Raw genomic sequence first — 54,272 nt, forward strand, 5'->3', positions numbered from 1 at the left:
GGTCGCTGTGCTCATACATTCCTTTCAGCAATTCACCTTGCGGCTATCGTTATTTTTTACCTTTAATGAGTCCTGAGCCTACGCCATGCGGCTTGTTTTTCCTCATCTCTCCTCCTTTGAAATATGTGGCATGTTTTTAAAAAGCGTGCTACGATTTTTTTGGTAGCACGCTTTTTAAAAACATGCCACTAGTATGGGGAGGTCCCTGTGGAAAAAATGAGGATGGTCAAACTGCTTTCATGCTGGCTGCTGCTCTGCGGCCTGATCCTTCTGGCCGGCTGCCAGGATCGGGACGGGGAGAGGGTCGCCGCTCCGCGCACCGAGCTGGTCTACGCCAGCACCAAGGATATCCGGGACATCAATCCGCATCTGTATGGCGGTGAGATGGCGGCCCAGGGCATGGTCTTCGAGCCCCTGGTCATCAATACGGCGGAAGGGGTCCGGCCCTGGCTGGCCGAAAGCTGGGAGATATCGCCGGACGGCCGCGTCTACACCTTCCATCTGCGCCGCGGGGTGACGTTCAGCGACGGGACGCCCTTCGATGCCGAAGCCGTCCGCCTGAACATGGATGCCATCATCGCCAACCGCCTGCGCCATGCCTGGCTGGACATGATCAACGAGATCGAGCGTCACGAAGTCGTGGACAGCCACACCTGGCGTCTGGTACTCAAGCATCCCTATTATCCCACCCTCATCGAGCTGGGGCTGCTGCGTCCCTTCCGGTTCATCTCGCCGTCCTGCCTCATCGACGGGCAGACGCGTGACGGCGTGCGCGGCCTTGTGGGCACGGGCCCGTGGGTCCTGAAGGAACACAAGGAGAACCAGTACGCCCTGTTCACGGCCAATGCCTCCTACTGGGGCGAGAAGCCTCGCTTGCAGGCCGTGCGCTGGAAGGTGATGCCCGACCATCAGGCCATCCTGCTGGCCCTGCACAAGGGGGACGTGGATCTGGTGTTCGGGGCCGATGGCGACATGCTCAATCTGGACAATTTCGACGCCATCCGTCGTGAGGGGCGCTACGCGGCGGCCATCAGCCAGCCCATCGCCTCGCGGGCCATACTGCTCAACGCCCATCAGCCCTTCACCCGGGAGCGGGACGTGCGCCTGGCCCTGCAGTACGCGGTGGACAAGGAAGGCATCGCCGCCACCATCCTCAACGGTTCCGAGACCGTGGCTCCCAGCCTGCTGGCCTCCACGGTGGCGTATTGCGACCTGCCGCTGGAAGCGCGCGGCCATGACCCGGAAAAGGCGGCCCGCCTGCTGGACGGGGCCGGATGGCTCATGGCGGCTGACGGCTGGCGCTACAAGGACGGACAAAGGGCCAGTGTGCGCCTGTACTACAATTCGCAGAACGCGCAGGAGCGCAGCATCGGGGAGTACATGCAGGCGGACCTGAAAAAGATCGGCGTGGAGATGAAGATCGTGGGCGAGGAGAAGCAGGCCTTTCTGGATCGCCAGAAGAGCGGCGACTTCGAATTGCAGTACTCCCTGTCCTGGGGCACGCCCTACGATCCGCAGTCCTATCTTTCCTCGTGGCGCATCCCGGCGCACGGGGACTATCAGGCCCAGCTGGGCCTGGAACGCAAGGACTGGCTGGACGCGTCCATCACCCGCCTGATGACCGAGACCGACGAGGAACGCCGCAAGGCCCTGTATGCGGAGATCCTCGGCTATGTGCATGACGAGGGCGTCTACATCCCGCTGACCTATTCCCGGACCAAGGCCGTCCATGTGCGGGAGCTCAAAGGGGTATCGTTCGGCGTGTCGCAGTACGAGATCCCCTTCGAGAAGATGTATTTTTGATGCGTCCCGCTCTCCGCTGTCCTGCAGGCATTCCTGGAGGGCAGCGGGAGCGGGGATGAAGGATGGACATGAAGCATTGCCTGTTGCGTCGTCTGCTGGGGCTCGTGCCGCTCCTGCTGGGGATATCGTTCCTGTCGTTCGTCCTCATCCAGCTCAGCCCCGGGGATCCGGCGGAAGTGGCCATCCGGGTCAACGACATCACCCCCACGCCGGAACTGCTGGCCGAGATGCGCGCGCAGCTGGGGCTGGACAGGCCCTTCCCGGAGCGCTACCTGCGCTGGCTCGCGGATGTGCTCCGGGGCGATCTGGGCACGAGCTATGTGAACGGGCGGCCCGTGGCCGGAGAGCTGGCCCAGGCCCTGCCGCCCACCCTGATGCTGGCGGGGACGGCCGCGGCCATCATGCTGGCATGCAGCCTGGCCGTGGCCCTGGTCTGTGTCCGCCATGAGGGCAGGGCGGTGGATCGTTTGCTGCGGGGCCTGCTCTTCCTGGGCACCTCCGTACCGGCCTTCTGGGCGGGGCTGCTGCTGATCTGGCTGTTTTCCGTCCATCTGGACTGGCTGCCCACCGGCGGCCTTGAGGGACCGTCCTCGCTGGTGCTCCCGGCCGTGACGCTGGCCTTGCCGTATCTGGCCGCCTATGCCCGGCTGTTGCGCAACAGCATGGTGCAGACCGCACAGGAGGATTTCGTCCTCTACGCCCGGGCCTGCGGCCGCAGCCGGGGGGCCATCCTGCGCATGGTGCTCCGCAATTCCCTGCAGGCCAGCCTCACGGCTCTGGGCATGAGCCTGCCCAAGCTGGTGGCGGGCAGTTTCGTGGTGGAGTGCATCTTTGCCTGGCCCGGGCTGGGGCGTCTGTGCGTCACGGCCATCTTCAACCGGGATCTTCCCGTCATCCAGGCCTATGTCCTGCTGATGGCCGTGCTGTTCGTGGCCGGCAACCTGTGCATGGACATCTGTGCGTCCCTGTTGGATCCGCGCCTGCGTGAACGGGGGCTGCGATGAGGTGCGTACGGGCATTGCTGCATGACAGGGCGGGCCTGGCCTGTCTGCTGTTCCTGGGCATCGTGCTGCTGGCGGCCCTGCTGGCCCCGTGGCTGGCGCCCTGGGATCCGCTGGCCGTGGACGGCAGCCGCAAGCTGGCCCCCTGCGGCCCCGAGCACTGGCTGGGACGCGACATCTTTTCCCGTCTGCTCTACGGGGCCCGGGCCACGCTGGGCGTCTCGCTGCTGGCCATGGGGGCCACGGTCACGCTGGGGGCCCTGCTGGGCATGCTGGCGGGCCTCGTGCGCGGACGGGTGGAGGCCTGCCTCATGCGTTTGTGCGACGTGATGCTCTCTTTTCCCGGCGAGGTCATGGTGCTGGCCATCGTGGGCATGCTGGGGCCGGGGCTGGAGAACGTGGTGCTGGCCTGCGTGGTGGCCAAGTGGCCCTGGTACGCGCGCATGATGCGGACCGTCACCCTTCGCTATGCGGACAGGGACTTCGTGCGTTTCGCGCGCGTGGCGGGCTACGGCACGGGGCACATCATCCGGCGCCATCTGCTGCCCTGCGCTGCCGGGGAGATCAGCGTCCTGGCCACGCTGGATACCGGCGCGGTGATACTGATGGTCTCGGCCCTGTCCTTCCTGGGGCTCGGCGTGCAGCCGCCCACGCCGGAATGGGGCATGATGCTGGGCGAGGCGCGGGAGGTGATGGTCCTGTACCCGTGGCAGATGCTGCCGCCCGGGCTGGCCATCCTGCTGGTGGTGGCGGCCTGCAATTATCTGGGCGACAGCCTGCGTGATGCCCTGGACCCCAGGCACGCCATGCACAAGGAGCCTGTGCTGTGAGTCATGGACATCGGGCGCCGTTGCTGGAACTGCGGCATGTCTCCGTCACCGAGGGCCTGTCCGGCAGGCCGCTGGTGCAGGACGTGAGCTTTTCGCTGCAACGCGGGCACTGTCTGGGCATCGTGGGCGAGAGCGGCAGCGGCAAGAGCCTGCTTTGCCGGGCCCTGCTGGATCTGCTGCCGTCCGGGCTGGTCAGGAGCGGGCAGGTGCTTTTCGACGGCCGCGACCTGAGCCGTCTCGATCCCGCGGGCTGGCGGGAGCTGCGCGGCACGGGCATGGCTGTCATCCTGCAACAGGCCATGACGGCCTTCGATCCTCTCCGGCCTTTGGGAAAGCAGCTGACGGGGACCTTGCGGGACAGAAGAGGGCTTTCCGCTGCCCGGGCCCGGGAGGACGTCCGCGATGCCCTGCAACGGGTGGGCCTGCCGGAGACCGTCCTGGACAGCTATCCGCACCAGTTGTCCGGCGGCATGCTGCAACGCTGCATGATCGCCCTGACCCTGGCCCTGCGGCCCGCGCTGGTGGTGGCCGATGAGCCCACCACCGCGCTGGATGCCTGCCATCAGCGGCAGGTGCTGCGCTGTCTGGCCGACCTGGCCCGTGATGCTTCCCTGATCTTCGTCTCGCACGATCTTGGCGCGGTACAGCAGCTGGCCGATGAGGTGCTGGTCATGCAGGCGGGGAGCTGCGTCGAATACGGGCAGGCGGCACAGCTTTTCGATGCGCCGTGCCATGCCTGTACCCGGCATCTGGTCCGTACCCGGCTGGCCCTGTGGCGGGGCTTCCGGAAAGCCCTGGAGGACAGGTGATGACCGGCAGGGACATTTTTCTTTCTGTGCAGGACATCTGGAAGACCTACGCCGTCCCGCATGGAGGGGGCTCCCGGCCCGTGCTGCGGGGCCTGGACTTTTGTCTGGAGCGGGGCGGGATGGCGGGCCTGGTGGGCGAGAGCGGCAGCGGCAAGAGTACGCTGGCGCGCCTGCTGCTGGGGCTGGACTGCCCCGACCGTGGCACCGTGCTGCTGGAAGGCCAGCCCCTGCGGCAGTGGCGGGCCCGGGGCGGAAGGCTCTCCGTGGTCTTCCAGGATTATATGACCTCGGTAAATCCGGGATTCACGCTGGCGGAGGTCGTGGACGAAGGTTTTGGCCCGGGCTGTCGTCTCTCCCGCCGGGAGCGGCGGTGGGAAGTGGACAGGCTGCTGGAGCGCGTGGGGCTTTCTCCTGCGCTGGCTGGCCGCCTGCCGCATGAGCTCAGCGGCGGACAGGTACAGCGGGCCTGCATCGCTCGGGCGCTGGCCGCACGGCCGTCCTTTCTGGTGCTGGACGAGGCCGTGAGCTCGCTGGATGTCCCGGTGCAGGTGCTGGAACTGCTGCGGGACATCCGCAGCGACATGACCTGTCTTTTCATCACCCATGACCTTCAGGCCGCGGCGCTGGTTTGTGACAGCCTGCTGGTCCTGGATCAGGGCCGCTGTGTGGAGCATCTGCCGGTGTCGCAGCTGGGGAGCGCCCGCAGTCCGCGCTTGCGGCGGATGCTGGAAACGGTGGTCCCGTTTCGCTCCGCCTGGGACGGAAGCTGGGATGACGCTGCCGGGGCAGAAGATACCGGTGACACAACGCAGAGCTGAACGACAGGGACGTGCATGGCGTTCCGGTGTGGAGCAGGCGGTATAAAGAGTAGGGATATATGCCCGGCACCGGGGAAGGTGACCGGCCGTACCCTGTCATGAGGCGGGACAAGATCGAGTGATCGTGCCGCAGGGAAAGAGGCAAGTAGCAAGGCAAAACAGCCGGTCCCCGCGCGACGCGGCAAGGGAGTATATGATGGAGCAGAGTGTCACCATCCCCAAGGATGCCGTGACGGCCCGGCCCGGGCTCGACGGGCGCATCCGGCGCTACTGGACCCGGCGTTCCGATGCCTTCGGGCAGGTACGCCGTGAGGAATTGCAGAGTGACAAATCTTCCCTGTGGCGGGCGGAGATCCTGCCCTGGCTGCCGCACAGGGAAGACGGGACCGCCCTGCGCATACTGGATCTGGGGACGGGCGCGGGATTTTTTGCCATCCTGCTGGCGCAGGCGGGCTGTGAGGTCACGGGCATCGACCTGGGCGAGGGGATGCTGGCCCAGGCCGCCGCACTGGCCGATGAAGCGGGCTGTACGGTGGCGTGGCGCTGCATGAGCGCCACCGAGCTGGACTTTGGAGAGGCATCCTTCGATGGCGTCCTGGCCCGCAACCTGACCTGGACGCTGACGGATCCCGAGGCGGCCTATGCGGAGTGGTTGCGGGTGTTGCGCCCCGGCGGCGTGCTGCTCAACTTCGATGCCGACTATGGGGCGGTGGATTTCACCCGGCTTGCCGATGAGAAGGGACAGCATGCCCATGCCGATGTGGACGATGCCCTTTTGCAGGAAGGGGAGGATATCCGCCGGGCCCTGCCCCTGAGCCGCCGGGAGCGGCCCCGGTGGGACATGGAAGCTCTGGCACGGGCGGGCTTTGTCCGTTGCAGCTGCGATACCGGGCTCAGCGGGCGGATCTTCGTCCGGCGGGACGCCACCTACAATCCGGTGCCCATGTTCGCCCTGCGCGCGTATCGTCCCTGATCCCTCTGTGGCGGGGGGCGTCAGGGGCATGCCGTCTGCGGCTCAGGTTCGTTAAAGAATAAAATAAGGGGATGCCCGTGGGCATCCCCTTGTTCATTTCTTTGCCATCCTGACGGATGCGATGGCTGCGGATCATGCCGCTCCTGGGAACCGGCCATGCCGCAAAGCCCTTAGGCGTTTTCGGCCTGCCGCTTTTCCTTGCGAGCCTGCTGGGCCCTCTGGACATTGCGTCGCATCTTGGCTTCGAAATTCCGGGACATCAGCTTTTGCTCGGAAGGATAGCCGCAAAGGTATTTGTACTCTTCCACATTGATGCCGTGGTTGGCCAGATGGCGGGAAGTCAGGGAGCAGGCCGCCTTGCCGCACAGGCAGCAGGTGATGGTGTTGTCGGTGATGGCTTCCGCGGGATTGAAGACCAGGTCGGCCTTGGTGAAGATCTTTTTGGGGGCCGGGGCGGGCTTTTTTTCCTCTTCCACGGGGAGGGGCTCGGCCACGGGGGGCAGGGCGGCAGGCGCGGCCTCTTCGGCCTTCACAGGCTGCTCGGCCTGCGCATTGATGCGGCGCTCGATGGCCATATTGAGAAGTTTTGCCTTCTCGTATTGCTCCATGATGAATTCGATGGGCTGATCGCTATATTTGTTGAAAATAGCATTAAAAATATCTTTGTCTTCCAGAGCCATAAAGTCCCTCCTTTTATTCATATGCCAGAGGTGAACGTATATGAGCAATACTTGTATGGCAAGCGTTAATCCTTGATTTTAAGATTATAAATTATTTGATAATCCGTTAACAGGGATGATAATCGTTGTATTTGTCGAAAATCCATAGCTGTCTATGGGGTCAGTCAGAATGGTGGAAGACTTCAGTTCTTCTTGGCCATTGGAGCAAATAGAAGTTTTGTTTGCCGGATTGTTTTCAATTTTATCTTCGTGAACGTCCCTGAACCTCAAAAACAGAAAAAGTCCGCTCAGCTCAAGGCTTTGCGGACTTTCGTGAATCTTGGTGGTCTTTAGTATGGCGGAGAGGGTGGGATTCGAACCCACGTACCGGCTATTAACCGATAACTCGATTTCGAGTCGAGCGCGTTACGGCCAACTTCGCTACCTCTCCGCTCTTTGATGCCGTGCATGCACAGCAAGGCCGAAGGCATTATTTAGTCTGTTTCGGTGAAAAAAGCAATATGTTTTCTTGCAGCCTCGGCGCTATCAGGCATCGTCCGTCCTGGTCTCGGGCAGCCAGTGCTCCAGCACGGTATCCCTGTGGGTGTCCAGCAGGTCCAGGACGGGCCGGGGCACCAGAAAATCCACGTTCAGGCCGTGCAGCCAGCGGTGGCGGATGCGCGAAGCGCTGACCGAGATCCACGGCAGGGGCACGAAGTGGACCAGACCGCCACCGGGCAGGCGCATGCGGCGGCTCCCGGGCAGGACAGGCTCGCAGGGCCGGGCTCCGGGCCACATGCTTTCCGTGGCGGCCAGGAAGTTTTTTTCCGAGCCTTCACCGCGCGGCACCACCACCAGCTGGCAAAGCTCGGGCAGCTCCAGCCCCCGGTGCCAGTGGGGCAGCAGGGCATAGTCCGGGTTGCCGAGGATGAAAAACAGGGGGCGTTCGGGCGTCTCTTCGCGGCAGGCCTGCAAGGTGTCCCAGGTATAGGAAAGGCCGGGGCGCTCGGCTTCCATGCGGTTGCACGAAAGGCCGGGCAGGCCGTCCAGACAGGCTTCCACCATGGCGGCCCGCAGGTCGAAGGGCAGCAGGCCGCTCACCACCTTGTGCGGCGGTGTGGCGCAGGGCATCAGCTCCACGCTGTCGGCCAGGGGGCGCAAGGTCTCAGCCATCTCGATGGCCAGACGCAGGTGTCCCACATGCGGCGGGTTGAAGCTGCCGCCGAACAGGGCACGGCCCGCTGCGCGCTTCCAGTCCATGTCTATTGCCGCACCTGCCCCTGACCGAAGACCACGAACTTGGTGGTGGTCAGCTCCTGCACGCCCATGGGGCCGTAGGCGTGGAGCTTGGACGTGGAGATGCCGATCTCCGCGCCAAGGCCCAGCTGGCCGCCGTCGTTGAAGCGGGTGGAGGCATTGACCGCCACCATGGAGGCATCGGCTTCACGCAGGAAGCGCATGGCGTGCTCGTGGTCGTTGGTGCAGATGATCTCCGTATGGTTGGAACCGTAGCGGGCGATGTGCGCCAGGGCCTCGTCCATGTCGTCCACCACGCGGACGGCCAGGACCAGGGCGTGGAATTCCTGGCCCAGATCGTCGGGGCTCTGGGCCTTGGCCGTGGGCCCCAGCAAGGGCAGGGAAGCGGGGCAGGCACGGAACTCCACACCGGCCTCGCCCAGGCGCCGGCCCACACGGGGCAGGAAGGCCGCGGCGCAGTCCTTGTGCACCAGCAGGCACTCCAGGGCATTGCAGACGCCGGGACGCTGCGCCTTGCCGTTGAAGACGATGTCCAGGGCCTTGTCCAGGTCCGCGTCCGCGTCCACGAAGGCGTGGCAGACGCCCTTGTAATGCTTGAGCACCGGCATGGTGGCGGCTTCGGTCACGGCACGCACCAGACCTTCGCCACCGCGCGGGATCATGACGTCGATGTACTGGTCGAGCTTGCACAGCTCGGTGACGGCGGCGTGATCCGTGGTCGTCACCAGCTGGGCCGCATCGGCGGGCAGGCCGGCTTCTTCCAGTGCCTGGCGCAGCAGGGCGGCCAGAGCGGTGTTGGAGTGCAGGGCCTCGCTGCCGCCGCGCAGGATCACGGCATTGCCCGCTTTCAGGCAGAGGATGGCCGCGTCGATGGTCACGTTGGGGCGGGCCTCGTAGATCATGGCGATGACGCCCAGCGGCACGCGCATGCGGCCCACCAGCAGACCGTTGGGGCGCTGCCACTGGCTGTCCATGGCACCCACGGGATCGGGCAGACCGGCCACATGCAGGCAGGCGGCGCGCATGTCCGCCAGTACGGCGGGATGCAGGGTCAGGCGGTCCATGCGGGGGGCGTCCAGGCCCCGGGCGCGGGCCGCGTCCAGATCCTGCGCGTTGGCGGTGCGCAGCTCGGCTTCCCGCTCTTCGAGCAGGGCGGCCAGACGGGTGAGGGCGGCGTTCTTGGCCGCGGGGCTGGCTTTGGCCAGCAGGCGGGCGGCTTCCTTGGCCTTTTGGCCGAGCAGGGTCATTTCTTGTGCCAAAGTCATACGGGCTCCTTGGGTTGGCTTGTCTCTCTATACGCTGCCGCAGGGAGGAGGGCAAGGGGACGGCCCCCGCACGGGATGACGCCGAGCGTCCGGATTTCCTCCTTTTTTTGCAAGAGGGGCGCCCGGTGGAGAAGCCTGTTGCCTCTCCTGTTCCCGGCGTTTGCCCCTTTGGGAGGAAAAACGCCCGCTCAGGGGATTCCCTACTGCCGGCAGGGGGTTTTTCTTTGACAGAAGGCCGTCCCCTATCCTACATAAATAGACCGCACCGTGACAGCTCCGGCGACCGCGGGCGAAGCTTTTGCAAGGAGCACCGAAAGAAATGAATCCTGTCAGACCTCAGAATACCCCTGAATCTCCTACCCTGCTCAATGACCTCAAGGCTGAGGTGAGCGCGGAAAGCGCACCGCTGCTGCAGTTCATCGTGCGCAACAGCGGGCTGATCGTGGGCGTGGTGGTCGTCCTTCTGGTGGCCCTGGTAGGCACCGCCGTGTGGCGCTGGCATCAGGGCGGCCTGCAGGCCGAGGCCCAGACCGAACTGGCGCGTATCGGCATCACCATGAAGGGCGGGGATCGCCTCAAGGCGCTGGACGACCTGGCAGCCAAAGCTCCCGAGAACATGCGCTACAGCATCTATCTGATGCAGGCCGAGTTCGCCATGCAGGATCAGGACTACAGCCGGGCCGAAAAGGCCTACGCCACGGCGGCCAAGCTGGATGCCGACGGCGCCATGGGCCTGATGGCCGCTCTGGGCCAGGCCGGCGCGCTGATCAAGCTGGATCGTCCCGCTGATGCCGTGACCCTGCTGCAGGGCCTGGAGAGCCGTGCCACCGAAGATGGCCGCGCCACCCTGCGCATGCTGCTGGGCGAGGCCGCCGAAGCGGCGGGCAAGACCGAGGTGGCCGTTGCCGCCTATGAAGCCCTGGCCGCCTCGCAGCCTGGCCTGGACGGTGAATTTTACCGCTCGCGCGCGGAAGCGCTGGGCGGTGGCAAGGCCGCGCCCGTGAAGGACGGCGCGGAGAACAAGTAAGAACGTTGGCGGCCCCTCTGCCGACGCGCACGGGCCGGGAGGACACATGAGCAAACATCCTCTGCTGCACGGGGCGCGTGGCGAGCGCCACGTTTTGCTGGGCAATGAAGCCATCGTACGCGGCGCGCTGGAAGCCGGCGTGAACATGGTCACCTGCTATCCTGGCACGCCTTCTTCCGAAGTGCCGGATACCTTTTATAAACTGGGCGGCGAGGGCCGCTACAAGATCGAGTACGCTGTCAACGAAAAGGTCGCCTTCGAAGTGGCCGCCGGTGCGGCCCTGGGCGGTGCCCAGGCCCTGGTGACCATGAAGCACGTGGGCCTCAACGTGGCGGCCGACCCGCTGTTCACCTCGGTCTACACCGGTCTGCCCGGCGGTCTGGTGGTGCTTTCCGCCGATGACCCCGGCTGCCACTCCAGCCAGAACGAGCAGGACAACCGCTATTACGCGCGTTTTGCTTCCCTGCCCTGTTTCGAGCCCGTGTCCGCCCAGGAAGCCAAGGACATGACCCGCGAGGCCTTCCGTCTGGCCCGCGAGCTCCAGCAGCCCGTGCTGCTGCGCACCACCACCCGCGTCAGCCACATGCGCGGCAACGTGGAGTTCGACGATCTGCCGGCAGGGCCCGCGCCCATCGTGGACTTCCAGCGCAATCCCGGCCGCTTCGTGCCCGTGCCCGCCGTGGCCCGTGGCCGTCACCGCTCCCTGCTGGAGATCATGGAAAAGGCCCGCGCCTTTGCCGAGTCCAGCCGCTTCAGCCGTGAATACGGTCCCGAAGGCTGCCGCCTGGGCATCATCGCCAGCGGCGTGGCCCGCAACTATCTGGCCGACGCCCTGGCCTCCGGCGGCTGGGAAGAGCGCGTGCGCGTGCTCGAGCTGGGCATGACCTGGCCCCTGCCCGAAGGCCGCATCGAAGCCTTCCTGCAGTCCTGTGACCGCGTGCTGGTGCTGGAAGAAGGCGAGCCCCTGCTGGAAGGCAGCGTGCGCGCCCTGGCCCAGAAGTGCGGCTGCAAGGCCCGCATCGAAGGCAAGGACGAGACCCTCACGGTGCTGGGAGAATACTCCACCACCCTGGTCCTGCGCCGCGTGGCCGACTATCTGGACTGCCCCTGCCCGGTCAAGGCCTCTTCGCCCGTGGTCCGCGAACTGCCCGTGCGTCCGCCGAACCTTTGCGCCGGCTGCTCCCACCGCGCCGTCTACTACGCCGTCCGTCACACCTTTGGCGACGACGCCTACTATTCCAGCGACATCGGCTGCTACACCCTGGGCATGCTGCCGCCCCTGCGCATGGCCGACTTCCTGGTCTGCATGGGCTCCTCCGTGTCTGCGGGCAGCGGTTTTTCCCGGGCCTCCGGCAAGCCGGTGGTGGCCTTCATCGGTGACTCCACCTTCTTCCATTCCGGCATGACCGGCCTGGCCAACGCCGTGTTCAACAAACACGACATCCTGGTGGTCATCCTCGACAACGGCACCACCGCCATGACCGGCCACCAGCCCAACCCCGGCATGCTGCAGGACATCCTCGGTGAAGAGGCCATGCATCTGGATATCGAATCCGTGGTGCGCGGTCTGGGCGTCACCGAATGCGTGAAGGTGCGCTCCTACAACCTCAAGGCCCTGCATTCGGCCCTGGAAGACATGCGCGACAAGAAGGGCGTGCGCGTCATCATCGCGGAAGAACCCTGCGTGCTCTATGCCCGCCGCCGTCTCAAGAAGACCGCCGCCCAGGTGGCCTATGTGGCTGAGCAGGGCGCCGATGCCCAGCGCTGCTTGGAAGAACTGGCCTGCCCCGCTTTCTACCGCAACGGCGAGGACGTGGCTGTGGATGAGAATCTCTGCACCGGCTGCATGGTCTGTCTGCAGGTGGCCCCCAAGGCCTTCAAGGCCAGAAAGCGCGCCTAGGTGAGGTGTATTATGCAACATAGCGACAAACAAAAGCGTCTTCGTATCTTCTTCACCGGCGTGGGCGGACAGGGCACCCTGACCGCCACCACCCTGCTGGCCCGCACCGCCCTGGATGCCGGGCAGGAAGTGGTGGCCGGCGAAGTCCACGGCATGGCTCAGCGCGGCGGTGTGGTGGAATCCGTGCTGCTGCTGGGCGGCTGGCGTTCGCCCAAGCTGGACCTTGGTGAAGCCGATATCCTGCTGGGCTTCGAACCCCTGGAGACCCTGCGCGGTCTGCCGTACCTGCGTCCCGGCGGCGTCATCTTCTCCAGCCGTGATCCCATGCCGCCTCTGAGCGTGTCTCTGGGCATGGCCGAATATCCTTCCATGGAAGAGATCGAGCAGAAGTCCCGCGCCGTGGCCAGCCAGTGCCATTTTCTGGCCTGCCGCGAGCTGGGCATCCAGGCCGGTGCCGCCCAGGCGGGCAACACCGTGCTGCTGGCCGCTGTCTGTGCCTCGGGCCTGCTGCCCTTCGGTATCGACGCCCTCAAGGCCGCCATCGAAAAATACCTGCCCGCCAAGTTGCAGGCCTCCAACCTCAAGGCCCTGGAACTCGGTCAGGCCGCCCTGCATATGTAACAGCAGCATGGCTGTGCTGTTTTGTTGAGGGGCGGGGGAACCCCTCGCCTAGCGCGAGAGGTGTTCCCCCGCCCCTCAAACTCCTCACCCCCTCCCAGTGCACTTCAGCGGGGAGGGGGATTTTTTTATGGATAGGTGTAGAGAATATTTGGGGGCAAGCAGGAAAGGAACCATCAGATATTGCTGAAAAGGCACAGCAACTGAGGGAAGAGCGGCAGAGTTGCTGGAGAAGCCTTTCGTCAGATTTGGAACGATATCCTTGCAAACAAAGAAAGGCGCTGTCCGCGTGTGCGGACAGCGCCTTCGTTCTGGCCTTGCAGATAAGGTTCCTTCCCTGCATGTCGGCGCAGTCTTTCTGGATGAAACGCGCTGGGGGAAGGGAGGGGAGTCTGAGGGGAGGGGAACCCCCTCTCGCGTTGGCAGAGGGGGTTCCCCTCCCCTCAGGAAAAAGGAAACTAGCGGTTGCCGAAGCCGGGGATGCTGTAGCGCTTTTCCAGCCAGCGCAGGCACCAGGTGGCCAGAGAGACCAGGATGAGGTAGTAGAGGCCCACGGCCAGGAAGACTTCCGTATTGCGGAAGGTGTCCGAGGCCAGCACCTTGGCTTCGCTCATGAGTTCGTTACAGGTCACGAGCATGGCAAGGGAGCTGTACTTGATGAGATAGATGATCTCGTTGCCGCAGCCGGGCAGGGCACGGCGGGCGGCCTGGGGGATGACGATCCAGAACACGGTCTGGAAGGTGGTCATGCCCAGGGCCTGGGCGGCTTTGATCTGCCCCTGGCGGATGGAGAGCAGGGCCCCGCGGATGTATTCCGAATGATAGGCGGCGCTGCAGAGGATGAAGCTCAGCAGGGCGGCGCCGTAGGGTTCGAAATAGATGCCCATCTTGGGCAGGGCGTAATAGATCATCATCAGCTGCACGGCCAGCGGCACGCCACGGATGATGGCGGTGTACCAGTTGCCCAGCCGGCTGCTCCAGGGGCCACCGAAGGCCCGCAGACATCCCAGTGCCACGCCGCCCACGAAGCCCAGGATACTGGCCGGGACGATGAGGGCGATGGACACTTTCAGGCCCTGGTTGAGGGCCGGGATGACGTCCTGGGTGAAAAAGGGGATGTCGATGACCACGCTAGGCTCCCATATCCAGCAGGTGCGCGCAGAAGTCGCGGGTACGGGTGTTGCTGCCTTCGGCCAGCAGGGTCTCGGGCGCACCCTGTTCGATGATGACGCCACGTTCCATGAACAGGATCTCGTGGGCCAGGGCGCGGGCAAAGTCCATCTGGTGCGTGGCCATGATCATGGTCATGCCGCCCTTGGAGAGGTCACGGATGACGGAGAGCACTTCGCCCACCAGTTCCGGGTCCAGGGCGGAGGTGGGCTCGTCCAGCAGGATGACCTTGGGATCCATGGCCAGGGCACGGGCCATGGCCACGCGCTGCTTCTGGCCGCCGGAAAGCTGGGCGGGGTAGAGCAGGGCGCGGCGGGCAAGGCCCACGCGGGCCAGCTCGTCCATAGCACGTTCACGGGCGGCCGCCGCGGACATGCCGCGCACCTTGCGCAGGGCGATGGCAACGTTTTCTTCGGCGGTGAGGTGATCGAACAGGTTGAAGTCCTGGAAGATCATGCCCACCTGGGCGCGGAAGGCGCAGAGCTTGGACTTGTTGGAGAAGTCGAGCTTTTCGCCTTCAAGGATGATCTCGCCCTTGTCCGGGGGGATGAGGCAGTTGATGCACTGCAAGAGCGTGCTCTTGCCCGCACCGGAAGGGCCGATGAGGACCTTGAGTTCGCCGCGTTTCATGTTCAGGGAGCAATTGTCCAGGATGGACTTGCCGCCCAGGCTTTTGCTGATGCCTTTTACCTGCAAGACAACTTCGTTCATGCGTTCTTTACCCCATGCTGCGTGTTTTTGGCCATGCTGCCCACCGTGCCGGCGGAGTAGCCGGGGATCTGGACCTTGTTTTCCAGGCGGCGCAAGAGCTTGAGCACGATCAGCGTCAAAACGAAATAGATGACCCCGGCCAGGGCAAAAAATGCCAGATGTTCATGCGTACGCTGGGCCACGGCATTGACGCGGGCCATGATCTCCATGGTGCCCAGCAGGTAACAGACGGCGGAGTCTTTGAGGAGGATGGAAAATTCGTTGGCCCAGCCCGGGATGGAAAGGCGCAGGGCCTGCGGCAGGATGATGCAGGTGATGGCGGTCATATCACGCATGCCCAGGGCACGGGCGGCCTTGAGCTGCCCCTGGGGCAGGCTCTCGATGGCGCCGCGGAAGATCTGGGACTGATAGGCCGTGCTGATGCAGCCCATGACGAGGCAGGAGAGCAGGAAGGGCTCGAGGATCCAGCCCATGGAAAGGAAAAGCCCCTGGGAGAGGAAGAGCAGCACCAGGATGGGGACACCGCGGAAAAACCAGACATACAGTCCCACCAGACGGCGGGCCAGGGCGTTACCGTACACCTGCAGCACGGCCATGGGGACGCCCAGCACCAGCCCCATGCCCAGCGCCAGGGCCACCGAGCCCACGGTCACCAGCGTGCCGCCCATGATGAAGGGGAAGGCATCCACGATGGTATCGCCTACGATGGGGCGCAGGACGACGGCCAGGCAGAGCCAGGCCTGCATGAGGATATCCCGCAGGAAATCCAGGATCGCGCTGAAGGGAAAGATATCGGACATGAGAAAAACGGGCTGTATGGACATGGCGAACCGCCGCGACAAGGGCGGCGGTTCACCTTGGGAAAGCGGCACAGGCCGCTGTATCAGTCAGTAAGGGGTTACTTGCTCAGGTACTTGGCCTGCAGTTCCTTCCAGTAGGGATCGGCCTGCAGCTTGCGGAAGCCTTCGTCGATAAGGGCGCGCAGTTCCTTGTCGCCCTTGCGGATGGCCACGCCGAACTGGTCGGGTTCGCCATGCACGCCGGCCTTCTTCACGGCCTTGCCGCGGGCGATGGCGTCACCGGCGGGCAGGGAGTCCATGAGGGCGGCTTCGATGCGGCCGTTGACCAGGTCTTCCACGGCCAGCGGACAGGATTCATAGAAGCGCAGTTCAAAGGGATAGCCCTTTTCCTTCTGTTCCTGCTTGATGGCTTCAGCTTCGGAGGTGCCGCGCTGCACGCCCAGCTTGATGGGCTTGGACAGGATGTCGGCAGGGGTCAGCTTGGAGTCGGCAGGCACCAGGAACACGCGGGAGACTTCCCAGTAAGGATCGGAAAAATCCACCACCTTGCGGCGCTTTTCGGTGATGCTCATGCCGGAAGCGATCATGTCGATCTGCTTGTTGGCAAGGGCCAGCACGATACCGTCCCAGGCCACAGGCTTGTGGACGACCTTGAAGCCCATGGTCTTGGCGATCCAGTTCATGGCATCCACGTCAAAACCGGCGGGCTGGCCGGTCTTTTCATCGACATAGGCAAAAGGCGGATAGTTGGAGTCGATGCCGTTGACGTAGGTCTTTTGGGCAAAGGCCGGCACAGAGGCCAGCAGGCCGAACAGCAGGGCGCAAACAAAAAGTTTTTTCATGGTGCTTCCCTTGTAAAATGTGAGGGCCGGGTATAACCTGATGCCGTATCGCGCGGCAACAAAATTTTTTAGCAAAAGCCGCGCACGGGCGCAAGTGAGAAGGCGTCACAAAGCCGCTCTCCTGCCCGTCCCCGCCTTTTTCTTCCTTATCGGAGACCAGAAAACCTGATGGAATCCTCCCGTCTAGTACAGCGCATGCTGCAGGGCCTGGGGGTGCCACCCCGTGTCGTCCTGCTGGTGTTGTGCGACTTTCTTACCCTTTTGGCCTGTACCCTTTTGTTCGTGTGCCTGCGTGCCCTGTGGGGCGGCCTGGACATCACCAGCTACGGCTGGATGCTCTCCATGCTTTTGGTGGCACCGCTCATGGGGCTGGCACTGGGACTTTACGGAGGCATCTCGCTGCCTGCCTATGTGGAGAGCCGCAAGCTCTGCGCCATGACGTCCCTGACCTTCGGTCTCATCCTCGTGCTGCTGTTCGCGGGCAAGACCAGCGTGGCCTATTCGCGTATCGTGCTCGTGGGGGCCTGGCTGCTGAGCATCTTCCTCTTGCCGGTGACCCGGCGTTTCTGCCGTCATTACTTCGGCAGGTTCCGCTGGTGGGGCACGCCCCTGGTGATCCTTGACCGCAGCAATACGGGCCGGGAGCTGTGGCATTATCTCAAGCGTCACCCCTGGCTGGGCCTTTCGCCGGTGGACATCTTCACCCTGCCGCCGGACATGGAAAAGGCCAGACGTCAGCTGCGGGACGCGGAACGCCGCCATCCCGGGGCCATCGCCCTGATGCTGCAGCCGTCCGATGCCTATGCGGCCCGCTTCGTACACGAGGCCAGCCGCTATTTCGTCAAGATCCTAGTGGTGCCCGCCCAGAGCAGCGGTGTTCGCCAGCACTGGTTCCATGCCTGCGACCTGGGCACCGTGACAGGTTTCATGCTCATGCAGAACCTGCGCCGTCGCTGGCGGCAGCGTCTCAAGCGGGCCCTGGATCTTGTGCTCTGCCTGCCCGTGGTCCTGCTGGGCGCCGTGCCCGGGCTGCTGCTGTGCCTGCTGATCCGTTTGGACAGCCGGGGGCCTGTGCTGTACCGGCAACGTCGTCTGGGCAAGGACGGCAAGGCCTTTGACGTCTTCAAGTTCCGCACCATGCGTCAGGATGCGGACGAGGTGCTGGCCCGGTATCTGGAGGAGAACCCCGACCTGCGTGAAGAGTGGGAAAAAGACCACAAACTGAAGCATGATCCGCGCATCACCCGTGTGGGACGCTTCTTGCGCAAAAGCAGTCTGGACGAGCTGCCCCAGCTGCTCAATGTGGTACGGGGCGAGATGAGCCTGGTGGGGCCGCGCCCCATCGTGGAAGCCGAGATCGCCAAATACGGGGAAGTCTATGCGGACTACTGCCGGGTGCGTCCGGGCATCACGGGCCTGTGGCAGGTCTCCGGGCGGAACAACACGACCTATGCGGAGCGGGTCAATCTGGACCGCTATTATGTGACCAACTGGTGCATCTGGATGGATCTCTGGATCCTGGCCCGTACCTTCCCCGTGGTGCTCACCGGCTACGGCGCCTACTGACGGGGATGGAGGCCCCGCTCCCCGGCGGCAGATGGGCCTGCGGGACGCCGTAACCGTCGCGATCGTCGGGGAAAGCCCGCCCCATGCCGCATCACTGGCCGGATGCTGATTATCTCCGGCGTTTCCCGGATCGCGGACAGCATCGGGACAGTTCACACGACAAAAGAAAAGGACAGCCACGCAGGCTGTCCTTTTTTGTTTCCGGGGCTGTCCGTCTTTTACAGGCGGGCCATGGCGGCCTCCACCTCCTGGCGGAAGCCGGTCAGGAAGTTCTCGGTAGAGAATTTTTCCGCATGGGCATGCAGGCGCTGAGGATCGAAATCACCTTCGCACTGTTCGAAGCGGTGCAGGGCATCGGCCAGGCTCTCCGGGGTCTGCTCGGCGAAGAGCAGGCCGGTCTCGCCGTCCACCACGGTCTCGGTGGCCCCGCCGCGTCCGTAAGCGATGACCGGGACGCCGGCCGACATGGCTTCCACCGGGATGATGCCGAAGTCTTCCTCACCGGGGAAGAGCAGGGCCCGGCTGCGGGCCATGAGCTCGCGCACGGCGGCATCGTCCTGACGGCCCACGAAGCGGACGCTGGGGCCTGCCTTGGCCTTGAGCTGCTGCATCATCTCGCCGTCACCGGCCACCACCAGCGGTCGGCCGAGGCGGGTGCAGACCTCCACGGCCAGATCCACGCGCTTGTACGAGGCCAGACGCCCGAAGCACAGGTAGTGCTCTCCTCCCGGTTCCGCACGAGGCGTGAAGGCCTTCGTGTCCACCGGAGGATGGACCACGGCGGCCTCGCGGCGCCAGTATTTGCGGATGCGCCGGGCCACATGGCGGGAGTTGGCCACGAAGTGGTCCACCCGCTGGGCGCTGAGGCAGTCCCATTGCCGCAGGGAGGGCAGCAGCAGACGCATGGCCAGACGGGAGAGCCGTCCCGTGCTCCGCATGTAGGCCGGCCAGTTGTCCCACAGATAGCGCATGGGCGTATGGCAGTAGCAGACGTGCAGGCAGTCGGGCCGGGTGATGACGCCCTTGGCGGGCCCGGACTCGCTGGAGATGACCAGATCGTAGTCCGTCAGGTCCAGCTGTTCCAGGGCATGCGGCATGAGGGGCAGGTACTTTTTGTACAGTCTGCGGCTGGCGGGCAGGCTGTTGATGAAGGTGGTGCTGATCTTGTGCTGCCGGAATTCGGGCAGGAGCTTTTCCCTGTCCACCACATGGGTGAAGATGTCCGCCTGCGGGTAGAGGCGGCATAGGGCCTCCAGCACTTTTTCGCCGCCGGCCATGTTGACCAGCCAGTAATGCACCAGAGCGACTTTCATGCTAGGCCTTGGGGCGGTCGCCGATGGCGGCAGTGATCTGGGCCTCGGCGGCCAGCTTGCCGTCCACATAGGCGCGGGCGTCCATCTTGCAGAGCTTGAGCTTCATGCGGATATTGTCGCAGTGCAGTTCCAGACGATCGCCGGGCACCACCTGGCGGCGGAATTTGACGCCGTCCAGACCGGTGAAGAAGAAGAGCTTGTCCGAAAGGTCGCCTTCCATGCCGGAGACCGCCAGCAGGGCGCCGGTCTGGGCCAGGGCTTCAAGGATGAGCACGCCGGGCATGATGGGCGCGCCGGGGAAATGCCCCTGGAAGAAGGGCTCGTTGATGGTCACGTTCTTGTAGGCCTTGATATGGGAGCCAGGCACGCATTCCAGCACGCGGTCCACCAGCAGGAAAGGATAGCGGTGGGGCAGGATGGAGAGGATGCGCTGGATGTCCATGGTGATAGGCGTAGCGTCCGACATGGAAAACTCCTTTGATGGTATGATGGCGCAGTTTAGCCCGATGCCCGGCGCAAGACAAGGCGGCCTGCTGCCGGCGGGCGGGCAAAAAAAAGCCCCCTGCGGACAGGGGGCTCGAGATCCGGCTGTACGGGGCGCTTACTTGCTGCCCTTGGCCTTTTCGTCCTTGTGCATCTTGTTGACCTCGGCCAGCACGTCCTGGGTCAGGTCCATGGTCTGGTCGGCGTAAAGGACGCCGCCGGCGGTGATGTCCACCACGAAGTTGAAGCCCTTGCGCTGGGCCACGTTGTAGGTGGCGTTGAAGACCAGGGTGACCATATCCTGGCGCAGCTTCACTTCGTCCTGTTCCACCTTGCGCAGGAAGTTACGGGTCTTCTGGTCCAGTTCCTGCTTCTTGCGGATGAAGGCCAGCTTCTTTTCATCAGAGGCCTTGGGGCCCTTCAGTTCTTCGGCGGCTTTCTTCAGGGCTTCGCCCTGCTTTTCCAGAGCGGCGCGCTCCTTGCCGTACTTGCTTTCCATCTGCTTCTTGGCGGCCTGGGCAGGTTCGCTCTGGGTGGCGACGGCCTGCATGTCCACGACGCCGATCTTGGCGGCAGCAGGTTCAGCGGCATTGGCGGCAACGGCCCCCGCCATCATCAGGCAGACCGCAAGGGTCAGATACATCAGTTTGCGCATGGAAAAAACTCCCTTTGATCGAATGCTCCGCGGATCGAGGATGCCGCCAGGCAGTGATTGTGTAGATTTTCTGGTAGCAAGAGGGAAACCTCTTGTTTACCGTTCATCACATAGCACCAGAGGCAGGGGGCGTCAAGGAATTCTGGGCCGTGCGGTTCTGCCGCACCCGGTCGCTGTAGCTCAGGATGCCCTCGGCCAGACCTTCGGCCAGGATCATGCGGTAGCGGGCATCGAGCAGGTTGCGGGCCTCATGCGGATTGGAGCAGTAGCCCACTTCCACCAGGACGCAGGGCATGCGCGCGCCCAGCAGGACGATGAAGGGGGCCGCCCGGGTACCGTTGTCGCGCACGGTATAGCCGCGGCGCTTCAGGCGGGCCAGGGACTGTTTCTGGATGTCGGTGGCCAGCCGGCGGCTCTCGTACTGGCGGGCCGTGAGCATGCCGTCGGAAAGGATCTTCTGGACCTCGCCCATGTTCCTGTCGTTGCGGGCGTTTTCCTGGCTGGCCACGCGCACGGCGCGGGGGTCGCGGGAGATGTCCAGATAATAGGTCTCGAAGCCGTTGATGCCGCGGTCCTCATGGGCGTTGACGTGGATGGAGACGAACAGGTCGGCCCCGGCCTGGTTGGCTTTGCCCGTGCGGTCGCGCAGGCTCACGGCCACATCCTTGCGCCGGCTGTAGATGACTTCCAGGCCGTTGTCCTCCAGCAGACGGCCCAGCCGCAGGGCGATGTCCAGCGTGATGTTGCGCTCGACCACGTCGTTGTGGATGGTGCCCGGATCACGGCCACCGTGCCCGGCATCGATGAACACGCGCTGCACGGAAAGTCCCGGCTGTCCGGTCACCACATTGTTGACCCGGATGGTCTTGCCCTTGCCAGCGGAGGCATCCGCCAGCCGGCTGCCCGCAGCGGCGACCGGGGCCAGCTGCTGGCGCAGGGCCGTGGCCTGGGGGCGCATGTCGCCGCGGGGGTATTCCTTTTCCAGACGGGCCAGCAGGCGCATGGCCTCGGCGCGGTCCTTCAGTTCCTCGGCACTGATCTGGGCTGCCTGCAACAGGGCATCGTCAGCCAGGGCGCTGCCGGGGAATTCTTCCGGCACACGCAGCAGCAGGGTGCGGGCCGTGCGATAGTCGGCGGCAAGGTGGGAACAGTCGGCCAGGGAGCGGGCACTGACACCGGCACGGAACAGGGCAGCCGCGCTGACCGTGGCGTTGGGCCGGCTCTGGTAGACCTGCATGAAATCGCCCTGCAGGTTTTCCCAGGGTTCCCGCCAGCAGGAGCGGCGCTTGTCGGCGCGCAGGAGCTCCATGGTCTTCTTGGCATTCTCATAACGCTGCAGGGCTTGGCGGGCATCGTCGGCCGGGGGGGTGTCGGATATCTGACGGGCAGGCTGCACAGCAGGACGCGCGGCAGTCTTGGCCGGAGCGAGTTCCTGCTGCAGGCGGCGTGCTTCGGCGTACATGTCGCCGCGAGGATAGTCCCGGCAGAGCCTGTCCAGCAGTTCCAGGGCGCCCCGTGTGTCCTTGAGCCTGTCGGCCCGGATACGGGCGGCGCGCAGCAGGGCATCGTCGGCCAGACGGCTGCTGTCGTGCTGCCGGGCCACTTCCTCAAAGGTCCCGGCGGCTTTGCGGGCGTCGGAGATGGCGAAGGAGCGGCGGGAAAGTTCTTCGTAGCATTCCGCGGCCTTGAACAGGGCCGCCGGCCGGTTGGGCCAGGTCGCGGCATTCTGGTGGATGGCATGGAAGGCCGAGGCCAGTTCTTCCCAGGGGGCACGCTGCATGCCGCGCTTGGTGTCTTGGCGCAAGGTGTCCATGTCGTCCTTGGCGGCTTCGTAGCGCTGCGCGGGGGAGAGAGTGGCGCCATGGCTGATGGTGTGGCAGAAGGCCGCCAGCAGGGAAAAGGCCAGGATGAATCCCAGAGGAGGCAGGATACGGGCCATCATGCCGGGGGACTGGGGACGGGGAGCGGGGGTGACTTTTTTCCTGGCCATGACACAGAACTCGCTGGATAGTGGCTGCTCCCGGGAGGGGAACCTTGCCGTAGCCTTTACTTTGCAGGTCGTGTGCCATTAATGTTTTTTATTAGGATAATCAGTGTATTATGAGCATGTATCTCGACTGTAGCCGGTGGAGCGTCTGTTTTTCGACATAAAAAAAAGCTCCCCGAAGGGAGCTTTTTTGACGCGGAAGGGATCAGCCCGGCCTAGAAGAACTGGCCCATGCTGAATTCCAGACGGCCCTGCTCGCGCTCGCCGTCGTAGTCCTTGGACAGGGGGTAACCGTAGGCCAGGCGCAGGTCGCCCATGGGCGAACGCCAGCGCAGTTCCAGACCGGCGGAGTAGACGATCTTGTCGTTGAGGTCGTCGGCCATGGTCTTGTGGTCGATGTTGAAACCGGCATCGAAGAAGGGCACCAGGGCCAGGCCCATGTCCTTCTGGAAGGTCCAGATGTATTCCACGTTCAGCACGCCCATACGGTCACCACCGATCTGGTCGCCGCCGTACTTGTCGTCGCGGGGCGAAAGGTCGGAGTAGGAGTAACCGCGCACGGTATCCATGCCGCCCAGCCAGAAGCGCTCGAACACGGGCACGCGGCTGCTGGTGTTCTGGAACACGCCGCCCACGCGGGCACGCAGGTGGAAGGTGTTCTCGGGATTGATGGACCAGAAGCCCTGCCAGTCGGCCACGGCCTTGATGAAGTTATCGGTACCGCCCAGACCGCCGCCGCCGTATTCGGCCCACAGACGGGCGATGGTGCCCTTGGTGGGACGGGCGCGGTCGTCGGTGGTATCGCGCAGGATGCGGGCGGAGATGGCGCTGGTCCAGTTGGTGCCCTTGTAGTCGGAGATGTAGGGCGAAGCGTCGGCATCCACGTCATACAGGTCGTAGCGTTCCAGACGGTAGCCCAGGCCCACGGAAGTGTATTCACCGATGGGATAACCGAAGCGGATGGTGTCACCGATGGTTTCCTTGGTGAAGTCGTCCCAGTAGTCGTAGATGTAGTAGATGTCGTTGCCGAAGGACAGGTCGGTGTCGTAGATGCGCGGGTTGGTGAAGGAGAGCACGCCCGACGTACGGCGCCAGGAGAAGAAGCCCTGCAGCTGCACCTGATAGCCGCGACCGAAAAGGTTGCGCTCCATGATGGAGGCCGTCACACCCACGTCATAGTAGGTGGAGTAGCCGATACCGCCCATGAGGGCACCGGTGTTGTCTTCCTTGACCTTGATCTTGAGGTCCACTTCGTCGGGACGGTCGGTGGGGATCAGTTCGCTGTCGATGGCGGAGAAGTAGCGCAGGCGGTTCAGACGCTCGGCGGAACGGCGCATCTTTTCACCGTCGTACTGGTCACCGTCGCCCAGGCGCATCTCGCGCAGGATGACGTTGTCGCGGGTCTTGGTGTTGCCGTCGACCATCAGACGGCGGATGAAGACCTTTTCCTTCTTGTTGACCATGTAGCCCACGTCCACCATGGGCTCGTCGCCTTCCACCTTCATGACGCGGGTATCCACCTCGGCAAAGGCGTAGCCGCGGTCGGTGTAGAAGTTGGTCAGGCGCTTGCTGTCTTCCTGCATGACGGTGATGGAGAAGTAGTCGTTGTCCTTCTTCCATTCGTCCATCTCGACCACGTCCAGCATGGCCTGTTCTTCGTCGATGATGTCACCGCCGAACTTGATCTCGCGGATCTTGTAACGGGGGCCTTCATGGACCTTGAAGGTCACATAGATGCCGTCTTCCTTGTACTGCACGTCGGGAGCGGCCACCTGGATGTCCACGAAGCCCTGGTTCAGGCCATAGGCGGCGATGGCGTTGGTGTCACGCTCCAGGTGCTCTTCCTTGAGCACGCCGGTACCGGTGAACCAGGAGAAGATATTGCGGGGCTTCAGGGCCAGGTACTTGTCCATGTCGCCCTTGTCCAGCTGCTCCAGGCCGTCGATCTTGACTTCCTTGATATAGAGCTTGTTGCCTTCTTCCACCTGGATGACCAGCACGGCGCCGCGGCCGCCGGAGCGGCTGTCCAGACGGTAGCTGGAGCGGGCCAGGTAATAGCCTTCCTTGCGGTAGAGCTCGTTGATTTTCTGCAGGTCGTCGGCGATGAGCTGTTCGTTGAGCACGTTGCCGGACTTGGTGCCCATGGCGGCGATCACGTCCTCGGCATCGATCTCGTGGCTGCCTTCCACGATGAGGTTCTCGATGCGGGGCTTTTCCGCCACGGTGAAGACCAGCACGTTGCCTTCCATGTGGGCCTGGACGTCGCTGAAGTAGCCCAGTTCCCAGATGCGCTTGACTTCTTCGTTGATGTCGTTGGCAGAGGGAGTGTCGCCTTTGCGGATGGAAAGGCGCATGAGGACCACTTCGGGGTCCATGACCTGCAGGCCGCGCACCTGCACGTCGGCCAGGGCGCCCTTGGCGGTGCCCATGGGCACGAAGTCGGCGCGGCCGATGGGGTCGGTGGGTTCGGTGCGGGGAGCGCTGCTGGCCGCAGGGGCCGCAGCCGGAGCATCGGCACCGGCCAGCATGCCGGAAGCCTGACCGGCCATGGCGGCGGCGCATTCATTAAGGCTCAGCAGGGAGGGACGGTCGAAGTTGGCAGGCCTGGCCTGACCTTCGTTCACCGGCACCAGCAGGGACTGCAGGGCAAAGCCTTCGCCGTTCTGCGTGAAGCTGCCGAACAGCACCAGGTCGGCTCCCGCTTTCTTGCCCAGTTCGCGGGCGGCGGCCATGTCGATGCTGCCGCCGCGGGAGGACAGCAGGCTGCGGGCCTTGTCCATGGGGATGACGGACAGACCGCGCTGCTGCATCTCCGTACCGATGATCTGCGGCACGTCCCGGGCCGCGTTGGGCATCTCAGGGCCGGCAGTGACCTGGAAGGGCAACACCAGCACCGTGTTTCCCGCGGCCTGCAGCGGGGCGGCTCCCCACAGGCAGGCCAGCAGGGCGAAACAGAACAGGCCCAGCCAATTACGCAAATGTTTTTTCATACAGAGTCCCCGCTCTCAGTTCCAGACTACGATTCATGGTAGCGGCCAACTCGCGGTTGTGGGTGACAATCACGAGGGTCATGCCCAGTTCGCGGTTCAGTTCGCGCATCAGGGTACTGACCTGCTCACCAGTATTTTCGTCAAGGTTGCCCGTGGGTTCGTCAGCCAGCAGCACCCTCGGGCGCAGCAAAACGGCACGGGCAATGGCTACCCGCTGCCGCTCCCCGCCGGACAGGGTGGAGACCTTGCTCTCCACACGGTGGGCAAGGCCCACGCGTTCCAGCATGGTGCGGGCATCGGGCAGCACATCGGCCCGACAGGCACCGCCTATCAGGGCCGGCATGGCCACGTTTTCCAGGGCCGAGAATTCCGGCAGGAGATGATGGAACTGAAACACGAAGCCCAGCGTCCTGTTGCGGAAGCGGGCTTTTTCGTCAGGCTTCATCTCGGACATGTCCCGGCCGTCAAAAAAGATTTTTCCACTGCTTGGAGTATCAAGAGCCCCCATAAGATGCAAGAGGGTACTCTTGCCGGAGCCGGAGGTCCCCACGATGGCCAGCGACTCCCCTTCTTCCACGGAGAGGTTGATATCCTTGAATATCTCCAGGTTCTCCGGGCCGGAGAACCGCTTGCCCACATGTTCGAATTTGTAGAGCTCGGCCATGATCACTCGTAGCGCAGGGCTTCCGCGGGCTCAAGGCGTGCGGCCTGCCGCGCCGGGTACAGGGTTGCCAGGAAACAGAGCAGCATGGCGCTGGCCCCGATGATGAGCACGTCCTGCCAGGTGATGATGATGGGCAGGTGGTCCAGGGTATAGACGTTTTCGGGCAGCTTGATGAAGCGGTAACGCTTCAGCGCCCAGCCCAGGCTCAGGCCCATGCCGTAACCCAGCAGGGTGCCCACGAAGCCGATGATGGTGCCCTGGAGCATGAAGATGCGGCGGATCATGGAACGGGTGGCGCCCATGGACATGAGGATGGCGATGTCGCGGGTCTTCTCCATGACCAGCATGACCAGGGAGGTTACGATGGAGAAGGAGCCGATGAGCACCACCATGGTCAGCAGGATGAACATGCCGATCTTTTCCAGCTTGAGGGCCGCGAAAAGGTTGGCGTTCATCTCCATCCAGTGGCGCACATAGAAGGGGGAGCCCAGGGTGTCCTGGACGCTCTGGGCGATGGCGTCGGCCTTGTAGACGTCGTCCACCATGATCTCGATGCCGGTCAGGAAACCGTCGGGCAGGCCGAGGATGTCGCGCGCGGCCTTGAGGTCCACGAAGGCCAGGGTGGCGTCGTATTCGAACATGCCGGTCTTGAAGATGCCCACCACCTCGAAGGGACGGATGCGCGGCGAATAGCCGGTGGCGCCCTTTTCCCCGGAGGGGGAGAGCAGGTTGACGCGGCTGCCCAGGCCGATGCCCAGACGTTTGGCCAGCTCCTCGCCGATGACGATGCCCGGCGTGCCCTCACGCTTCAGGTCGGCCACGGAGCCGCGGCGGATCTCGCGCAGCATGCTCAGGACCTTGGGCGCGCTTTCGGGATCGATGCCGCGCAGCACCAGACCTTTGACGCCGCCGGCGGCGGAGAGCATGACTTCCGTATAGATGAAGGGCGTGGCGCCGCGCACATGTTCCACGGCCTCCACCCGCTGCACCAGGTCGGGGTGCTGCTGGAAGGCCGCGGGCACATACGACATGACGATGCCGTGGGCATTGGCGCCGATGATCTTGTCACGCATGTCGGTGGTCAGGCCGTTGTAGACGCCCAGGACCACCACCAGGGCGCCGACGCCGAGGGCGACGCCCAGGATGGACATGATGGAGATGATGTAGATGAAGGTCTGTTTGCGGCGCGAGAACAGGTATCTCAGCGCCACAAACAGCTCAAAGGGCATGCGCATGCTTGTTTAGAACTCCGGACGCAGCAGCGGGAAGAGGATGACTTCGCGGATGGAGGCGGAGTCCGTCAGCAGCATGACGAGGCGGTCGATGCCGATGCCTTCGCCGGCTGCTGGGGGCATGCCGTATTCCAGGGCGCGCAGGAAGTCCTCGTCCATGGCGTGGGCTTCGTCGTCGCCGGCCTCCTTCTCGCGCACCTGCTCTTCGAAGCGCAGACGCTGGTCCACGGGGTCGTTGAGCTCGGAGAAGGCGTTGGCCAGTTCACGACCGGTGATGAACAGTTCGAAACGGTCCGTCAGGTCGGGATGCTCGTTGTTGCGGCGCGACAGGGGCGAGATCTCGGTGGGATAGTGGTAGATGAAGTGGGGCTGGATCAGCTTCTCTTCCACGTCCAGGTCGAAGAGCTTGGCGTGCAGCTTGGGCAGGCTCTCGCTGTCGGTGGCCTTTTCGCCGCGGCTGCGGATGTAGTCGCGCACCTTGTTGTAGTCGTTGTAGAATTCGGGGCTGTGGCCGCCGATCTTGGTCAGCGATTCGTAGAAGGACATGCGGGTCCACTTGCCGGGGGTGAGGTCGATCTCCTGGCCCTGGTAGGTGATGACCGTGCCGCCGCAGACCTTGTTGGCCAGACGGGCGAAGAGCTCTTCGGTCAGGTCCATGAGGTCGTGGAAGTTGGCGTAGGCCCAGTAGAACTCACAGGAGGTGAATTCCGGGTTGTGGCGGGTGTCGATGCCTTCGTTGCGGAAGTTGCGGTTGAGTTCGAAGACCTTCTCGAAGCCGCCCACCAGCAGACGCTTGAGGTACAGCTCGGGCGCGATGCGCATGTAGAGCTTGAGGTCCAGGGCGTTGTGATAGGTCTCGAAGGGACGAGCGGCGGCACCACCGGCCACGGCCTGCATCATGGGAGTCTCCACTTCCATGAAGCCGCGTTCTTCGAGGAAGCGGCGGAACTCGCTCACGATCATGCTGCGCTTGCGGAAGATCTCGCGGGCGCGCTCGGTGACGATGAGGTCCACGTAGCGCTGACGGTAGCGGGTCTCCATGTCCTTGAGGCCGTGATACTTTTCCGGCAGGGGACGCATGGAGCGCGTGATGAGCTTGAGGTTGCGACAGGAGATGGTCAGCTCGCCCGTCTTGGTGTGGAAAAGATGGCCGGACACGCCGACGATGTCGCCCACGTCCAGCTTCTTCACTACATTATAGACTTCTTCGGGCAGCTCTTCGCGGCTGGCATAGCACTGGATGCGGCCGCTCTCGTCCATGATGTGGAAGAAGGCCACCTTGCCGAAGGAACGCAGCGAGACGATGCGGCCGGCGATGGCGAACACGTCCCCCTTGGCTTCCAGCTCCTCGGCGCTCAGGCTGCCGAAATTGTCCAGCACCCAGCTGACGGCATGTTCCTTGCGGAAATCATTGGGGAACAGCGGCACACCGGCGTCCAGCAGGTCACAGGCTTTGACGACGCGGTTTTTGATGACTTCGTTGAGCATGTCGCGCTCGGCAAAGCCCTCAAGCATGGGCATGAAATAGGCGGCGTGCTGCGACTTGGTATTCAGCTTGATCTTTTGCTTCTTAGGACTCTTTTCCCGGTTTTCCACTGCAAACTCCTGCTTCGGGCATGGCCCGGCCCTCTTTCGGGCTCAACGGTTGAATGGCTAGAGGTATGCCATTCAGGCCCCGTCGTCAAGGTTCCGGGCCGGGGGACCTCTGCTGTGGAAGGGTGCCTTTCGGCCGGGAAAATGATAAAGTGGTCATACTTGAATTTCATTGAAGCATAGTTTACCGTTTTCAAAACGTAACCCCGCAAGGACCAAACATGAAAAAATTGACCATCTCCTTTCTCGGCCGGGACTGCCCCGGCATCGTCTCCGCGGTAAGCCAGATCCTCGGGCAGACCGGCTGCAATATTATCGAGGTCACCCAGACCATCCTTTGCGGTGAGTTCGCGGCCATCTTTATCGTCCAGGCCCCTGAAAACGTGACGGAAGAATCCCTGCACACCCAGCTGGCCCTGGGCCTGGTGGATGCCAAGCTCGACCTTTCCGTGCTGGTGCGCCCGGCCGTGGAAGGCCGCTGGGAAGACTCCGTGGTCAGCCAGCCCTTCGTAGTCACGGTGGACGGCCCCGACCGCCCCGGCCTCATCGCCGCCATGAGCCGCGTCTTTGCCCGTCACGGTGTCAACATCGACAGCCTCAAGGCCGTCCTGGGCCAGGATCACAGCAACCACGCCCTGTTCGTGTTCGAGGTCAAGGTCCCCGAAAATGCCGACCTCGGCCGCCTGCGTCGCGAGCTGGCCAGCGAAGGCCAGGCCCAGGGCCTGCGCGTCAGCGTGCAGCACCGCGACATCTTCGAAGCCGTCCATCGTATCGGCTCCTTCTAGGATCCCGTCCGTCCCGGAGCGCGGCAGGACCGCCTCCGCAAGTATCATAAGGAATATCCATGCTTTCTGAACGCGAAGTTATCAATACGCTCAACATGCTCCGCAACGAGCATCTGGACGTGCGTACCGTGACCCTGGGCGTGAGCCTGTTCGACTGTGTCAGCCACGACATCGACCTCTTCACCGGCAACGTCAAAGCCAAGCTGCACCGCTATGCCTCCCAGCTGGTCAACGTCTGCAACGAAGTGGGCGACAAGTACGGCATCCCGGTGGTCAACAAACGTATCAGCGTCAGCCCCATCGCCGTGGTGGGGGCCCCCTTCGGCCCCGACGGCATGGTGCGCGTCTGCCAGGCCCTGGACGAAGCGGCCAAGGAAGCCGGCGTCGACTTCCTGGGTGGTTTCTCCGCCCTGGTGGAAAAAGGTTTCGCCAACGGCGACCGTGCCCTCATCGAGGCCCTGCCCGAAGCCCTGGCCACCACGGACCGCATCTGCTCCTCCATCAACGTGGCCTCTTCCCGCTCCGGCATCAATATGGATGCCGTGGCCCTGATGGGTGAACAGATCCTCAAGGTGGCCCAGGCCACGGCCGACCGCGGCGGTCTTGGCTGTGCCAAGCTGGTGGTCTTCGCCAACATCCCGCAGGACGTGCCCTTCATGGCCGGTGCCTACCTGGGCGTGGGCGAGCCCGACGTGGTCATCAACGTGGGCGTTTCCGGCCCCGGCGTGGTCAAGAAGGCCATCGACCGTGCCCTGGAGCACAGCCGCAACGGCGGCAAGCCCATGACCCTGCTGGACGTGGCTGAAGTCATCAAGCGCACGGCCTACAAGGTGACCCGTGTGGGCGAGATGATCGGTAACGAAGTGGCCCAGCGTCTGGGCCTGCCCTTCGGCGTGGCCGACCTTTCCCTGGCTCCCACCCCGGCCGTGGGCGACAGCGTGGGCGAGATCTTCCAGAGCGTGGGTCTGTCCAGCATCGGTGCGCCCGGCACCACGGCCGTGCTGGCCATGCTCAACGATGCCGTGAAGAAGGGCGGCGCCTTCGCCTCCTCTTCCGTGGGCGGCCTGTCCGGCGCCTTCATCCCTGTTTCCGAAGACTCCAGCATCGAGGCGGCGGCCACCTCCGGCCTGCTGAGCCTGGAAAAGCTGGAAGCCATGACCAGCGTCTGCTCCGTGGGCCTGGACATGATCGCCATCCCCGGCGATACCCCGGCCAGCACCATTTCCGGCCTTATCGCCGACGAAATGGCCATCGGCATGATCAACCACAAGACCACGGCCGTGCGCGTCATCCCCGTGCCCGGCAAGGGCGTGGGCGAGGAAGTGAGCTTCGGCGGCCTGCTGGGCAAGGCGGCCATCATCCCCGTGCCCAAGGGCGACGCCAGTGCCTTCATCGGCCTGGGTGGTCGTATCCCGGCCCCCATCCACAGCCTGAAGAACTAGCCGGCAGGCAATGACAGTAAAAAAGGACGGGATCTTTTCCCGTCCTTTTTTGTTTTGGGGCAAAAGGCGTCCGGCTCCTCCGGACGTCCGGGGCGGTGGCCGGGATACGGGGGCAAGCGTGGTGACGGCTCATGCCGGGGCAGGCCCTCTCTTATCGTTGATGTATCGGCAGCGGCATCCCCGGCAAATGGAGAGAGCGTTCCTTCTTTTGAGAAGGTGGGTCGCTTTGTCCCGTGCGTGGCATCAGGAGGACAGGAGCGATGGCCGGAAAAGGCCGGACAGACAGGAGAAGCGAGTGATGCCGGAAGGGAATTTTTTCCACTACGATCAGGCGGCTGTGGAGCATCTGGCGCGCAAGGACAAAAAACTGGCAGCGGCCATGCAGGCCATCGGCCCGGTGCGGCGGGAGGTCATGCCGGATCTTTTCCAGGCCCTGATGCATGCCATCACAGGCCAGCAGATCAGCATGGCTGCCCAGCGCACGGTCTGGGGACGCCTGTGCGCCCTGCTGGGGGAGGTCACACCGCAGGCCCTGCTGGCCCAGCCTCCGGCCGCCTTGCAGGCATTGGGACTTTCCGCGCGCAAGGTGGACTACATGCGCGGCATCGCCCGGCAGGTGGTGGACGGGGAACTGGATCTGCCGGGCATGGCCGCTCTGGACGATGCCGAAGTCTGCCGCCGTCTTGCCGCCCTGCGGGGCATAGGAGTCTGGACGGCCGAGATGCTGTTGCTGTTCTCCCTGCAGAGGCCCGACATCCTGAGCTATGACGATCTGGCCATCCGGCGCGGTCTGCGCATGCTCTACCGGCACAAAGAGATGCCGCGAGAGCGCTTTGAACGGTACCGTCGACGCTTCTCGCCCTATGGCTCACTGGCTTCGCTGTATTTGTGGGCCATCGCAGGCGGGGCCCTGCCGGAGCTGGATGACCCGGCGGAAGGCAAAAAGGGGAGTGGACGTTCTTCCAGGCGTGCCCGGGAAGCAGCGGTAAAGGCCTGAGCGGCGTCCTTTCTTTTATGGAAGCACGCCTTCCAGCCTTTAAGCGTATCGGAGAGGCTTGCTCCTGAAGGTACTGGCGCTCATTGTCTTGCCTATGGCATAAGCAGGGATGCGGAGGGGCCCTTGCGTATCTGCCGGTCCCCTCCAGCCCGCATACTAAAAAAGGCCCTGCGGTGTACGTTCCGCAGGGCCTTTGCCGTTACAGGGAAAAAGCTACTTGAGGGCAGCGGCACCGGCCTTGGCCACGTTGGTGTCTTCGGCCACGGTACCACCGCTGACGCCGATGGCGCCCACGATGACGTTGTCGCGGATCAGCAGCTCACCGCCGCCAAAGATCACCAGGCCGCCGTTGGTGGCTTCGATGCCGAACAGTTCCTGACCGGGCTGGGAAGCGGCGCCCAGCGTGGAGGTGGGCATGTTGAAGTAACGGGCCGTGACGGCCTTCTTGGTGGAGACGTCGATGCTGCCGATGAAGGCGCCGTCCTGACGCACGAAGGCCTTCAGGTTGCCGCCCGCATCCACGATGGCGATATTCATGGGCACGCCCTGGGCTTTGGCTTTGACCAGAGCCGCATCGAGCACCTTCTGGGCTTCGGCCAGGGTCAGGTCGCCGGGGAGCTGGGTCGCGGGGGCCTTGGTCTTGGCCTGGGCCAGACCGGCGCAGAGAACGAGAGCCAGAACAAGAGGAACGATACGCTTCAGCATACAGGACTCCTTTTGCCCGCAAGGGCGTTTTTCTCCTGCTCTAGCACTGTGGCGGGGCATGGGCAAGCAATAAATATTTTTTTCACATGATGGTTGTGCAATCAATCATCATACCCTGAGGCATGCGGGGCTTTCTCCGTTCGGCTCCCGTAACAAAAAAGCCGGCAGCGTATGGCTGCCGGCTTGGTAGCAGGGAGGGAGGATCAGGCTCCGATGAGGTAGGGCGAAATGAAGAAGCGCCAGATCAGGGTGGCCAGCAGCAGGGAGAGCGAGACCCAGAGGAAGCGGCGCACGGCTTCGGTGCCGACCTTGATGGCCAGACGGCTGCCCAGCCAGTTGCCCGCGATGTTGGCGGCCATCATGGGCAGACCGACGCTCCAGATGACGGCGCCGTTCCAGATGAACAGGATCATGGCGCCGAGGTTGGAGGCAAAGTTCATGACCTTGGACGTGGCCGAGGCTTCGATGAGGCTGATGCGCAGGACCCAGTGCAGGGCCAGGATCAGGAAGCTGCCGGTGCCGGGGCCGAAAAAGCCGTCATAGATGCCCACGATGAGGAAGCAGAGCGGCGCCAGGATCCAGTAGCGGCGACCGGAGGTGAGCGGCGGCTTTTTTTGCTCCTTCTTGGGCATGAGGGTGGCCAGCATGGCGAAGGGCAGCAGGAGCACCAGCACCTTGCCCAGCAGGTCGGGCGAGATATAGAGGGCCAGCTCGGTGCCGATACCTGCCCCTACCAGTGAAAAGCCCACGCCCAGCAGGGCCAGCCGCCAGAGGATGAGGTTGCTGCGGGCAAAATTGAGCATGGCCACGCCGGTGCCCAGGCAGCAGCCCACCTTGTTGGTGCCCAGGGCCAGCTGGGGCGGCAGGCCGGAAAGCAGCAGAGCGGGGATAGTGATGAGGCCGCCGCCGCCCGCGATGGAATCGATGAAGCCCGCCACGAAGGCGGCGCAGGTACAGAAAAGGATGATAGCCGTGCTGACCATGCTACCATTCCTTGAAAATGACGTAGGCGGCCAGCACGATGAGGGCGAACCCCAGGATATGGTTCCAGCGCAGGGTCTCGTGCAGATAGAAGACGGAGAAGAGCGAGAAGACCGTCAGGGAGATGACCTCCTGGATGGTCTTCAGCTCCGCCGCGTTGAAGTAGCCGTAACCGATGCGGTTGGCCGGGACCTGCAGCACGTACTCGAAAAAGGCGATGCACCAGCTGATGAAGATGACCATGGGCAGGGCCATGCTCTTGTGCTTCAGGTGACCGTACCAGGCGAAGGTCATGAAGACATTGGAGAGCACCAGCAGGCCGACTGTGGCGACCGGGACGGGGATCTGCATGACAGGCTCCTTGGAGCAGATAAAGAAAAAACGCCTATGTTTCCACAGGCGTTGAAATTTCTGGAGCCCTTGACCAGGATTGAACTGGTGACCTCATCCTTACCAAGGATGCACTCTACCGACTGAGCTACAAGGGCGGTCCTATATGTCCGGGTTTCCCCAAAAAAACGCCTATGTTTCCACAGGCGTTGTGTTGTTTGCTGGAGCCCTTGACCAGGATTGAACTGGTGACCTCATCCTTACCAAGGATGCACTCTACCGACTGAGCTACAAGGGCGTGCTCAACGAAGAAGACTTCTACGGAAAAACTCCTCCGGGGTCAAGCAATTTTTTCATTTTTTGCCGATAAAAAATTATTTGTAGATAATGCACTGAAATATATTAACTAGTTTCTAGATATTTGGGCGCATTCGTGGAGCGATGCTCCCTGAAACGGCAGCCCCCGATACGAAAAGGGCATTGATGGGCCTATCCGGCAGCCGGCATGGCAAGCGATGACGTGCAGGTGGCAGGGGCGGTTTATCTGCCCGGGCCATCCACAGGGGATGCCGGAATATCCTCCTTACCGCTACGCTTTCCATGGCCCCTCCGCCATGCGGGCATGGGATGCGTACCGGCATAGAACTGGTATGTGGAGGCCAGGCAAACAATGGGGATCGGCGCCCCGTAAGCCAGCCCGGCAAGGCGTGTGTCGTGCAGGCGGAGGGCAAGGTGGCAGGACCTGCGTGAGTTCCAGCATCAATAAAGAATGAAAGCCAAATCGGGCAAGGGCAGAGCGGCAAGGATGGGAGAAGGGAGCAAGCTGACTGCCCACAGAGGGAGCGGAGACAGTCCGGCGGCCCGCAGCCCGCAGCTTCAGGCCAGGCGCACGGAGAGGGATAAAAGTTTTAGGGGGGATGGGGGTGCAGGGGGAAGGGAGAGCCTTTTCCAAAAGGGGCCCCTTCCCCCTGCCAAAAAGCGGGGTTTCCTAGCGTTGTTCCAGCAGACGCATGATGCCCCGGAAGAGGGCGCGACGGGCATGGGGCGGGCGCCGGTCGTCTTCCTTGCGGGCTTCGGCCAGCAGCTTTTCCAGCTCCGGGCGTCCCGCGGCTTCGGCATCGGGCCAGGGGAAGGCGGCCAGAAGATCCTCCACGTCCGCCTCGGCAGCGGAGAGCAGCTTTTCCCGCCACTGTTCGGCCAGATGCAGACGGGCGGCGTCGGCCTGCTGCCCGTTCTTGCGGGCCTCGATGGCTTCGGCCAGCGGCCCGGCGTCTACCTCGCGCATGAGGCGGCCTATGAACTGGAGCTGGCGGCGCTTGCCTTCGCGGTTGCTGATGCGGGCATACAGGCGCAGGGCCTCCAGCAGGTCGGGCGTCAGGGGCAGCCTGTCCAGTTCGTTGACGGGCAGTTTGGTCAGTTCAGCGCCCAGATCCTGCAGGGCAGTGCTCTGGCGCTTCTTGGCCGAGCGGCTGAGCTGTTCGGGGGCTTCCTGACCGTTGGTCTCCACATCCCATTGATATTGTTTTTTGCGCGGCATCTTAGAGCACCACTCCCAGGATGACGCCCACCAGCACCAGCGGCGAGATGATGCCGTTGAGGGTGAAGAAGACCATGTTCACGCGGCTGAGATCCTGCGGGCGCATCAGGTGATGCTCCCAGAACAGGATGGCGGACACACCTGCCCAGAGCACATACCAGGGCCAGGCCAGACCGGCGGCGATACCGGTCAGGAACAGGAAGATGGACGTGACGGCATGGGAAAAGCCGGCGATGGCCAGCGCGGTGTCCGGGCCGTAGACAGAGGGCACGGAGCAGAGGCGGAAGGCCACGTCGAAATCATAGTCCTGGAAGGAATAGTAGATGTCGAAGGCGCCCACCCAGAAGGTCACGGCAAAGAAGAGCATGATGGGGCCCATGTCCAGCCCCTCGGGATTCACGGCCAGGGCACCGGCCAGCGGCGCCAGACCAAGGGTGGCCCCCAGCCAGAAGTGGCAGATGGCCGAGAAGCGCTTAGTCAGGCTGTAGACGGCGGCAAAGAGCAGGGCAGGCACCGAGAGGATGAGACAGACCGTGTTGATGGCCGCGCAGGCCAGCACGAAGATGGCCGCCATGACCAGGGAGAAGATCCAGGCCTGGCGCACGCTGATCTCGCCGGTGACCAGATGGCGGTTGGCGGTGCGGGGGTTCTCGCGGTCAAAGGGCAGGTCGAAAATGCGGTTGATGCCCATGGCGAAGGAGCGCACGCCCACCATGGCGATGGTCAGCAGGATGATCTTGTCCCACGGCGGCATGCCGCCGGCGGCCATGACCGAACCGGCCCAGGCATAGGGCAGGGCGAAGATGGAGTGCTCGATGCGGATCATGCGGCAGAAAGAGACGAAGCCGCGGACGGAAAAACGTCCGCACAGCGCCCCCGGCCGGCAGGAAGGCAGGGAAAAACGGGGCAGGGTGAATTTGGGCAGTTTCATCAGGGATTAACCTCCACAGTCGGCGGGATCGCCGTGCAACTTGTCCAGCGCATGGGGCAGGGCGGGCAGGACAGCTTCCAGATTCTCCACGACAGCCTTGCGGCTGCCGGGCAGGTTGATGATGATGCTCTGTCCCAGCACGCCGGCCACCGCACGAGAGATGGCCGCATGGGGCGTTTTGGCCAGGCTGGCCTGCATCATGGCCATGCTGAAGCCGGGCAGGGGATAGTCCAGCACCGCGGACGTGACCTGAGGCGAGACGTCGCGCGGGCCCACGCCGGTACCGCCGCTGGTGCAGATGACGTCATAGCCCTGGTTCAGGGCCAGATCCACCAGCAGGGCACGCAGCTGCACCGCGTCGTCGGGCAGCAGGAAGCCCTGGCTGTGGCACAGGGGCAGGGCATCGCCCACCAGGGCGGCCATGGCCGGGCCGCTGGTATCGTCACGCATGCCCTGGGAGCCCTTGTCCGAAAGGGTCACCCAGGCCAGGGCACGACCCGTGCGCCGCGTCTCTAGGCTGATCTCGCCCACGGGCAGGTCCACCAGGGCGCGGGTCATCAGGCATTGCAGGGCGTGGCCGCCGTCATCGGCGGGCAGCCAGCAGCGGCCCGTGACGCGCAGCAGTTCCACATCGTTCGCATCATACAGGCCGGTGCCCACAGGGATGAAGGGGCACTGGCGCACCAGCGGGGAAGCCAGACGATGGCTGGGCATCCCTGCGACCCGGGCCACGGACAGGGGCATGAGGCCCCCTGCGGAACAGGCTCGCAAGGCAACAGAAAGTTTCATGCATCCTCCACAAACTGCCGGGACGGCAGATAACGGCCGCTATTGTAGCGGCAAGCACAATAAGTTACAAGGACGGCAGCCGTGGCCCGTTCCCGGTGCCCGGCAAGATCAGAAAAGGAGTTTTCATGTCCACCACCCGCAGCCAGGACCAGACGCAGCACCTTCATGTGCTGGGGACCGGCAAGATGCCCGAATTGCAGGGCGGCCCCAGCACGGCGCTGCTGGAATCCTTCCCCAACCGTTACCCCCAGCGTCCGTACGTCATCAGCATCGCCTTTCCCGAGTTCACGTCCCTGTGCCCGGTGACGGGACAGCCGGACATGGGCACCATCACCGTGGAGTACATCCCGGACCAGCTGTGCGTGGAATCCAAGAGCTTCAAGCTGTACATGTTCGCCTTCCGCAACCACCAGTCCTTCATGGAGACCATCACCAACACGGTGCTGGAAGACCTGTGGACCGTGCTCGAACCCTGCTGGTGCCGCGTCAAGGGCCTGTTCGTGCCCCGCGGCGGTACGCGCATCCATGTCTTTGCCGAGCAGTTCAAGGACATGCCCGAGGAAAAGGATGCCGCCGTCCGGGCCGCTGTCCAGGCCTGGCGTACGGAAAGCGATCCGCACAGACCGTAACGCAGTTGTCTCCGGCAGGAGCTTTTTTTCCTGCCGGAGGCGTTTTTCGATCTGCCGCTCGCCCGGTCCCGGTCCCAGCCGGTACCGGGACGTCTTTTTATTAAGGATATGCCCATGAGCATTTCGCATGGCGATGCTTCCCGTCCTTCCGGCGGAGCCCGCATGGCCCGCACGGCAGGGATGCTGGCCTTGTTCACCCTGCTTTCCCGCCTGCTGGGACTGGTGCGCGACATGGGCATGGCCTGGCTGGTGGGCTGCGGGCCGGTGGCCGATGCCCTGGTGGCGGCCCTGCGCCTGCCGCATCTGCTGCGCCGTCTGCTGGGCGAAGGCTCCCTGTCCATGACGCTCACGGCCTGGCTGGTGCGGCACGATGTCGCGCATGGCCGGGAGGATCTGCTGCCCGCTCTGGCCTCCGGCCTGTTCCGGCGCCTCGTGCTGGTGCTGGGCGGCCTTGTCCTGCTGGGCATGCTGGCGGCGCCGCACCTGCTGGCCTTTCTGGCGCCCGCGCTTTCCCCTGAGGCCCTGGCGGAGGGCGGCAGCCTGCTCCGCCTCTGCCTGCCCTATGTTTTGCTGGCAGGGATGGCGGCCCTGGGCATGGCGGTGCTGCATTGCCGCGAAGTCTTCTGGCTGCCCGCGCTTTCGCCCGTCATCTTCAACGTGGTGGTCATCAGCGTCATGCTGGCGGGCTGGCTGGCGGGAGGCACAGAGGCTGTTCCGGCGGCACTGGCCGCGGGCATGAGCGCCGGGGGACTGGCCCAGTGGCTGGCCCAGTGGGGCTATGCCCGCCACGCTTTCCCGGTGTCCGCCATGAAGCGTCCGGCCGCCGCACCCTCGGGCCGCGAGCTGTGGGGCTGTCTGGGGCGCCTGCCCCTGGGCTTGCTGGGTGCGGCCGCACCCCAGCTGGTGATGCTGGCGGCCATGGGACTGGCGGTGGGCAGCCAGATCGCGGGCCTGTACTATGCCGAACGCCTGCTGGAGCTGCCTCTGGGCCTGATCGGGACCTGCCTGGGCATGGCCAGCCTGCCGCGTTTGAGCCGTCTGGCCGGAGAAAAAGATTTTGCCGCCTTCCAGCGGGACATGGCCCTGGCCCTGCGCTGGGCCACGCTCTTGTCCCTGCCTGCGGCGGCGGGCCTGTGGGCCGTGGGCCCCTGCCTCGTGGACGTGCTGCTGCACCACGGGGAATTCGATGCCGCGGGGGTGCGGCAGGTGACCCTGGCCCTTTGGGCGTATTTGCCCTGCCTGCCCGCCTGCGCGGTGAGCCGCTGCCTGCTGGCGGGCTGCAATGCCTTGGGCGACGTCCGTCTGACGGCCTTGTCCTCGCTGCTTGCCGTTGTTTTTACGCTTGCAGGCGGGGCGTGGCTGTTACATAGTATGGCAAGGGACATATATTTTTGTTTGCCGGCTGCGGCGGCCAGCGCGGCCCTGTGGGGACAGACCTTCTGGCTCTGGCGGGGGCTGCGTCGACATTTGCGGCCTTTGTTGCCCGCGCCGGCGCTGCTGGACGGCAGGGCCTGCCTGCGGCATATGCTGGCCGCAGGGGCGGCGGGCGCAGGGGCCCTGGCGGTCCTGCGCCTGTGCGGCATGGCCTGCCCGCTGCAGGAGCTGTTGTCCGTCGTGCCGGTCCTGTTGCCCGGGGTGCCCGCAGTGGTGGCGCTGGTCTTGTCCGTAGGGGCCGGATGTTGTGCCTGGGGAGGTGTCCTCGTCCTGCTCGGGGATGCCGATATGCGCATGCTGGCACATAAGCTGCGCACAAAATTGCAAGGAGATTCCCGCTCGTGAAGCGGTCAGTTCTTATTTTCCTGACCAGATACCGCCGCTGGGTGGCCCTGGCCTGCTGGCTTTTGGCCGTATTGCTCTTTCTGGCGCAGGCAGCGTGGAATATCGTGGCTGAGCGCGAGGCCGCACAGAACCGTCTGCAGAACGAGGCAGGCCGTGTGGCCAGCCGTTTCACCCATCTGCTGGGACTGCACGGGGAACTCACCGCCGTTTCCACGGACGCCCTGGTCACGGGGCTCATGGAAGACCAGCGCCTGTACGCCGTGACCGTACAGGTGGGGGACAGCCTTTTTTCCGGCCAGCGCCGCAATGAACACTGGGAGGCCGTGCCCTGGGACGGCGAGATCACGGAGAACACCGTGCAGGGCATGAGCCCGCTGCGCAGGGAAGGGCAGCCCGTGGGCACGGTGGAGGTCTATCTTGCCCGCCGTCTGGTGCAGGAAGGTTCGGACAAGGTCATGCAGCGCGAGACCTGGCGTTTCCTCATCAACACCCTGCTGCTCAGTGTTTTTCTGGCGGCGTTGTACTGGCACTGGGGCGATCTGAGGCGCCTGCATTCCCTGGGGCTGCAACTTTTGCGCAAACAGGGCGATCCGGAGCCGGAAAAAGCCGAGGACCGGAAATGGCGGCCCGCCTCCGGTGAGGATGTCGCCGCCCCTGAGGATGCCCTGCCGGTGGATGCCATCCGGGGCAGGCATTTCCAGCAGGGGAACCCCGCAAGCTGGCATATGACCGCGGCCCTGTTCCGCCAGACCTTTGCCCATGCGCCCATGCTCATGATGCGTTTGTATGCGGAGGATGAGCTGGAGGGGCTGTGCCATCTGGGGCGGATGCTGCTTGCCGCAGCGCCCTGTCTGGGAGCTGTCCGCCTTGAAGATAGCGCCCGCGAGATGCTCAGTGCGCTGGAGGATCCCGGCTGTGAGGAGCGTGCGCTGGCCGTGGAGACGTGTGCGGCTGATCTTGAAGAAGTTTTGCAGGCCCTGAGCGGGGCCGCAGTGAAATAAGGAGAGACTATGGGCTTTTTTTCCGCAGTAAAAAAGTTTTTTGGTGGGGGTACCGAGGAAGCCAAAGAAACGCAGGCCGCAGCAGTCGAGAAGGAAGCGGCCGTAACTTCCGTGGCCCCGGAGGCGCCTGCCGCTGACACCGAAAGCGGCGCAGCCGAACCGGAAAGCACGCCGGAAGCGGCGACCGTCCCGGCGGCTGAAGAAGCCGCTGCCCCTGCTGAAGACGTCCCTGCGGACGAGGCCCCGGAAGCCGCGCCTGAGGCTGACGAGCCTGCGGAGGAAGAGGCCGGCGCTGAACGTGGCGGACCTGCTGCCGAGGCTGCGGAAGAGAGCGACGGCACCGAAGCCGTCGTGATGGATGCGGTGCCTGCCGACCAGCCTGCGGCGTCTGAAGCTCCGGCGGAAGCCGGGAGCGTGGTGGAAGAGGCGCCCGTGGCGGAAGCCGAGGCCCCGGCAGCTCAGGACGAGCCCTCCGTGGAGCCTGAGAGCGAAGCGGCTGCCGAAGCAGAAGAAGTCCCGGCTGCTGCTGCGGAAGATGAGATCCCTTCGGACGAGGTGGCCGCGACGGAAGCGGCTGCCGAGCCTGTGGCGCCGGAAGAAACTGCCGGTGATACCGCTGTGGAAGCGGATTCTCCCGAACAGGATGACGTCAGCGTGGACACGGCTGCGGGCGTGGAAGACGAAGCCGCCGAAGCCTGCGAAGAGCCGGCCGAGGACGAGGCCGCTCCCGCGGACGCCAAGGAAGACATCCTTTCCGGGAAGGAAGAGACCCAGCTTGAAACGGAAGCTGTGGCTGCCGAGGTCGAGACCGTTGCGGAAGCTGCCCGGGAAGCGGAAGAAGGACCGCTGTCCGAGGAAGCGGCGGAGACCGGCGTTGCCGATACGGCTGATGCTGCTGGTGACGAGACGGCCGCCGTCGCCTCTGCCGGATCTGATGACGCTGTGGTGGAAGAAACTGCCGAAACCGGAACGGATGCCGTGGAAGAGGCCCGTGACGACGCCCGCGAAGAAGCGGAAGAAAAGCCCGAAGCGGCGGCGCCCCGTCGCAGCTGGTGGCAGCGCATCTTCGGCAGTGACGAAGATACGGCCCGGCCGGAAGCTGCGGCCCAGCCTGCTGATACCGAGGAAGCTCCCTCTGCCGAAGAGCGGGAGACTGCCGAAGAAGATCGTGCCGACGCCGTCGAAGTCGTTGAAGCCGACGCTGCGCATGCCGAAGACATGGACGCTGCCGGCGAAAGCGTGACGCAGGAACCTTTGACCGAAGAGGAAGAAGGTACGGAGAGCGCCGCTGCCGCCACGCCGGAACAGGACGAGCCCGTCGCCGAGGCCGTGACCGATGCGGCCCTTGCCGCCACTGCCGCTGCCGCGGCGACTGCCACGGCCGAACGTCCCACCGCGCCCGCATTGGAGACCTGCGGTCTGGATCCGGCTCTGGCCCAGTCCATGATCCTGCGCCTGCGCGAAGCCGAGCCGCGCCTTTCCGTCTGGCTGGGCATCGTGCTGGAAGGAGTGGAAGAAGCCGGGGACGAGCTCTGGAAGCGTCTGCGCTTCCTGCTGCGCTCGCTGGATGCGCCCGCTGCCGAAGTGGATGCCTTCGTGGATGACTTCCGTGGCTGGCTGGAGCGCATGGAATACGTGCAGCTGGACGAATTCCGCTCCGAGTTGCAGTACCGTCTGACCCTGGCCCTGGATATGGAGGACGAGGAAGACGAGCGCAGCCGTCTGTTCCTCAAGATCAGCGAAGGTCTGAGCCGCACCCGCGAGCAGTTCTCCCGCCGTCTGGACAGCCTGTTCAGCAGCCACGGCGAACTCAATGAAAGTTTCTGGGAAGAGCTGGAAGAGCTCTTCATCATGGCCGACCTGGGCTACGAGCCTTCGCTGGAACTGGTGGAGCGCCTGCGTGAGCGGGCCCGCAAGGAGAACGTGACCCGCGTGGAAGACGTGCGCGGCCTGCTCATGGCCGAAGTGGACGAGATCTTCCGTCTGCCGCGCCGCATCAGCGCCGTGAATCCGCCCGAAGTGGTGCTCTTCATCGGCGTCAACGGCGTGGGCAAGACCACCACCATCGCCAAGCTGGCCCATCGTGCCCGCATGCAGGGCAAAAAGGTCATGATCGCCGCGGCCGACACCTTCCGTGCGGCGGCCATCGAGCAGCTGCAGGTCTGGGCCGAGCGCGTGGGCGCGCTTTTCCATGCCCGCCCCGCCGGTTCCGATCCGGCCTCCGTGGCCTACGAAGCCATGGACCGCGCCCTGGCCGAAAAGGTGGACATCCTCTTCGTGGATACCGCCGGTCGTCTGCAGACCAAGGTCAATCTTATGGAAGAGCTGACCAAGATCCGTCAGGTGCTGGGCAAGAAGCATGAAGGCGCGCCGCACCGCTGCATCCTGGTCATCGACGCCACCACCGGCCAGAACGCCCTTTCGCAGGCCAAGCTCTTCAAGGAGGCCGCCGGTGTGGATGAGCTCATCCTCACCAAGCTGGATGGTACGGCCAAGGGCGGTGTGGCCATCGCCGTGGCCATGCAGGAAAAGCTGCCCATCACCTATGTGGGCCTGGGCGAAAAGCTCGAAGACCTGCGGCCCTTCAACGGCGCCGACTACGCCCGCGCCCTGCTGGGCGACCTGGACCAGGGCAAATAAGCTTACGTCATCATAGGACAGATGAGGGGGGCTTTCCGTGAGGGAAGTCCCCCTCTCGCATTCTTGTCGCCAAACAGGATGGTGCATCTCTGGCGGTCGTACTCCGGCGGATCGCGGCCACGACATCCGACGTGCGGAGGGACTGCCCGTGGCAGGGGCAAAACATCCCCATGCTGTTTGCTCCCGCACAGACTGTTTTTGCTTGGGGAAGTTCTTCTGTTCGCACTGGAGGGGGCAGGGCAGAGCACGTGTCAGTCCTTGCAGGGGAGGGGACTTGGCGAGCGGGCCGGTCCGGCAGACCGGGGAGGGCCGTCTGGAAATTTTTTTGCGCGGAAGGCATGCCGGTAGCCGAAGAGGGATGTCTGCGCGGCTCCGGTACTTCTCTAATTTTTTTCGTACGGCATGTGAAAAAAAGCCCAGTCGGGTCGATGTGAAAACATATTTTATGACACCCGGCTTCCTGGCTCGGACGGGCAGGGGCTTTTGCCTCTCAAAGCGGGAAAATCAGCAATAGCGCGAAAAAAAATCCTTCCCGCAGTGAAAAAAACTTGACGCGTCGTCCCATTCCCGATAGAAGGAACCTCGCCTTGAGCAACAAGGCTGTTCCCTGGACGGCAGGGAAGGGCAGATTGAGTCTGTCCTGATGCACCCAAAGCGGTCGCTCCGCGGCGGGTTTTGACATGTGCAGGCGTTACCAGATGCCGAGACAATGTCGAGCCGTTCCAGCCCACACAGCGGATCCCACCTGGCGATCAGGTGACCCCGGGCTGTAAAGGTAAGGGGGGATGTTCCCCCATTTGGTGACCCTGCGGGACCACCCTCGTCACTGCTTCAGTCAGTGACAGGCCTGGGCTACGCCGGGAAGCATCACACGGATGATGCAGGCACGCTCAGGCGTCCGTACCTTCCGATATATCTGATTCCTTCAGATTCTGTGATGTGCGCTGCTTCAAGCGCTTCTCTTCCCCAAGTTGTTGCCCAGTCTCCCCAACGGGTGAGGCCGACCTTCGGGCCCGTGGTTTTTGGCCCGCGCAAAGCTGTTAAGAAACCTGCGCCGAACCCAACCGGCCAGGATTTTTCAAACGGAGTAGGCAACAATGACGACAGTTAGCAGTGATCGCATTCGGATCAAGCTCAAAGCCTACGATTACCGCATCCTGGACAAGGCTGTTGCGGAAATCGTGGATACGGCGCGCAATACCGGTGCCGGTGTGGCCGGGCCCATCCCGCTGCCCACCAATATTCATAAGTACACCATTCAGCGTTCCGTGCATGTGGACAAGAAGTCCCGTGAGCAGTTCGAAATGCGCATCCACAAGCGGCTTATGGACATCCTTGAACCCACGCAGCAGACCGTTGACGCCCTCGGCAAGCTTTCCCTGCCCGCTGGCGTGGACGTTGAAATCAAGCTCTAGTGAGAGGCAGTCATGGCTGAGAAAATGGGAATTTTGGGTCGTAAACTTGGTATGACCCGCATTTTTGCCGGTGACGGCGCCGCTGTGCCCGTCACGGTGATTCAGGCCGGGCCCTGCCCCGTCACCCAGGTGAAGACCGTTGAAACCGACGGTTACAACGCTCTGCAGATCGCGCTGACCGAAGACAAGGAAAAGCACGTCAGCAAGGCCATGAAGGGCCACTTCGCCAAGGCCGGCACCGGCCTGTACCGCGAACTGCGTGAAATCCGCCTGGAAAACGCCCCTGAAATGGAACCCGGTCAGGAACTGACCGTGGAAATGTTTGCTACCGGCGACGTGGTCAAAGTGACCGCCAAGAGCATCGGTAAGGGCTACCAGGGCCGCATGCGCCGTTGGAACTTCGCCGGTTCCAAGGATACGCACGGTTGCGAAAAAGTGCACCGTAACAACGGCTCCATCGGTAACAACACCTTCCCCGGCCACGTGTTCAAGGGCCGCAAGATGGCTGGCCATTGGGGCAACGAAACCGTGACGGAAATGGGCCTTGTGATCGTTGACGTTCGTCCCGCCGACAACGTCATCCTGGTCAAGGGTTCCGTGCCCGGCCCCAAGAACGGGCTGGTGCTGATCCGCAAGCAGTAGAGGAAGCACAACAATGGCTACCGTGAAAGTTTATGACCAGAACAAGCAGGAATGCGGCGAACTGACGCTTTCCGCCGACGTGTTTGAAGTTGAGGCTCGTCCCGAGATCCTCAACCTCGTGGTGCGTGCCCAGATGGCCGCCAAGCGCGCCGGTACCCACATGGCCAAGACCCGCGCCTTCGTTTCCGGCGGCGGCGTGAAGCCCTGGAAGCAGAAGGGCACCGGTCGCGCCCGTTCCGGCTCCAATCGTTCGCCCGTGTGGCGTGGCGGCGCCATCGTGTTTGGCCCCCAGCCCCGCGATTACAGCTTCAAGGTCAACAGCAAGGTGCGCGCCCTGGCCATGAAGATGGCTCTGTCGAGCCGTCTGGCCGCCGAAAACCTGCTGGTGGTCAAGGGCATCGAACTGCCCGAAGCCAAGACCAAGCATTTTGCCAAAGTGGCCGGTACTCTGGGCCTGAACAAGGCTCTCATCGTGACCGCCGAGGAAAGCGAAGCCCTGACCCGCTCCGCCCGCAACATCCCCGGCATCACGCTGACCACGCCTGATCGTCTGAGCGTGCTGGAGATCCTCCGCCACAAGCAGCTGGTCCTGCTGGAAGGCGCCGTGGCGCCCGTGCAGGCCCGCTTTGAAAAATAAGAGGGGCAACTCATGGAATTCACTCAGGTTCTTATCAAGCCCCTGCTGACGGAAAAGACCACCCTGCTGAAGGATGAGTCCCGTCAGGTGGCTTTCTATGTTCATCCCGGCGCCAACAAGCTTGAGATCAAGCAGGCCGTGGAAAAGGCTTTTGATGTGAAAGTTGAAGCGGTCAACGTGGTTCGCAAGGCTCCCTCCAATCGGGAACGCCAGGGTCGCGTGGTGGGCCGTAAGCCCGGCTGGAAGAAGGCCTATGTGACCTTGCGCCAGGGCGATAAAATCGAGTTCTTCGAGGGAGTGTAAAATGGCTGTCCGTAAGCTGAAACCGACCTCCGCCGGGCGTCGTTTCCAGACGGTTTCCGACTTTGCGGAAATCACCCGGACGACCCCTGAGAAGTCGCTCACCGTGGGCCTGACCAAGAAGGCCGGCCGCAACAACCGTGGCCGCGTGACCAGCCGTCGTCGTGGCGGCGGTGTGAAGCGCCTGTACCGCATCATCGACTTCAAGCGTAACAAGTTCGGCATCGCCGCCAAGGTTGCGCACATCGAATACGACCCCAACCGTACCGCCCGTATCGCCCTGCTCCACTACGTGGACGGCGAAAAGCGCTACATCATCGCTCCTGTGGGTCTGAAGCAGGGCGACGTGGTGCTGGCCGGTGAAGGTGCCGACATCAAGCCCGGCAACGCCATGCAGATGTCCCGCATCCCGGTGGGTACCGTGATCCACAACGTCGAGCTGTACCCCGGCAAGGGTGGCCAGCTCTGCCGCGCCGCTGGCACCTATGCCCAGCTCGTGGCCAAGGAAGGCAAGTACGCCCTGCTGCGTCTGCCCTCCGGCGAAGTGCGCAAGGTGCTGGCTTCCTGCGTGGCCACTGTGGGCCAGGTGGGCAACATCCAGCACGAAAACATCTCCCTGGGCAAGGCCGGCCGCAACCGCTGGCTGGGTCGCCGTCCTCAGGTCCGCGGTGTGGCCATGAACCCCATCGACCATCCCCTGGGCGGTGGCGAAGGCCGCAGCTCCGGTGGTCGTCATCCCGTGTCGCCCTGGGGTATGCCTGCCAAGGGCTTCAAGACCCGCGACAAGAACAAGGCTTCTTCGCGCCTTATCATTAAGCGCCGCGGCCAGAAGTAGGAGTAGCAGATGCCCAGATCTTTGAAGAAAGGGCCGTTCATCGACGGCCACCTGATGAAGAAGGTTGACGCTGCGGTGGCCTCCAATGACCATCGCGTGGTGAAGACCTGGTCGCGCCGCTCGACCATCCTGCCCGAAATGGTGGGTCTGACCTTTGCGGTGCACAATGGCAAAAAGTTTGTGCCGGTGTTCGTGACCGAAAACATGGTGGGTCACAAGCTGGGCGAATTTTCGCCCACCCGTACCTTCCACGGCCACGCCGCTGACAAGAAGGCCAAGGCCGGCAAGAAGTAGGGTAGAGATATGGAATCCAAAGCTATCGCGAAATTCCAGCGCGTGTCGCCCCGCAAGACCCGCCTTGTGGCCAAGAACGTGCAGGGCAAGGGTGTGGAAGAAGCCATGAACATTCTGCGCTTCACCCCCAACAAGCCCGCCGGCGTGCTGCTGAATGTGCTCAAGAGCGCCGTGGCCAATGCCTCCCAGCTGGGTGGTGTGAACGTGGACGCCATGGTCATCAAGGAAGTCATCGTGAACGAAGGCCCCACCTGGAAGCGCTTCATGCCCCGCGCCCAGGGCCGTGCCACCAAGATTCACAAGCGTACCAGCCACGTTACCGTTATACTCGCAGAAGGGCAGGAATAGGCTATGGGTCAGAAAGTTCATCCGTTTGGCTTCCGGCTGGGGTACAACAAGAACTGGCAGTCCCGCTGGTTCAGCAAGAAGGACTACCCTGCCTTTGTGTTTGAAGACAGCAAGATTCGCGCCTATGTGAAGAAGCTCCTGTATCATGCGGGGCTGGCCAAGATCGAAATCGAACGCGCCGGTGGCAAGATCCGTCTGATCCTGTCCACTGCCCGTCCCGGTATCGTCATCGGCCGCAAGGGCGTGGAAATCGAAAAGCTGCGCGGCGACCTCCGCCAGAAGTTTGGCCGTGAGTTCTCGCTGGAAGTGAATGAAATCCGTCGTCCCGAAGTGGAAGCCCAGCTCGTGGCCGAAAACATCGCCCAGCAGCTGGAACGCCGCGTGGCCTTCCGTCGCGCCATGAAGCGCACGGTGTCCATGGCCCGCAAGTTCGGTGGCGAAGGCATCAAGGTGACCTGCTCCGGTCGTCTGGCGGGCGCTGAAATCGCCCGTACCGAATGGTACCGTGACGGTCGCGTGCCGTTGCAGACCCTGCGCGCCGACATCGACTACGGTTTTGCCGAAGCGCACACCACCTACGGCATCATCGGTGTCAAGGTGTGGATCTACAAGGGTGAAATCCTTGACAAAGAGGTTGATCAGTAATGCTCGCGCCTAAGAAAGTTAAATTCCGTAAATGGCAGAAGGGCCGCCTGCGTGGCCTGGCTAGCCGCGGCGCCTCCATCGCCTTTGGCGATATTGGCCTGAAGGCCGTGCAGCACGGTCAGTTGTCCAGCCAGCAGATTGAAGCCGCCCGTATCGCCATGATGCGTCACATCAAGCGTGGTGGTAAGGTTTGGATCCGCGTGTTCCCCGACCGCCCCGTGACCGCCAAGCCTCTTGAAACCCGTCAGGGTTCCGGTAAGGGGGCTCCGGTGGGCTGGTGCGCTCCGGTCAAGCCCGGCCGCGTGCTGTACGAAATCAAGGGCGTCAGCCTTGACCTGGCTCGCGAGGCTCTGACCCGCGCCGCCCACAAGCTGCCCGTGAAGACCATCATCGTGGTGAGGGAGGGCCTGTAGTATGGCTGCCAAGAAGAACGAAAAAGCCGCCATGGCCACTGCCGCCGAGCTGCGCGACATGAGCGTCGAAGAGCTGCGTGCCAAGCTGGCCGAACAGCGCGAAGAACTCATGACGGCCCGTTTCAAGCATGCCACCGCGCAGCTTGAAAAGACTTCCGAGCTCAAGGCCATGCGCCGTCAGGTGGCTCGCATTTCCACCGTTTTGACTGAAAAGGAATAGAGGGGCTGAACCATGCAAGCTCTGGAAAATCGCAAGGGCAGAACCCTCACCGGTATCGTTGTCAGCGACAAGAACGACAAGACCATCGTCGTGCGCGTTGAAACGCTGGTGAAGCATCCTCTGCTCAAGAAGTATGTGAGGCGCCGCAAAAAGTTCACGGCTCATGATCCCATGAACGAATGCGGCATGGGCGATAAGGTTAAAATCGTGGAGTTCCGCCCCATGTCGCGCAACAAGCGCTGGCATCTGGTCTCCATCATCGAAAAGGCTGTGTAGGGTAGAACCATGATCCAGGTAGAATCGACTCTTCAGGTGGCCGACAACAGCGGCGCCAAAAAGGTGGCCTGCATCAAGGTGCTCGGTGGTTCCCACCGCCGTTACGCTTCCGTGGGCGACATCATCGTCGTGTCCGTCAAGGAAGCCATGCCCCACAGCAAGGTCAAGAAAGGCGACGTCATGAAGGCCGTTATCGTCCGCACTGCCAAGGAAGTGCGCCGTATGGACGGCTCCTACATCAAGTTCGACGGCAACGCCGCTGTCCTGCTCTCCAACCAGGGCGAACCCGTGGGTACCCGTATCTTCGGACCCGTCGCTCGTGAGCTGCGCGCCGCCAACTTCATGAAGATCATTTCTCTTGCCCCCGAAGTGCTGTAGGAGATGACTATGAAAACGTATCGCATCCGCAAGGACGACAAGGTGATGGTCATCACCGGCAAGGACGCGGGCAAGATCGGCAAGGTGCTCAAGGTTCTTCCCAAGAAGGACCGCGTGCTGGTGGAAAAGGTCAACGTGGCCAAGCGCCACATGCGCCCCAACCCCTATGCCCAGCAGCCCGGTGGCATCGTGGAAAAGGAAATGCCCATCCACGTGTCCAACGTGATGGTGGTGTGCTCCGCTTGCGCCAAGCCGACCAAGGTGGGCTACAAGTACATTGAGTCCGAAGGCAAGCAGAAAAAAGTGCGCTTCTGCAAGAAGTGCAACGAAGTTATGGAATAAGGTGATACGATGACACGCCTTGAAAAGATTTATAGAGAGAAAGTGGTTCCGGTACTGCAGAAGGAGTTCAACTACTCCTCCTCCATGCAACTGCCCGGCATCGAGAAGATCTCTCTGAACATCGGTCTCGGCGCCGCCAGCCAGAACAACAAGCTGATGGAAGAAGCCGTGGCGGAACTGACCGCCATCGCCGGACAGAAGGCCGTGGTTACCCGCGCCAAGAAGTCCATCGCTTCCTTCAAGCTGCGTGAAGGCATGCCCATCGGGGCTCGCGTCACCCTGCGCAAGGATCGTATGTGGGACTTCCTGGACAAGCTGATGAACTTTGCCCTGCCCCGCGTGCGTGACTTCCGCGGTATCCCGGACCGTGGTTTTGATGGTCGCGGCAACTTTACCCTGGGCATCAAGGAACACACCATCTTCCCCGAAATGGAAGCTGACCGTGTGGAAAACCCCAAGGGCATGAACATCACCATTGTCACCTCGGCGACCACGGACAAGGAAGGCAAGTTCCTTCTGGACCAGCTGGGCATGCCGTTCCGCAAGTAGGAGTAGAGCTATGTCCCGTACCGCTCTTGAAGTGAAGGCTTCCCGTAAGCCCAAGTTCAGCTCCCGCGCCTACAATCGTTGCCCCATCTGCGGGCGTCCCCGGGCCTTCATGCGCCAGTTCGGCATCTGCCGTATTTGCTTCCGCAACATGGCCCTGCGCGGCGAACTGCCCGGTGTGCGTAAATCCAGCTGGTAATCCGCATCCCGGACTGATCTGAAAGATGGAGGGACTCCGAAAGGGGTCCCTCTTTCCGTTTCTGGAGGCGGGCAGGGGAGAGGAGAGTGGTTCCCGGTTCCCCCTGCATCCGGCGGGCAACCCGGCAGGAAGGCTCTCTGCCGGTATCCTGCGCCAGTGTTTTCCTGTCGCTCCCGGCCTTTTGGGGAAGTGACGCATCCCTTCCCGGGGTGCGGTCTCCACCGGCCGGTCTCCCTCCTTTTGCAGATTTTGCTTGCTTCCCGGGAGCAGATGGGCTATCTGCCCCTGCGCGCCGCCCGCTGCGCCATGCCGGAAAGTCCGGTGGAGCCGCGGCCATGCGTCGCATGCCGCACCGGAGACAGCTGTCGCTCCTGCAGTGGAGCAGCCCTGTTTTTACCCATGGTACGACGATCCGGTGCCCGATCCTTCGCATACAGGCCGGGATGCCCCGGCGGGACTGGCACCGGCATGACTCGGGAACGCCCTGGAAAGAGCGGATTTTCAGGCCGTGAGCAAAAAAAACATTGCCTTTTGCTCCGGCTTGGGATATGGACTTTCGATTGTGTGCGGGAAGTGGCGGCATGGGGCCGCTAACCCCTCACGAAACCAACCTTAGGAGCTATCGATGTTGACAGATCCTATTGCGGATATGCTGACCCGTATCCGCAACGCACATTTGGCCCTGCACAAGGAAGTGAATGTGCCGCGCTCGAAGATGAAAGAAGCCTTAGCCGCCATCCTCAAGCAGGAAGGTTACGTCGAAGACGTGGCTATCGACGACCGCAACATTACCATCACGCTGAAGTACCAGAAGGGCAAGGCCGTCATCTCCGGCCTGAAGCGCGTCAGCACCCCCGGTCGCCGCGTGTATGTGGGCGCTCACCAGATCCCCAAGGTGCAGAACGGCCTCGGCATTTGCATTCTGTCCACGTCCAGCGGTGTGCTGGACGGCATGACCGCCCATGAAAAGAAGGTGGGCGGCGAACTTCTGTGTGAAATCTGGTAGGGGTGCACCATGTCTCGTATTGGCAAACAGCCCATTACCGTTCCCGCTGGCGTTGAAGTCAAGATCGGAACGGATGTTGTGGAAGTGAAGGGCCCCAAGGGTACGCTGCATACCCCTGTGTGCAGCCTGCTGAATTATGACCTCACCGACGGTGTGCTGACCCTGACCCGCGTGGAAGACGACCGTCACAGCCGTGCCCAGCACGGTCTGCGCCGCACCCTGCTCGCCAACTGCATCGAAGGCGTGACCAAGGGCTTCTCCAAGTCCCTGGAAGTGATCGGCGTGGGCTACCGCGTTGCCGTCAAGGGCAACATGGTGGAACTGTCCGTGGGCTTCTCCCACCCCGTGCTGGTGGAACTGCCCGAAGGCATCCAGGCCAAGGCCGAAGGTCAGATCCTGACCATCAGCGGCGCCGACAAGGAACTGGTGGGCGAAATGGCCGCCAAGATCCGTCGCATCCGCAAGCCCGAACCTTACAAGGGCAAGGGTATCAAGTATACCACCGAGACCATCCGCCGCAAGGTCGGTAAGTCCGGCGGCAAGAAGTAGGTAGGGATTGCGTTATGAAGCTTACCAAGAATGAATCCCGTCAGCGCCGCAAGGTCCGCATTCGTAAAAAGGTGCAGGGTACTGCCGAACGTCCCCGTCTGGTGGTGTACCGCTCCAACATGCACATCTACGCCCAGATCGTGAACGATCAGGAAGGCGCCACCCTGGTCGCCGCCTCCACCCTCAGCCTGGCCAAGACCGAAGCCGGTATGCATTGCAACCTGGCCGGCGCCGAGAAGGTGGGCATGGAAATCGCCCGTCTTGCCAAGGAAAAGAACATCACCCAGGTGGTGTTCGATCGCAACGGGTACCTTTATCACGGTCGCGTGAAAGCCGTGGCCGACGGCGCCCGCGAAGGCGGCCTGGAGTTCTAATATGCGTCAGGAAAATACCGAAACCAAACAGAACGAATTGGGCGAAATCGAAAAGATCGTCTCCCTGAACCGCGTGGCCAAGGTGGTCAAGGGCGGTCGCCGTTTCAGCTTCAGCGCCCTCGTGGTGGTGGGCGACGGCAAGGGTGGCGTGGGCTACGGCCTGGGCAAGGCCCAGGAAGTGCCCGAAGCCCTGCGCAAGGCCACTGAACGCGCTCGCAAGAACCGCGTGCAGATTCCTCTGGTGGAAGGCACCCTGCCTTACGAAGTGCTGGGCCGCTTCGGCGCTGGTCGCGTCATGCTGAAGCCCGCCTCCGAAGGTACCGGCATCATCGCCGGTGGTGCCGTGCGTGCCGTCATGGAAGCCGTGGGCGTGCATGACGTCCTGGCCAAGGCCATCGGCACTAACAACCCCCATAACGTGCTGCGTGCCACCATGCAGGGCCTGATCTCCCTGCGCAGCGCTGACGAAGTGTCCGAGCTGCGTGGCAAGAAGCTCGAAGCCCCGAGGAAGTAAGTCATGGCTGAAATTACGGTCAAACTCGTGCGTTCTCGCATCGGCACCACGCCGGCCCAGCGCAAGCTGCTGGACTCCCTTGGCCTCAAGCGTCGCGAACAGGTCAAGTTGTTCAAGGACACCCCGGCCATCCGGGGCATCATCGCCAAAGTTTCGCACCTTGTGGCCCTGGTGGACTAGTCCACGGCCGCAGGAGGAGTATATATCATGCAACTGCACAATCTCTTTCCCTTCCCGGAAGAGCGCAAAACCCGCCGTCGTGTGGGCCGTGGTTCCGGTTCCGGCCTGGGCTGCACCGCTGGCAAGGGTAACAAGGGTCAGAACGCCCGTGCCGGCGGCGGTGTGCGTCCCGGTTTCGAAGGCGGCCAGATGCCCCTGCAGCGTCGTCTTCCCAAGCACGGCTTCAAGAACTTCCCCTTCAAGGTGACCTACGACGTGATCAACCTGGACCGTCTGCAGGAAGCCTTTGAAGGCAAGAGCGAGATCACCCTGGACGACATCTACGCCCGCGGCCTGGCCCGTCTGGGCGCGCCCGTGAAAGTGCTTTCCCGTGGCGAAGTGAAGTCGGCCATCAAGGTGGAAGCTCACAAGTTCAGCCAGGCCGCTGCGGAAAAGATCCGCAACGCCGGCGGCGAAGCCACCGAACTTGAAGCTGCGCAAGCGGCTGAGTAATTATGCGCCATGCCGGTAACGGCAGGCGGATGTCTTTGACCCCGCGCCGGAATGGGCGCGGGGTAAAGACGCTCCCGCGCATATGCGTCCCTTACAGCGTAAAAGGTAACGAGTGATTCATGGCATCAGCATCGGTTAATCCCCTCGGACAATCT

At 63.2% G+C, this 54,272-nt stretch carries 60 protein-coding genes and 3 tRNA genes (1 of these 63 only partly in view); 39 read left to right on the forward strand and 24 right to left on the reverse strand.

The features are described from left to right. Positions 1-222 precede the first annotated feature (222 nt). From nikA to DESPIG_RS10305, 6 genes are all read left to right on the forward strand, one after another. Positions 223-1,803, forward strand: a complete 1,581-nt coding sequence (gene nikA, locus DESPIG_RS10280) for a nickel ABC transporter substrate-binding protein (protein WP_246118349.1) — start codon at positions 223-225, stop codon at positions 1,801-1,803. A gap of 62 nt (positions 1,804-1,865) precedes the next feature. Continuing rightward, the gene (gene opp1B, locus DESPIG_RS10285) at positions 1,866-2,807 is read left to right on the forward strand and encodes a nickel/cobalt ABC transporter permease (RefSeq protein ID WP_006008325.1); all 942 of its coding nucleotides are present in this window, start codon (positions 1,866-1,868) and stop codon (positions 2,805-2,807) included. After that, a complete protein-coding gene (locus tag DESPIG_RS10290; protein ID WP_006008327.1) occupies positions 2,804-3,634 on the forward strand; it encodes an ABC transporter permease in 831 nt (276 codons plus the stop codon). Before opp1B ends, DESPIG_RS10290 begins: the two co-directional genes overlap by 4 nt. Then, positions 3,631-4,443 carry an ATP-binding cassette domain-containing protein gene (locus DESPIG_RS10295; RefSeq protein WP_246118350.1) on the forward strand — a complete coding sequence of 271 codons (813 nt, stop codon included), beginning with the start codon at positions 3,631-3,633 and terminating at the stop codon, positions 4,441-4,443. Before DESPIG_RS10290 ends, DESPIG_RS10295 begins: the two co-directional genes overlap by 4 nt. Then, complete coding sequence (locus DESPIG_RS10300) at positions 4,443-5,261, forward strand: ABC transporter ATP-binding protein (protein WP_006008330.1); 819 nt, start codon at positions 4,443-4,445, stop codon at positions 5,259-5,261. The genes DESPIG_RS10295 and DESPIG_RS10300 overlap by 1 nt, the downstream gene beginning before the upstream one ends. Positions 5,262-5,454: 193 nt before the next feature. After that, positions 5,455-6,234, forward strand: coding sequence for a class I SAM-dependent methyltransferase (locus DESPIG_RS10305; protein ID WP_006008332.1), 780 nt, complete (start codon positions 5,455-5,457; stop codon positions 6,232-6,234). Between the two features lie 170 nt (positions 6,235-6,404). Here the strand turns inward: DESPIG_RS10305 and DESPIG_RS10310 are convergent, their stop codons facing one another. The 4 genes from DESPIG_RS10310 to DESPIG_RS10325 all read right to left on the reverse strand — a co-directional run bounded on the left by DESPIG_RS10310 (position 6,405) and on the right by DESPIG_RS10325 (position 9,415). Beyond that, a complete protein-coding gene (locus DESPIG_RS10310) occupies positions 6,405-6,914 on the reverse strand; it encodes a MucR family transcriptional regulator (protein WP_040369819.1) in 510 nt (169 codons plus the stop codon). Between the two features lie 335 nt (positions 6,915-7,249). Then, a tRNA-Ser gene (locus DESPIG_RS10315) sits at positions 7,250-7,344 on the reverse strand. Between the two features lie 95 nt (positions 7,345-7,439). Beyond that, a complete protein-coding gene (gene nadD / locus DESPIG_RS10320) occupies positions 7,440-8,153 on the reverse strand; it encodes a nicotinate (nicotinamide) nucleotide adenylyltransferase (RefSeq protein ID WP_006008335.1) in 714 nt (237 codons plus the stop codon). Between the two features lie 2 nt (positions 8,154-8,155). Then, positions 8,156-9,415 (reverse strand): glutamate-5-semialdehyde dehydrogenase, encoded by a 1,260-nt coding sequence (locus DESPIG_RS10325; RefSeq protein ID WP_006008338.1) that lies wholly within the window; start codon positions 9,413-9,415, stop codon positions 8,156-8,158. 319 nt (positions 9,416-9,734) lie between these two features. Here DESPIG_RS10325 and DESPIG_RS10330 point away from each other — a divergent pair, with 319 nt between their 5' ends. Genes DESPIG_RS10330 through DESPIG_RS10340 form a run of 3 tightly spaced genes read left to right on the forward strand, consistent with a single transcriptional unit; the run spans position 9,735 to position 12,963 of the window. Continuing rightward, positions 9,735-10,442, forward strand: coding sequence for a tetratricopeptide repeat protein (locus DESPIG_RS10330; RefSeq protein WP_006008341.1), 708 nt, complete (start codon positions 9,735-9,737; stop codon positions 10,440-10,442). A gap of 46 nt (positions 10,443-10,488) precedes the next feature. Then, positions 10,489-12,342, forward strand: a complete 1,854-nt coding sequence (gene iorA / locus DESPIG_RS10335) for an indolepyruvate ferredoxin oxidoreductase subunit alpha (RefSeq protein WP_006008342.1) — start codon at positions 10,489-10,491, stop codon at positions 12,340-12,342. Positions 12,343-12,354: 12 nt separating this feature from the next. Beyond that, positions 12,355-12,963, forward strand: a complete 609-nt coding sequence (locus tag DESPIG_RS10340; RefSeq protein ID WP_006008343.1) for an indolepyruvate oxidoreductase subunit beta — start codon at positions 12,355-12,357, stop codon at positions 12,961-12,963. A 455-nt stretch (positions 12,964-13,418) separates the two neighbouring features. On the opposite strand, the gene DESPIG_RS10345 is transcribed toward DESPIG_RS10340, so the two are convergent. The 4 genes from DESPIG_RS10345 to DESPIG_RS10360 form a co-directional block, all read right to left on the reverse strand. Beyond that, positions 13,419-14,090, reverse strand: coding sequence for an amino acid ABC transporter permease (locus tag DESPIG_RS10345; RefSeq protein WP_006008344.1), 672 nt, complete (start codon positions 14,088-14,090; stop codon positions 13,419-13,421). Position 14,091: 1 nt separating this feature from the next. Next, positions 14,092-14,841, reverse strand: a complete 750-nt coding sequence (locus DESPIG_RS10350) for an amino acid ABC transporter ATP-binding protein (RefSeq protein ID WP_006008345.1) — start codon at positions 14,839-14,841, stop codon at positions 14,092-14,094. Continuing rightward, positions 14,838-15,509 (reverse strand): amino acid ABC transporter permease, encoded by a 672-nt coding sequence (locus DESPIG_RS10355; RefSeq protein WP_370684894.1) that lies wholly within the window; start codon positions 15,507-15,509, stop codon positions 14,838-14,840. Before DESPIG_RS10355 ends, DESPIG_RS10350 begins: the two co-directional genes overlap by 4 nt. Positions 15,510-15,739: 230 nt before the next feature. Further along, the gene (locus DESPIG_RS10360; protein ID WP_006008347.1) at positions 15,740-16,483 is read right to left on the reverse strand and encodes an ABC transporter substrate-binding protein; all 744 of its coding nucleotides are present in this window, start codon (positions 16,481-16,483) and stop codon (positions 15,740-15,742) included. A gap of 168 nt (positions 16,484-16,651) precedes the next feature. Between DESPIG_RS10360 and wbaP the strand changes: the two genes are divergently transcribed. Beyond that, the gene (gene wbaP / locus DESPIG_RS10365; protein ID WP_040369820.1) at positions 16,652-18,049 is read left to right on the forward strand and encodes an undecaprenyl-phosphate galactose phosphotransferase WbaP; all 1,398 of its coding nucleotides are present in this window, start codon (positions 16,652-16,654) and stop codon (positions 18,047-18,049) included. Positions 18,050-18,267: 218 nt separating this feature from the next. On the opposite strand, the gene DESPIG_RS10370 is transcribed toward wbaP, so the two are convergent. The 8 genes from DESPIG_RS10370 to lysS form a co-directional block, all read right to left on the reverse strand. Further along, complete coding sequence (locus tag DESPIG_RS10370; RefSeq protein WP_006008350.1) at positions 18,268-19,362, reverse strand: glycosyltransferase; 1,095 nt, start codon at positions 19,360-19,362, stop codon at positions 18,268-18,270. A 1-nt stretch (position 19,363) separates the two neighbouring features. Further along, positions 19,364-19,828, reverse strand: coding sequence for a 3-hydroxyacyl-ACP dehydratase FabZ (fabZ, locus tag DESPIG_RS10375; protein WP_006008351.1), 465 nt, complete (start codon positions 19,826-19,828; stop codon positions 19,364-19,366). A gap of 135 nt (positions 19,829-19,963) precedes the next feature. Beyond that, positions 19,964-20,500 carry an OmpH/Skp family outer membrane protein gene (locus DESPIG_RS10380; RefSeq protein ID WP_006008352.1) on the reverse strand — a complete coding sequence of 179 codons (537 nt, stop codon included), beginning with the start codon at positions 20,498-20,500 and terminating at the stop codon, positions 19,964-19,966. A 106-nt stretch (positions 20,501-20,606) separates the two neighbouring features. Continuing rightward, on the reverse strand, positions 20,607-22,490 hold the full coding sequence (locus DESPIG_RS10385; RefSeq protein ID WP_040369821.1) for an N-acetylmuramoyl-L-alanine amidase: 1,884 nt from the start codon (positions 22,488-22,490) through the stop codon (positions 20,607-20,609). Between the two features lie 212 nt (positions 22,491-22,702). Beyond that, positions 22,703-25,477, reverse strand: coding sequence for an outer membrane protein assembly factor BamA (gene bamA, locus DESPIG_RS10390; protein ID WP_040369822.1), 2,775 nt, complete (start codon positions 25,475-25,477; stop codon positions 22,703-22,705). Further along, positions 25,458-26,141, reverse strand: coding sequence for an ABC transporter ATP-binding protein (locus DESPIG_RS10395; protein ID WP_040369823.1), 684 nt, complete (start codon positions 26,139-26,141; stop codon positions 25,458-25,460). Before DESPIG_RS10395 ends, bamA begins: the two co-directional genes overlap by 20 nt. A 2-nt stretch (positions 26,142-26,143) precedes the next feature. Further along, positions 26,144-27,370 carry a lipoprotein-releasing ABC transporter permease subunit gene (locus tag DESPIG_RS10400; protein ID WP_040369957.1) on the reverse strand — a complete coding sequence of 409 codons (1,227 nt, stop codon included), beginning with the start codon at positions 27,368-27,370 and terminating at the stop codon, positions 26,144-26,146. A 12-nt stretch (positions 27,371-27,382) separates the two neighbouring features. Beyond that, a complete protein-coding gene (gene lysS, locus DESPIG_RS10405; protein WP_370684895.1) occupies positions 27,383-28,894 on the reverse strand; it encodes a lysine--tRNA ligase in 1,512 nt (503 codons plus the stop codon). 293 nt (positions 28,895-29,187) lie between these two features. On the opposite strand from lysS, the gene DESPIG_RS10410 reads away from it, so the two are divergent. From DESPIG_RS10410 to DESPIG_RS10420, 3 genes are all read left to right on the forward strand, one after another. Beyond that, positions 29,188-29,751, forward strand: a complete 564-nt coding sequence (locus DESPIG_RS10410; protein ID WP_006008363.1) for a glycine cleavage system transcriptional repressor — start codon at positions 29,188-29,190, stop codon at positions 29,749-29,751. Positions 29,752-29,810: 59 nt separating this feature from the next. Further along, positions 29,811-31,193, forward strand: a complete 1,383-nt coding sequence (locus tag DESPIG_RS10415; RefSeq protein ID WP_006008366.1) for a PFL family protein — start codon at positions 29,811-29,813, stop codon at positions 31,191-31,193. Positions 31,194-31,491: 298 nt separating this feature from the next. Continuing rightward, a complete protein-coding gene (locus tag DESPIG_RS10420) occupies positions 31,492-32,190 on the forward strand; it encodes a DNA-3-methyladenine glycosylase family protein (RefSeq protein WP_040369824.1) in 699 nt (232 codons plus the stop codon). A 213-nt stretch (positions 32,191-32,403) separates the two neighbouring features. Here DESPIG_RS10420 and DESPIG_RS10425 read toward each other — a convergent pair whose 3' ends face one another. The 8 genes from DESPIG_RS10425 to DESPIG_RS10460 all read right to left on the reverse strand — a co-directional run bounded on the left by DESPIG_RS10425 (position 32,404) and on the right by DESPIG_RS10460 (position 37,463). Continuing rightward, on the reverse strand, positions 32,404-32,895 hold the full coding sequence (locus DESPIG_RS10425) for a GlcG/HbpS family heme-binding protein (RefSeq protein ID WP_006008373.1): 492 nt from the start codon (positions 32,893-32,895) through the stop codon (positions 32,404-32,406). 203 nt (positions 32,896-33,098) lie between these two features. Continuing rightward, positions 33,099-33,878, reverse strand: a complete 780-nt coding sequence (locus DESPIG_RS10430; RefSeq protein WP_006008374.1) for a sulfite exporter TauE/SafE family protein — start codon at positions 33,876-33,878, stop codon at positions 33,099-33,101. A gap of 1 nt (position 33,879) precedes the next feature. Further along, positions 33,880-34,227 carry a DMT family protein gene (locus tag DESPIG_RS10435; RefSeq protein ID WP_006008375.1) on the reverse strand — a complete coding sequence of 116 codons (348 nt, stop codon included), beginning with the start codon at positions 34,225-34,227 and terminating at the stop codon, positions 33,880-33,882. Between the two features lie 61 nt (positions 34,228-34,288). Further along, positions 34,289-34,364, reverse strand: a tRNA-Thr gene (locus DESPIG_RS10440). Between the two features lie 64 nt (positions 34,365-34,428). After that, positions 34,429-34,504 (reverse strand) — tRNA-Thr (locus DESPIG_RS10445). A gap of 690 nt (positions 34,505-35,194) precedes the next feature. Beyond that, entirely contained in the window at positions 35,195-35,743 is a 549-nt protein-coding gene (yjgA, locus tag DESPIG_RS10450) for a ribosome biogenesis factor YjgA (protein WP_040369825.1), read from the reverse strand. 1 nt (position 35,744) lies between these two features. Further along, positions 35,745-36,569, reverse strand: a complete 825-nt coding sequence (locus DESPIG_RS10455; RefSeq protein WP_006008381.1) for a 4-hydroxybenzoate octaprenyltransferase — start codon at positions 36,567-36,569, stop codon at positions 35,745-35,747. Between the two features lie 111 nt (positions 36,570-36,680). Continuing rightward, positions 36,681-37,463, reverse strand: coding sequence for a MogA/MoaB family molybdenum cofactor biosynthesis protein (locus DESPIG_RS10460; RefSeq protein ID WP_147589021.1), 783 nt, complete (start codon positions 37,461-37,463; stop codon positions 36,681-36,683). Between the two features lie 125 nt (positions 37,464-37,588). Here DESPIG_RS10460 and queF point away from each other — a divergent pair, with 125 nt between their 5' ends. The 26 genes from queF to secY form a co-directional block, all read left to right on the forward strand. Next, positions 37,589-38,092, forward strand: a complete 504-nt coding sequence (gene queF / locus DESPIG_RS10465) for a preQ(1) synthase (protein ID WP_006008387.1) — start codon at positions 37,589-37,591, stop codon at positions 38,090-38,092. Positions 38,093-38,206: 114 nt separating this feature from the next. After that, positions 38,207-39,871, forward strand: coding sequence for a murein biosynthesis integral membrane protein MurJ (gene murJ / locus DESPIG_RS10470; protein WP_040369826.1), 1,665 nt, complete (start codon positions 38,207-38,209; stop codon positions 39,869-39,871). Beyond that, positions 39,868-40,872: a hypothetical protein gene (locus tag DESPIG_RS10475; protein ID WP_006008389.1), complete on the forward strand. Its 1,005-nt coding sequence runs from the start codon at positions 39,868-39,870 to the stop codon at positions 40,870-40,872. Before murJ ends, DESPIG_RS10475 begins: the two co-directional genes overlap by 4 nt. A 1,218-nt stretch (positions 40,873-42,090) precedes the next feature. Continuing rightward, positions 42,091-43,512 (forward strand): signal recognition particle-docking protein FtsY, encoded by a 1,422-nt coding sequence (gene ftsY, locus DESPIG_RS10485; protein ID WP_187119499.1) that lies wholly within the window; start codon positions 42,091-42,093, stop codon positions 43,510-43,512. A gap of 1,097 nt (positions 43,513-44,609) precedes the next feature. Then, on the forward strand, positions 44,610-44,927 hold the full coding sequence (gene rpsJ / locus DESPIG_RS10490) for a 30S ribosomal protein S10 (protein WP_006008400.1): 318 nt from the start codon (positions 44,610-44,612) through the stop codon (positions 44,925-44,927). A gap of 12 nt (positions 44,928-44,939) precedes the next feature. Further along, on the forward strand, positions 44,940-45,569 hold the full coding sequence (rplC, locus tag DESPIG_RS10495; protein ID WP_006008402.1) for a 50S ribosomal protein L3: 630 nt from the start codon (positions 44,940-44,942) through the stop codon (positions 45,567-45,569). A 13-nt stretch (positions 45,570-45,582) separates the two neighbouring features. Then, complete coding sequence (rplD, locus tag DESPIG_RS10500) at positions 45,583-46,206, forward strand: 50S ribosomal protein L4 (protein ID WP_006008404.1); 624 nt, start codon at positions 45,583-45,585, stop codon at positions 46,204-46,206. Positions 46,207-46,218: 12 nt separating this feature from the next. After that, positions 46,219-46,509: a 50S ribosomal protein L23 gene (gene rplW / locus DESPIG_RS10505; protein WP_006008406.1), complete on the forward strand. Its 291-nt coding sequence runs from the start codon at positions 46,219-46,221 to the stop codon at positions 46,507-46,509. A 1-nt stretch (position 46,510) separates the two neighbouring features. Next, positions 46,511-47,341: a 50S ribosomal protein L2 gene (gene rplB, locus DESPIG_RS10510; protein WP_006008408.1), complete on the forward strand. Its 831-nt coding sequence runs from the start codon at positions 46,511-46,513 to the stop codon at positions 47,339-47,341. Between the two features lie 9 nt (positions 47,342-47,350). After that, positions 47,351-47,635 carry a 30S ribosomal protein S19 gene (gene rpsS, locus DESPIG_RS10515; RefSeq protein WP_006008410.1) on the forward strand — a complete coding sequence of 95 codons (285 nt, stop codon included), beginning with the start codon at positions 47,351-47,353 and terminating at the stop codon, positions 47,633-47,635. A 9-nt stretch (positions 47,636-47,644) separates the two neighbouring features. Next, the gene (gene rplV / locus DESPIG_RS10520) at positions 47,645-47,983 is read left to right on the forward strand and encodes a 50S ribosomal protein L22 (RefSeq protein WP_006008412.1); all 339 of its coding nucleotides are present in this window, start codon (positions 47,645-47,647) and stop codon (positions 47,981-47,983) included. Between the two features lie 3 nt (positions 47,984-47,986). Beyond that, positions 47,987-48,628 (forward strand): 30S ribosomal protein S3, encoded by a 642-nt coding sequence (rpsC, locus tag DESPIG_RS10525; protein WP_006008414.1) that lies wholly within the window; start codon positions 47,987-47,989, stop codon positions 48,626-48,628. Then, entirely contained in the window at positions 48,628-49,041 is a 414-nt protein-coding gene (gene rplP, locus DESPIG_RS10530; protein ID WP_006008417.1) for a 50S ribosomal protein L16, read from the forward strand. The genes rpsC and rplP overlap by 1 nt, the downstream gene beginning before the upstream one ends. Before the next feature lie 31 nt (positions 49,042-49,072). After that, entirely contained in the window at positions 49,073-49,261 is a 189-nt protein-coding gene (rpmC, locus tag DESPIG_RS10535; protein ID WP_040369967.1) for a 50S ribosomal protein L29, read from the forward strand. A 12-nt stretch (positions 49,262-49,273) separates the two neighbouring features. Further along, complete coding sequence (gene rpsQ, locus DESPIG_RS10540) at positions 49,274-49,537, forward strand: 30S ribosomal protein S17 (protein ID WP_006008421.1); 264 nt, start codon at positions 49,274-49,276, stop codon at positions 49,535-49,537. A 9-nt stretch (positions 49,538-49,546) separates the two neighbouring features. Further along, on the forward strand, positions 49,547-49,915 hold the full coding sequence (rplN, locus tag DESPIG_RS10545; RefSeq protein ID WP_006008423.1) for a 50S ribosomal protein L14: 369 nt from the start codon (positions 49,547-49,549) through the stop codon (positions 49,913-49,915). 9 nt (positions 49,916-49,924) lie between these two features. Then, positions 49,925-50,257, forward strand: a complete 333-nt coding sequence (gene rplX, locus DESPIG_RS10550; RefSeq protein ID WP_040369827.1) for a 50S ribosomal protein L24 — start codon at positions 49,925-49,927, stop codon at positions 50,255-50,257. 9 nt (positions 50,258-50,266) lie between these two features. Next, positions 50,267-50,806, forward strand: a complete 540-nt coding sequence (gene rplE / locus DESPIG_RS10555) for a 50S ribosomal protein L5 (protein ID WP_006008426.1) — start codon at positions 50,267-50,269, stop codon at positions 50,804-50,806. A gap of 10 nt (positions 50,807-50,816) precedes the next feature. Next, positions 50,817-51,002 (forward strand): type Z 30S ribosomal protein S14, encoded by a 186-nt coding sequence (locus DESPIG_RS10560; protein ID WP_006008429.1) that lies wholly within the window; start codon positions 50,817-50,819, stop codon positions 51,000-51,002. A 625-nt stretch (positions 51,003-51,627) separates the two neighbouring features. After that, entirely contained in the window at positions 51,628-52,008 is a 381-nt protein-coding gene (gene rpsH, locus DESPIG_RS10565; protein ID WP_006008433.1) for a 30S ribosomal protein S8, read from the forward strand. 9 nt (positions 52,009-52,017) lie between these two features. Continuing rightward, complete coding sequence (gene rplF, locus DESPIG_RS10570; RefSeq protein WP_006008435.1) at positions 52,018-52,557, forward strand: 50S ribosomal protein L6; 540 nt, start codon at positions 52,018-52,020, stop codon at positions 52,555-52,557. 14 nt (positions 52,558-52,571) lie between these two features. Further along, the gene (rplR, locus tag DESPIG_RS10575) at positions 52,572-52,931 is read left to right on the forward strand and encodes a 50S ribosomal protein L18 (RefSeq protein ID WP_006008437.1); all 360 of its coding nucleotides are present in this window, start codon (positions 52,572-52,574) and stop codon (positions 52,929-52,931) included. A gap of 1 nt (position 52,932) precedes the next feature. After that, positions 52,933-53,445, forward strand: a complete 513-nt coding sequence (rpsE, locus tag DESPIG_RS10580) for a 30S ribosomal protein S5 (protein ID WP_006008439.1) — start codon at positions 52,933-52,935, stop codon at positions 53,443-53,445. 3 nt (positions 53,446-53,448) lie between these two features. After that, positions 53,449-53,625 carry a 50S ribosomal protein L30 gene (gene rpmD, locus DESPIG_RS10585; protein ID WP_006008440.1) on the forward strand — a complete coding sequence of 59 codons (177 nt, stop codon included), beginning with the start codon at positions 53,449-53,451 and terminating at the stop codon, positions 53,623-53,625. A 27-nt stretch (positions 53,626-53,652) separates the two neighbouring features. Further along, positions 53,653-54,117, forward strand: coding sequence for a 50S ribosomal protein L15 (gene rplO, locus DESPIG_RS10590; RefSeq protein WP_006008442.1), 465 nt, complete (start codon positions 53,653-53,655; stop codon positions 54,115-54,117). Between the two features lie 119 nt (positions 54,118-54,236). Continuing rightward, positions 54,237-54,272 carry the start of a preprotein translocase subunit SecY gene (gene secY, locus DESPIG_RS10595; protein ID WP_006008444.1) on the forward strand. 1,278 nt of this gene lie beyond the right edge of the window, so only the first 36 of its 1,314 coding nucleotides appear in the window; the start codon lies at positions 54,237-54,239; its stop codon lies beyond the right edge, outside the window.

It is taken from the genome of Desulfovibrio piger ATCC 29098, assembly GCF_000156375.1.
Classification (GTDB): Bacteria; Desulfobacterota; Desulfovibrionia; order Desulfovibrionales; family Desulfovibrionaceae; genus Desulfovibrio; species Desulfovibrio piger.

Coding starts and splice junctions, on each gene's coding strand:
- rpmD (WP_006008440.1), top strand. CDS start 53,449: ATGGCTGAAATTACGGTCAAACTCGTGCGTTCTCGCATCGGCACCACG.
- rplD (WP_006008404.1), top strand. CDS start 45,583: ATGGCTACCGTGAAAGTTTATGACCAGAACAAGCAGGAATGCGGCGAA.
- rplF (WP_006008435.1), top strand. CDS start 52,018: ATGTCTCGTATTGGCAAACAGCCCATTACCGTTCCCGCTGGCGTTGAA.
- DESPIG_RS10310 (WP_040369819.1), bottom strand. CDS start 6,914: ATGGCTCTGGAAGACAAAGATATTTTTAATGCTATTTTCAACAAATAT.
- rpsS (WP_006008410.1), top strand. CDS start 47,351: ATGCCCAGATCTTTGAAGAAAGGGCCGTTCATCGACGGCCACCTGATG.
- rplW (WP_006008406.1), top strand. CDS start 46,219: ATGGAATTCACTCAGGTTCTTATCAAGCCCCTGCTGACGGAAAAGACC.
- rplV (WP_006008412.1), top strand. CDS start 47,645: ATGGAATCCAAAGCTATCGCGAAATTCCAGCGCGTGTCGCCCCGCAAG.
- DESPIG_RS10460 (WP_147589021.1), bottom strand. CDS start 37,463: ATGAAACTTTCTGTTGCCTTGCGAGCCTGTTCCGCAGGGGGCCTCATG.
- ftsY (WP_187119499.1), top strand. CDS start 42,091: ATGGACGCTGCCGGCGAAAGCGTGACGCAGGAACCTTTGACCGAAGAG.
- nikA (WP_246118349.1), top strand. CDS start 223: ATGGTCAAACTGCTTTCATGCTGGCTGCTGCTCTGCGGCCTGATCCTT.
- DESPIG_RS10425 (WP_006008373.1), bottom strand. CDS start 32,895: ATGCTGAAGCGTATCGTTCCTCTTGTTCTGGCTCTCGTTCTCTGCGCC.
- nadD (WP_006008335.1), bottom strand. CDS start 8,153: ATGGACTGGAAGCGCGCAGCGGGCCGTGCCCTGTTCGGCGGCAGCTTC.
- rplO (WP_006008442.1), top strand. CDS start 53,653: ATGCAACTGCACAATCTCTTTCCCTTCCCGGAAGAGCGCAAAACCCGC.
- lysS (WP_370684895.1), bottom strand. CDS start 28,894: ATGCCCATGCTTGAGGGCTTTGCCGAGCGCGACATGCTCAACGAAGTC.
- fabZ (WP_006008351.1), bottom strand. CDS start 19,828: ATGTCGGACGCTACGCCTATCACCATGGACATCCAGCGCATCCTCTCC.
- rpsE (WP_006008439.1), top strand. CDS start 52,933: ATGCGTCAGGAAAATACCGAAACCAAACAGAACGAATTGGGCGAAATC.
- DESPIG_RS10340 (WP_006008343.1), top strand. CDS start 12,355: ATGCAACATAGCGACAAACAAAAGCGTCTTCGTATCTTCTTCACCGGC.
- DESPIG_RS10290 (WP_006008327.1), top strand. CDS start 2,804: ATGAGGTGCGTACGGGCATTGCTGCATGACAGGGCGGGCCTGGCCTGT.
- DESPIG_RS10360 (WP_006008347.1), bottom strand. CDS start 16,483: ATGAAAAAACTTTTTGTTTGCGCCCTGCTGTTCGGCCTGCTGGCCTCT.
- rpmC (WP_040369967.1), top strand. CDS start 49,073: ATGGCCACTGCCGCCGAGCTGCGCGACATGAGCGTCGAAGAGCTGCGT.
- DESPIG_RS10400 (WP_040369957.1), bottom strand. CDS start 27,370: ATGCCCTTTGAGCTGTTTGTGGCGCTGAGATACCTGTTCTCGCGCCGC.
- DESPIG_RS10370 (WP_006008350.1), bottom strand. CDS start 19,362: ATGAAAGTCGCTCTGGTGCATTACTGGCTGGTCAACATGGCCGGCGGC.
- rplX (WP_040369827.1), top strand. CDS start 49,925: ATGAAAACGTATCGCATCCGCAAGGACGACAAGGTGATGGTCATCACC.
- DESPIG_RS10410 (WP_006008363.1), top strand. CDS start 29,188: ATGAAAAAATTGACCATCTCCTTTCTCGGCCGGGACTGCCCCGGCATC.
- wbaP (WP_040369820.1), top strand. CDS start 16,652: ATGGAATCCTCCCGTCTAGTACAGCGCATGCTGCAGGGCCTGGGGGTG.
- queF (WP_006008387.1), top strand. CDS start 37,589: ATGTCCACCACCCGCAGCCAGGACCAGACGCAGCACCTTCATGTGCTG.
- rplE (WP_006008426.1), top strand. CDS start 50,267: ATGACACGCCTTGAAAAGATTTATAGAGAGAAAGTGGTTCCGGTACTG.
- DESPIG_RS10385 (WP_040369821.1), bottom strand. CDS start 22,490: ATGGCCAGGAAAAAAGTCACCCCCGCTCCCCGTCCCCAGTCCCCCGGC.
- DESPIG_RS10420 (WP_040369824.1), top strand. CDS start 31,492: ATGCCGGAAGGGAATTTTTTCCACTACGATCAGGCGGCTGTGGAGCAT.
- DESPIG_RS10455 (WP_006008381.1), bottom strand. CDS start 36,569: ATGATCCGCATCGAGCACTCCATCTTCGCCCTGCCCTATGCCTGGGCC.
- rplP (WP_006008417.1), top strand. CDS start 48,628: ATGCTCGCGCCTAAGAAAGTTAAATTCCGTAAATGGCAGAAGGGCCGC.
- DESPIG_RS10305 (WP_006008332.1), top strand. CDS start 5,455: ATGATGGAGCAGAGTGTCACCATCCCCAAGGATGCCGTGACGGCCCGG.
- rplN (WP_006008423.1), top strand. CDS start 49,547: ATGATCCAGGTAGAATCGACTCTTCAGGTGGCCGACAACAGCGGCGCC.
- rpsJ (WP_006008400.1), top strand. CDS start 44,610: ATGACGACAGTTAGCAGTGATCGCATTCGGATCAAGCTCAAAGCCTAC.
- rplC (WP_006008402.1), top strand. CDS start 44,940: ATGGCTGAGAAAATGGGAATTTTGGGTCGTAAACTTGGTATGACCCGC.
- DESPIG_RS10395 (WP_040369823.1), bottom strand. CDS start 26,141: ATGGCCGAGCTCTACAAATTCGAACATGTGGGCAAGCGGTTCTCCGGC.
- iorA (WP_006008342.1), top strand. CDS start 10,489: ATGAGCAAACATCCTCTGCTGCACGGGGCGCGTGGCGAGCGCCACGTT.
- rplB (WP_006008408.1), top strand. CDS start 46,511: ATGGCTGTCCGTAAGCTGAAACCGACCTCCGCCGGGCGTCGTTTCCAG.
- yjgA (WP_040369825.1), bottom strand. CDS start 35,743: ATGCCGCGCAAAAAACAATATCAATGGGATGTGGAGACCAACGGTCAG.
- DESPIG_RS10560 (WP_006008429.1), top strand. CDS start 50,817: ATGTCCCGTACCGCTCTTGAAGTGAAGGCTTCCCGTAAGCCCAAGTTC.
- rpsQ (WP_006008421.1), top strand. CDS start 49,274: ATGCAAGCTCTGGAAAATCGCAAGGGCAGAACCCTCACCGGTATCGTT.
- DESPIG_RS10300 (WP_006008330.1), top strand. CDS start 4,443: ATGACCGGCAGGGACATTTTTCTTTCTGTGCAGGACATCTGGAAGACC.
- DESPIG_RS10350 (WP_006008345.1), bottom strand. CDS start 14,841: ATGAACGAAGTTGTCTTGCAGGTAAAAGGCATCAGCAAAAGCCTGGGC.
- murJ (WP_040369826.1), top strand. CDS start 38,207: ATGAGCATTTCGCATGGCGATGCTTCCCGTCCTTCCGGCGGAGCCCGC.
- DESPIG_RS10415 (WP_006008366.1), top strand. CDS start 29,811: ATGCTTTCTGAACGCGAAGTTATCAATACGCTCAACATGCTCCGCAAC.
- DESPIG_RS10435 (WP_006008375.1), bottom strand. CDS start 34,227: ATGCAGATCCCCGTCCCGGTCGCCACAGTCGGCCTGCTGGTGCTCTCC.
- DESPIG_RS10355 (WP_370684894.1), bottom strand. CDS start 15,509: ATGGGCGGCACGCTGGTGACCGTGGGCTCGGTGGCCCTGGCGCTGGGC.
- bamA (WP_040369822.1), bottom strand. CDS start 25,477: ATGAAAAAACATTTGCGTAATTGGCTGGGCCTGTTCTGTTTCGCCCTG.
- opp1B (WP_006008325.1), top strand. CDS start 1,866: ATGGACATGAAGCATTGCCTGTTGCGTCGTCTGCTGGGGCTCGTGCCG.
- DESPIG_RS10325 (WP_006008338.1), bottom strand. CDS start 9,415: ATGACTTTGGCACAAGAAATGACCCTGCTCGGCCAAAAGGCCAAGGAA.
- DESPIG_RS10380 (WP_006008352.1), bottom strand. CDS start 20,500: ATGCGCAAACTGATGTATCTGACCCTTGCGGTCTGCCTGATGATGGCG.
- rpsC (WP_006008414.1), top strand. CDS start 47,987: ATGGGTCAGAAAGTTCATCCGTTTGGCTTCCGGCTGGGGTACAACAAG.
- rpsH (WP_006008433.1), top strand. CDS start 51,628: ATGTTGACAGATCCTATTGCGGATATGCTGACCCGTATCCGCAACGCA.
- DESPIG_RS10330 (WP_006008341.1), top strand. CDS start 9,735: ATGAATCCTGTCAGACCTCAGAATACCCCTGAATCTCCTACCCTGCTC.
- DESPIG_RS10430 (WP_006008374.1), bottom strand. CDS start 33,878: ATGGTCAGCACGGCTATCATCCTTTTCTGTACCTGCGCCGCCTTCGTG.
- rplR (WP_006008437.1), top strand. CDS start 52,572: ATGAAGCTTACCAAGAATGAATCCCGTCAGCGCCGCAAGGTCCGCATT.